Annotated in this window: 54 protein-coding genes and 1 riboswitch (1 of these 55 running past the window's edge); of the genes, 34 read left to right on the top strand and 20 right to left on the bottom strand. The window is 61.9% G+C overall.

The window, feature by feature from the left end; all coding sequences use genetic code 11:
• Together KVQ74_RS21505 and KVQ74_RS21500 are read right to left on the bottom strand one after the other, a co-directional pair.
• Positions 1-621, bottom strand: the 5' end (the start) of a protein-coding gene (locus tag KVQ74_RS21505; RefSeq protein WP_217833274.1) for an NAD-glutamate dehydrogenase. The gene continues 4275 nt to the left of window position 1, outside the view; the window shows 621 of its 4896 coding nt (coding positions 1-621); its start codon is at positions 619-621; its stop codon lies beyond the left edge, outside the window.
• A gap of 454 nt (positions 622-1075) precedes the next feature.
• Positions 1076-1660, bottom strand: coding sequence for a hypothetical protein (locus KVQ74_RS21500; RefSeq protein ID WP_217833272.1), 585 nt, complete (start codon positions 1658-1660; stop codon positions 1076-1078).
• A 544-nt stretch (positions 1661-2204) separates the two neighbouring features.
• Here KVQ74_RS21500 and KVQ74_RS21495 point away from each other — a divergent pair.
• The 9 genes from KVQ74_RS21495 to KVQ74_RS21455 all read left to right on the top strand — a co-directional run bounded on the left by KVQ74_RS21495 (position 2205) and on the right by KVQ74_RS21455 (position 11619).
• Positions 2205-3377 carry a colicin-like pore-forming protein gene (locus tag KVQ74_RS21495; RefSeq protein ID WP_217833270.1) on the top strand — a complete coding sequence of 391 codons (1173 nt, stop codon included), beginning with the start codon at positions 2205-2207 and terminating at the stop codon, positions 3375-3377.
• Between the two features lie 87 nt (positions 3378-3464).
• Positions 3465-4040, top strand: a complete 576-nt coding sequence (gene cui / locus KVQ74_RS21490) for a colicin immunity protein Cui (RefSeq protein ID WP_217833267.1) — start codon at positions 3465-3467, stop codon at positions 4038-4040.
• A 103-nt stretch (positions 4041-4143) separates the two neighbouring features.
• A complete protein-coding gene (locus KVQ74_RS21485; RefSeq protein ID WP_217833265.1) occupies positions 4144-4497 on the top strand; it encodes a hypothetical protein in 354 nt (117 codons plus the stop codon).
• 279 nt (positions 4498-4776) lie between these two features.
• Positions 4777-5736, top strand: coding sequence for an AAA family ATPase (locus KVQ74_RS21480; RefSeq protein WP_217833263.1), 960 nt, complete (start codon positions 4777-4779; stop codon positions 5734-5736).
• Between the two features lie 5 nt (positions 5737-5741).
• Positions 5742-6686, top strand: a complete 945-nt coding sequence (locus KVQ74_RS21475; protein ID WP_217833261.1) for a DUF58 domain-containing protein — start codon at positions 5742-5744, stop codon at positions 6684-6686.
• Positions 6683-7180, top strand: a complete 498-nt coding sequence (locus KVQ74_RS21470) for a DUF4381 domain-containing protein (RefSeq protein ID WP_217833259.1) — start codon at positions 6683-6685, stop codon at positions 7178-7180. The genes KVQ74_RS21475 and KVQ74_RS21470 overlap by 4 nt, the downstream gene beginning before the upstream one ends.
• Positions 7173-8252: a vWA domain-containing protein gene (locus tag KVQ74_RS21465; RefSeq protein ID WP_217833257.1), complete on the top strand. Its 1080-nt coding sequence runs from the start codon at positions 7173-7175 to the stop codon at positions 8250-8252. Before KVQ74_RS21470 ends, KVQ74_RS21465 begins: the two co-directional genes overlap by 8 nt.
• Positions 8249-9982 carry a vWA domain-containing protein gene (locus tag KVQ74_RS21460; protein WP_217833255.1) on the top strand — a complete coding sequence of 578 codons (1734 nt, stop codon included), beginning with the start codon at positions 8249-8251 and terminating at the stop codon, positions 9980-9982. The genes KVQ74_RS21465 and KVQ74_RS21460 overlap by 4 nt, the downstream gene beginning before the upstream one ends.
• A complete protein-coding gene (locus tag KVQ74_RS21455; RefSeq protein ID WP_217833253.1) occupies positions 9979-11619 on the top strand; it encodes a BatD family protein in 1641 nt (546 codons plus the stop codon). Before KVQ74_RS21460 ends, KVQ74_RS21455 begins: the two co-directional genes overlap by 4 nt.
• An 84-nt stretch (positions 11620-11703) precedes the next feature.
• Here KVQ74_RS21455 and KVQ74_RS29330 read toward each other — a convergent pair whose 3' ends face one another.
• Positions 11704-12057, bottom strand: a complete 354-nt coding sequence (locus KVQ74_RS29330; RefSeq protein WP_225930123.1) for a hypothetical protein — start codon at positions 12055-12057, stop codon at positions 11704-11706.
• A 39-nt stretch (positions 12058-12096) separates the two neighbouring features.
• Here KVQ74_RS29330 and KVQ74_RS21445 point away from each other — a divergent pair, with 39 nt between their 5' ends.
• The 3 genes from KVQ74_RS21445 to KVQ74_RS21435 are packed head-to-tail and all read left to right on the top strand — an operon-like array spanning position 12097 to position 17560.
• On the top strand, positions 12097-13341 hold the full coding sequence (locus tag KVQ74_RS21445; RefSeq protein WP_217833251.1) for an exonuclease SbcCD subunit D C-terminal domain-containing protein: 1245 nt from the start codon (positions 12097-12099) through the stop codon (positions 13339-13341).
• Complete coding sequence (locus KVQ74_RS21440; RefSeq protein WP_217833249.1) at positions 13338-16979, top strand: AAA family ATPase; 3642 nt, start codon at positions 13338-13340, stop codon at positions 16977-16979. Before KVQ74_RS21445 ends, KVQ74_RS21440 begins: the two co-directional genes overlap by 4 nt.
• On the top strand, positions 16976-17560 hold the full coding sequence (locus tag KVQ74_RS21435; RefSeq protein WP_217833246.1) for a glutathione S-transferase: 585 nt from the start codon (positions 16976-16978) through the stop codon (positions 17558-17560). Before KVQ74_RS21440 ends, KVQ74_RS21435 begins: the two co-directional genes overlap by 4 nt.
• 1 nt (position 17561) lies before the next feature.
• Here KVQ74_RS21435 and KVQ74_RS21430 read toward each other — a convergent pair whose 3' ends face one another.
• From KVQ74_RS21430 to KVQ74_RS21395, 8 genes are all read right to left on the bottom strand, one after another.
• Positions 17562-17819 carry a hypothetical protein gene (locus tag KVQ74_RS21430; protein ID WP_217833244.1) on the bottom strand — a complete coding sequence of 86 codons (258 nt, stop codon included), beginning with the start codon at positions 17817-17819 and terminating at the stop codon, positions 17562-17564.
• Complete coding sequence (locus KVQ74_RS21425) at positions 17816-18028, bottom strand: hypothetical protein (RefSeq protein ID WP_217833242.1); 213 nt, start codon at positions 18026-18028, stop codon at positions 17816-17818. The genes KVQ74_RS21430 and KVQ74_RS21425 overlap by 4 nt, the downstream gene beginning before the upstream one ends.
• Positions 18029-18325: 297 nt before the next feature.
• Positions 18326-18505, bottom strand: a complete 180-nt coding sequence (locus tag KVQ74_RS21420; protein ID WP_217833240.1) for a hypothetical protein — start codon at positions 18503-18505, stop codon at positions 18326-18328.
• Between the two features lie 157 nt (positions 18506-18662).
• Positions 18663-19838 carry a lactonase family protein gene (locus KVQ74_RS21415; protein WP_217833238.1) on the bottom strand — a complete coding sequence of 392 codons (1176 nt, stop codon included), beginning with the start codon at positions 19836-19838 and terminating at the stop codon, positions 18663-18665.
• Entirely contained in the window at positions 19825-20115 is a 291-nt protein-coding gene (locus KVQ74_RS21410) for a DUF5629 family protein (RefSeq protein ID WP_217833236.1), read from the bottom strand. The genes KVQ74_RS21415 and KVQ74_RS21410 overlap by 14 nt, the downstream gene beginning before the upstream one ends.
• A 98-nt stretch (positions 20116-20213) precedes the next feature.
• Entirely contained in the window at positions 20214-21794 is a 1581-nt protein-coding gene (locus tag KVQ74_RS21405) for an aldehyde dehydrogenase (NADP(+)) (protein WP_217833234.1), read from the bottom strand.
• 9 nt (positions 21795-21803) lie between these two features.
• Positions 21804-22796: an AraD1 family protein gene (gene araD1 / locus KVQ74_RS21400; protein ID WP_217833231.1), complete on the bottom strand. Its 993-nt coding sequence runs from the start codon at positions 22794-22796 to the stop codon at positions 21804-21806.
• A gap of 31 nt (positions 22797-22827) precedes the next feature.
• Entirely contained in the window at positions 22828-24150 is a 1323-nt protein-coding gene (locus KVQ74_RS21395; protein ID WP_217833229.1) for an MFS transporter, read from the bottom strand.
• Between the two features lie 194 nt (positions 24151-24344).
• On the opposite strand from KVQ74_RS21395, the gene KVQ74_RS21390 reads away from it, so the two are divergent.
• A complete protein-coding gene (locus tag KVQ74_RS21390) occupies positions 24345-26081 on the top strand; it encodes an IlvD/Edd family dehydratase (RefSeq protein ID WP_217833227.1) in 1737 nt (578 codons plus the stop codon).
• Between the two features lie 121 nt (positions 26082-26202).
• Positions 26203-26922, top strand: coding sequence for a FadR/GntR family transcriptional regulator (locus tag KVQ74_RS21385; RefSeq protein ID WP_217833225.1), 720 nt, complete (start codon positions 26203-26205; stop codon positions 26920-26922).
• Positions 26923-27187: 265 nt separating this feature from the next.
• Here KVQ74_RS21385 and KVQ74_RS21380 read toward each other — a convergent pair whose 3' ends face one another.
• Complete coding sequence (locus tag KVQ74_RS21380) at positions 27188-29572, bottom strand: efflux RND transporter permease subunit (RefSeq protein ID WP_217833222.1); 2385 nt, start codon at positions 29570-29572, stop codon at positions 27188-27190.
• A gap of 28 nt (positions 29573-29600) precedes the next feature.
• Positions 29601-30629 carry a WD40/YVTN/BNR-like repeat-containing protein gene (locus KVQ74_RS21375; protein ID WP_217833220.1) on the bottom strand — a complete coding sequence of 343 codons (1029 nt, stop codon included), beginning with the start codon at positions 30627-30629 and terminating at the stop codon, positions 29601-29603.
• Between the two features lie 325 nt (positions 30630-30954).
• Between KVQ74_RS21375 and KVQ74_RS21370 the strand changes: the two genes are divergently transcribed.
• The 7 genes from KVQ74_RS21370 (at position 30955) to KVQ74_RS21340 (ending at position 36255) form a co-directional block, all read left to right on the top strand.
• Positions 30955-31545 carry an amino acid synthesis family protein gene (locus KVQ74_RS21370; protein WP_217833217.1) on the top strand — a complete coding sequence of 197 codons (591 nt, stop codon included), beginning with the start codon at positions 30955-30957 and terminating at the stop codon, positions 31543-31545.
• 32 nt (positions 31546-31577) lie between these two features.
• Positions 31578-32411: an alpha/beta fold hydrolase gene (locus KVQ74_RS21365; RefSeq protein WP_217833215.1), complete on the top strand. Its 834-nt coding sequence runs from the start codon at positions 31578-31580 to the stop codon at positions 32409-32411.
• Positions 32408-33889, top strand: coding sequence for an aldehyde dehydrogenase (locus KVQ74_RS21360; protein WP_217833213.1), 1482 nt, complete (start codon positions 32408-32410; stop codon positions 33887-33889). The genes KVQ74_RS21365 and KVQ74_RS21360 overlap by 4 nt, the downstream gene beginning before the upstream one ends.
• Before the next feature lie 12 nt (positions 33890-33901).
• Positions 33902-34387 (top strand): flavin reductase family protein, encoded by a 486-nt coding sequence (locus tag KVQ74_RS21355; protein ID WP_217833211.1) that lies wholly within the window; start codon positions 33902-33904, stop codon positions 34385-34387.
• Positions 34388-34490: 103 nt separating this feature from the next.
• On the top strand, positions 34491-34880 hold the full coding sequence (locus KVQ74_RS21350; RefSeq protein WP_217833210.1) for a carboxymuconolactone decarboxylase family protein: 390 nt from the start codon (positions 34491-34493) through the stop codon (positions 34878-34880).
• Between the two features lie 57 nt (positions 34881-34937).
• A complete protein-coding gene (locus KVQ74_RS21345) occupies positions 34938-35690 on the top strand; it encodes a GntR family transcriptional regulator (RefSeq protein WP_217833207.1) in 753 nt (250 codons plus the stop codon).
• A gap of 1 nt (position 35691) precedes the next feature.
• A complete protein-coding gene (locus tag KVQ74_RS21340) occupies positions 35692-36255 on the top strand; it encodes an NUDIX hydrolase (protein ID WP_217833206.1) in 564 nt (187 codons plus the stop codon).
• A 56-nt stretch (positions 36256-36311) separates the two neighbouring features.
• Here the strand turns inward: KVQ74_RS21340 and KVQ74_RS21335 are convergent, their stop codons facing one another.
• Complete coding sequence (locus KVQ74_RS21335) at positions 36312-36608, bottom strand: DUF1330 domain-containing protein (protein WP_217833203.1); 297 nt, start codon at positions 36606-36608, stop codon at positions 36312-36314.
• A 69-nt stretch (positions 36609-36677) separates the two neighbouring features.
• Between KVQ74_RS21335 and ribBA the strand changes: the two genes are divergently transcribed.
• The 5 genes from ribBA (at position 36678) to KVQ74_RS21310 (ending at position 42132) form a co-directional block, all read left to right on the top strand.
• Positions 36678-37787, top strand: a complete 1110-nt coding sequence (ribBA, locus tag KVQ74_RS21330; protein ID WP_217833201.1) for a bifunctional 3,4-dihydroxy-2-butanone-4-phosphate synthase/GTP cyclohydrolase II — start codon at positions 36678-36680, stop codon at positions 37785-37787.
• 390 nt (positions 37788-38177) lie between these two features.
• Positions 38178-39203, top strand: coding sequence for an ABC transporter substrate-binding protein (locus KVQ74_RS21325; protein WP_217833198.1), 1026 nt, complete (start codon positions 38178-38180; stop codon positions 39201-39203).
• Entirely contained in the window at positions 39200-40144 is a 945-nt protein-coding gene (locus KVQ74_RS21320; RefSeq protein ID WP_217833295.1) for an ABC transporter permease, read from the top strand. The genes KVQ74_RS21325 and KVQ74_RS21320 overlap by 4 nt, the downstream gene beginning before the upstream one ends.
• Before the next feature lie 6 nt (positions 40145-40150).
• On the top strand, positions 40151-40960 hold the full coding sequence (locus KVQ74_RS21315) for an ABC transporter permease (protein ID WP_217833195.1): 810 nt from the start codon (positions 40151-40153) through the stop codon (positions 40958-40960).
• 17 nt (positions 40961-40977) lie between these two features.
• Complete coding sequence (locus KVQ74_RS21310) at positions 40978-42132, top strand: ABC transporter ATP-binding protein (RefSeq protein WP_217833193.1); 1155 nt, start codon at positions 40978-40980, stop codon at positions 42130-42132.
• Positions 42133-42293: 161 nt separating this feature from the next.
• Here the strand turns inward: KVQ74_RS21310 and map are convergent, their stop codons facing one another.
• Both map and KVQ74_RS21300 read right to left on the bottom strand, forming a co-directional pair.
• Positions 42294-43085 (bottom strand): type I methionyl aminopeptidase, encoded by a 792-nt coding sequence (map, locus tag KVQ74_RS21305; RefSeq protein WP_217833191.1) that lies wholly within the window; start codon positions 43083-43085, stop codon positions 42294-42296.
• The gene (locus tag KVQ74_RS21300; protein WP_217833189.1) at positions 43082-43309 is read right to left on the bottom strand and encodes a ParD-like family protein; all 228 of its coding nucleotides are present in this window, start codon (positions 43307-43309) and stop codon (positions 43082-43084) included. Before KVQ74_RS21300 ends, map begins: the two co-directional genes overlap by 4 nt.
• A gap of 24 nt (positions 43310-43333) precedes the next feature.
• Here KVQ74_RS21300 and KVQ74_RS21295 point away from each other — a divergent pair, with 24 nt between their 5' ends.
• From KVQ74_RS21295 to KVQ74_RS21275, 5 genes are all read left to right on the top strand, one after another.
• Positions 43334-43603: a hypothetical protein gene (locus KVQ74_RS21295; RefSeq protein ID WP_217833187.1), complete on the top strand. Its 270-nt coding sequence runs from the start codon at positions 43334-43336 to the stop codon at positions 43601-43603.
• Positions 43600-44535, top strand: coding sequence for a Ppx/GppA family phosphatase (locus KVQ74_RS21290; protein WP_217833184.1), 936 nt, complete (start codon positions 43600-43602; stop codon positions 44533-44535). Before KVQ74_RS21295 ends, KVQ74_RS21290 begins: the two co-directional genes overlap by 4 nt.
• A 45-nt stretch (positions 44536-44580) precedes the next feature.
• Positions 44581-44776, top strand: a riboswitch (cobalamin riboswitch).
• Positions 44777-44921: 145 nt separating this feature from the next.
• The gene (locus KVQ74_RS21285; RefSeq protein WP_217833182.1) at positions 44922-45935 is read left to right on the top strand and encodes an ABC transporter substrate-binding protein; all 1014 of its coding nucleotides are present in this window, start codon (positions 44922-44924) and stop codon (positions 45933-45935) included.
• The gene (locus KVQ74_RS21280; RefSeq protein ID WP_217833180.1) at positions 45932-46948 is read left to right on the top strand and encodes a FecCD family ABC transporter permease; all 1017 of its coding nucleotides are present in this window, start codon (positions 45932-45934) and stop codon (positions 46946-46948) included. The genes KVQ74_RS21285 and KVQ74_RS21280 overlap by 4 nt, the downstream gene beginning before the upstream one ends.
• Positions 46945-47706 (top strand): ABC transporter ATP-binding protein, encoded by a 762-nt coding sequence (locus KVQ74_RS21275; RefSeq protein WP_217833178.1) that lies wholly within the window; start codon positions 46945-46947, stop codon positions 47704-47706. Before KVQ74_RS21280 ends, KVQ74_RS21275 begins: the two co-directional genes overlap by 4 nt.
• Here the strand turns inward: KVQ74_RS21275 and KVQ74_RS21270 are convergent.
• The 4 genes from KVQ74_RS21270 to metE all read right to left on the bottom strand — a co-directional run bounded on the left by KVQ74_RS21270 (position 47701) and on the right by metE (position 51829).
• Positions 47701-48207 (bottom strand): GNAT family N-acetyltransferase, encoded by a 507-nt coding sequence (locus KVQ74_RS21270; RefSeq protein WP_217833176.1) that lies wholly within the window; start codon positions 48205-48207, stop codon positions 47701-47703. The two genes, KVQ74_RS21275 and KVQ74_RS21270, sit on opposite strands and share 6 nt — an antisense overlap.
• A 59-nt stretch (positions 48208-48266) precedes the next feature.
• Complete coding sequence (locus KVQ74_RS21265) at positions 48267-48995, bottom strand: CbtA family protein (RefSeq protein WP_217833173.1); 729 nt, start codon at positions 48993-48995, stop codon at positions 48267-48269.
• Positions 48996-49010: 15 nt separating this feature from the next.
• A complete protein-coding gene (locus KVQ74_RS21260) occupies positions 49011-49223 on the bottom strand; it encodes a CbtB domain-containing protein (RefSeq protein WP_217833171.1) in 213 nt (70 codons plus the stop codon).
• Between the two features lie 317 nt (positions 49224-49540).
• On the bottom strand, positions 49541-51829 hold the full coding sequence (gene metE, locus KVQ74_RS21255) for a 5-methyltetrahydropteroyltriglutamate--homocysteine S-methyltransferase (RefSeq protein ID WP_217833169.1): 2289 nt from the start codon (positions 51827-51829) through the stop codon (positions 49541-49543).
• 240 nt (positions 51830-52069) lie between these two features.
• On the opposite strand from metE, the gene KVQ74_RS21250 reads away from it, so the two are divergent.
• The 3 genes from KVQ74_RS21250 (at position 52070) to KVQ74_RS21240 (ending at position 56047) form a co-directional block, all read left to right on the top strand.
• Positions 52070-53446: a pyridoxal-phosphate dependent enzyme gene (locus KVQ74_RS21250; protein ID WP_217833167.1), complete on the top strand. Its 1377-nt coding sequence runs from the start codon at positions 52070-52072 to the stop codon at positions 53444-53446.
• Complete coding sequence (locus KVQ74_RS21245) at positions 53443-54621, top strand: cystathionine gamma-synthase (RefSeq protein ID WP_217833164.1); 1179 nt, start codon at positions 53443-53445, stop codon at positions 54619-54621. The genes KVQ74_RS21250 and KVQ74_RS21245 overlap by 4 nt, the downstream gene beginning before the upstream one ends.
• A gap of 544 nt (positions 54622-55165) precedes the next feature.
• A complete protein-coding gene (locus KVQ74_RS21240) occupies positions 55166-56047 on the top strand; it encodes a hypothetical protein (protein ID WP_217833162.1) in 882 nt (293 codons plus the stop codon).
• Positions 56048-56103 lie beyond the last annotated feature (56 nt).

The raw sequence follows: 56103 nt of genomic DNA, 5'->3' as shown, positions 1-56103 counted from the left end.
ATCGAGCCCGGTGAGGATTTCCTGCACCTTGGCCTTCATCGGCTCGAAATCGGCAACCGCGACGCGGACTTCGGCAAGAACCTGCTCCAGTTCCTTGGTCAGCACATTCAGCTCGGCCGCGTTGGCGCAGCGGTCGATTTCCAGGTACATCAGCGATTCGTGCTGAACGCCTTCGCCCGTGGTGCCCTTCGGCAGGATTTCCAGCAGTTCGCCCTTGTCGCCACGACGCACGCTCAGCACGGTGGTCTGCAGGGTGTGAATGCTGTAGCCGCGACGGTTCAGCTCGGTACGCACCGAGTCCACCAGGAACGGCAAGTCATGGTGCAGCACTTCGACCGCGGTGTGGGTCGACTGCCAGCCATGACGTTCGTAATCGGGGTTGTAGACGCGCACTTGCGGTTGCGCGTGATCGAAGCGCTCAAGCAGGCGCCACGCAGAAAGAGTACAGCCAGCGAGGTCGGAGAGGCGACGCTGGGTCAACTCGTCCAGGGAAATGATGCCGAAGAATTGTTCAGCGAACAGCGCCACTTGTGGCAGTGCCTGTTCACTGATGTGCTGCGCCAGTGCCGCTTGCAGTTGATGCTGGAAGTCGGCTTTGCTGGCTGCGGTGAAGAACGCCATCTGTGGTACTCCGCTTGGGCTTGTTATTGATGGAAAGCGTCACATGCAAAACCCCTTTCGGGGCGTTTCGTCGCCCTGTTCCTGATTCTCGGGCAGAGGAAACAGGGTGACAGGTGGGTGAAGCTGGACGAGACAATCAAGTCACATTCACCTTCCATGGATGGGCATCTGCAAAAACGACTGCCAGGTGCATCGACAATGCCTTTACGGGTGCCCATCCGTTGCGCAGCTTAAAGGCTGCGACAATGTGTCTGCTTGCGGTGCTGCGACATATTCGGTCATTGGCACGTAAACGGCGTCGAATGCATCGAACAACACTAGCAGCCGTTGAGGAAACTGGCCGGTTCAAAGGCGGATTTGCGGAACCGGCGTGCCAGAAGCGATGACTTGGCGTTACACATCCCGAAATGAAAACGCCCATGGCCGTTGCCGGACCATGGGCGCTCGAACCGGATCAGTCCGGCAGCTCTTCGAAAGCCCTGAATTTGCTGATGGTGGAGCAGTCGTAGCAGACGGTTCGCAGGATCATCTTGTCCATGCTGGCGTCGATGTTGGGGGAGTCGCATTCGCGGCAGAACAACTGATGATTGTCTGGATCGGAGACGGACGGCGTGAACGGGTTGTAGCGTGCCGCCTGCTCCAGCCGGTCACGCTCCGCCTTGACGGCAATCTGTTGCTGGCGGACTTTGGCGCACTTCCCGCAATTGCACCTCTCGCGCCTGCCCGCCTCGCGGCGGGCAACGGGGTCGGATGCGTAATAGCGATGTGCGCAACTTGCGCAGTTGTACACGTATCGCGAAACCGGCGTTCCTCTGGCCGGACGACGCATCCACATCGGCAGATCACAATACGGGCAGGTCAGGTCCGCACTGACCATCGGCGGCAACACTTCCAGCACGCTGTTCAGTGTTGTCGGGAGGCCGAATTCGGCGATCAGTCCGGCTTTCTTTTCACCGCCGAGGTAACGCTGATAAAGCTGTTCGACCTGCGCCTCGGACAAATGCCGGATTTCTTCCGGCCATTCGAAATATTGAGTCATTGAAAGAGATCCTTTTTTTCATGATGGCAATCGCACTCCCTTGCGGTTGAACTACGGAATCTGGCGGCAAACGCGGGTTCAAACAAGCCCAAAACCGCTGAACGGCCGCGATTTTGTCGATTTCCCGAAGCCCTACCCGGAACAGGAAATATTCGTACCAGCCCGTCTGAAAAGTCTTTAAGAACAATCCCTCGCAAACGCCGCTTAGCGGCGCCATCAGTCCTGATGTCCAAAAAGTGACCGCAAAATTCAACCTCAGACACTGGAGAAATTCGCGCCCTATCCGTTTTCTCTCTCAAATGAGTTGCGCTCTGTACTCGTCGGTTACGGTGTACATAAAACCTATATAAAACAGAGCATTAGAAGAATCTAATCATTTCTTACAGACCAGCAGGATTTACCCCACACAATTATAAGAACGTTTTCCTACAGCACAGTTTGTGCACTGTAGCGAGTAGTGCTATCAATATTTTCAAGTTACAAACTACCGCTCCCAAGAAACAAAAAGCCCAAAGGATTGGGCTTTCAACAGAAAGGAACCAACATGCCAGAAGACAACTTCCCAGGAATAATCACTTACGGCGACGGATCATGGGAAATATATCCTCTAAATCCAGGAAGGCTCCGTGACGACATCCGCAAGAACTACCCTCTCGGCAATCCAATGCATGGATTTACCCTGGCCATCGAAAACGACTATCTCACCCGCACGCAAAATCTTGATCAAGACTTACAGATAGAATTAAACGCTGCAGAAAGCACCTCCCCACCATTCACAACAAGTTCACCGGAGGCATGGCTAAACAGAGCGATCAACGTAGTCAATGAGCTATTGTTTCAAAAAAACGCAAACCTTCAAAAACAACTTAGAACCGCTCAAGAATCAAAACAGCATGCAAAGCTGCAAGCCACTTACGACTCAATAATTTCGCAAAAGCAAATCGCAAGCCTTCAAGACAGGCAAACCAGACTCTATGCTGAAGTCGCCCGGCGCCGGGCCGAAGCTCTAGCGCTACAGCAGGCAGTTGAAGCACAACGACAAGCACAAGAACAGGCTCGCCTCACTGCACTTGCAGAAGCCATACGACTCGACGACGAAAAAGCTGCCGCAGCAGCAGAAGAAGCACGACAACTCGATGATTACAAACGCAGCGTGGCCTACGTCGCCGACGCAAACAAATACATCCTGGAGAAGTACGGCGCAAACCTGCACCAAGTGGTGACTGATCTTCAAAAAGACATTTCAGGCAAAAAGATTCGCAGCTACAGCGAGGCCATGCAGACCTTCGAGCAGGTGCGGACCAACCCGAATGCAAGGCTCAGCCCGCAGGATACCCGCGCGGTGGTGGACGCATTGAATGCGCTGGACAAGGCGACCTACATGGACAACGTCAATCGACTGGCCAAGGGGTTTGGGGTGACCGGCAAAATAGTGCAGGCACACTCGGTAATAGAGAAGACGGTCATTGGCTTTCGTGACGGCGACTGGAGGCCTTTGATGCTGGAGTTGGAAAGTATTGCTGCGGGAATGGGGGCAGGCGCAATACTGGCGGCTGCCGCAGCTTACTTTTTCCCAACCCTCATTCTCACCATACCCGGCATCGTGGCGATCGGTTTGCTGATTGCCTTGGCGGGTGCCTTTTTTAGTGCAGAAAACGTAGAAAAAATAAACTTGCTTATCCTCAATAAATTTAACAGTACACCCCAAAAAAGATAAAAATCAGCTGTAGCTGGGTTAAGCCTACAACTTAAGGCTTAGCCCTGCTATCGACCTGAGACCAACACACTTAGCAGAGAGTAAAACATGAGTAAAGAGGCACCTGAAATAACCGTATCACCATTGATCGTATGTCTTTTCTGCGCACCTATTTTTTTCATCAATTTTTTCCTTCCCGCCATTCCACAAACAGCGATGGATATGGCCATCAATGACTTTCTGGACAATCAACTACTAGGCCTGATCGGATTTTGGTCATCTTTATTCCCCTTCAGCTCCAAAGCAACCGCAAACTACATCGCAATCGCAGGACCAATCTGTGCGACCACTCTATTTTGCAAAACATACAAAACAATGAACATCAATCCTGCCCAATATAAAAAACCACTCTTTCCACGCTTTGTCGCAGGAGTATTTTTCACGCCATTGCTCGTTATATTTTACGCATTTGTCTTTTATCTGACCGACACAGACCTCGGTCGCGGAAACGGTAGATATGGCAAAATATTTGGCCAGCACATATTTTTCTATTCAATATATTCTTCGGCAATGCTGTTCGTTTTTTTCTTGATTCCCATCTTGATCCATCGCGCATTCTTTTACTTCCCCTGGCTCCTGATTAAAAACTGGAAGGAAAAGCAAAGGTGCCGCCACTCCGGATGAACTCGTCCCCACCCTTGAAATACAAGCCTGCAAAAAAAATCTCGCGCTGGCAAAATTGTGGTTTCAGTGCCCCATAGCATCCGCCCACCCAGGACTTCCCCCCATGCAAATGACCACCGACCTTTTGATCGTCAACCCGTGCGACGACGAGGAAGACAACATGGCCATGCTTTGCTGCCACAGCAAGAAAGGCGAAATGTTTCTGATGAGCCGTTATCCGGACGAAGACGAGCTGGAAATCACCTTGGACGGCGAGCCTTCAACGCTGGACGGCGTCAAGGCCACATTGACCGCCACCCTGCTGAAAATCGAAATCGCAGCGGCGGATGCTGATGCCCTGAACGGGGATGATGTGCTGGAAATCACGTTCAACCCGGACATGGTCGATCTGGCCGAGGTTGAGGAAACCCTGAAAAACATTCTTGACGGGACCGGGACCTTCATCAGCCAGATTTGATGGGGCCTGAACTGGCGCCTTCGCGAGCAAGCTCGCTCCCACAATGGACCGTGTTTCCCTGACAGAACGCGGTCACGTTGGGAGCGAGCTTGCTCGCGAAAGGCCTCGAAAGAACACCGCACCTCCCCCGCCCTACAAATTTCCAACAATTACCCCAGTCATTTCCCGCACTTTGCGCAAAATGCCGTTAGTCGCCACCCCCTGCGATGGATTAAAGTAACGCCCCCAGCCCCGGCGTTATTCGAACGCCTCGGCCACCCTTTCCAGGAACAGTCATCGATGGAACATCGTGAAGCGCTGCTGGCGCTGCGAACCTTTCTTTCAACGCAGATTCTCGGCCAGGAAAAACTCATCGAGCGCTTGCTCATCGCCCTGCTCGCCGACGGCCACATGCTGGTCGAGGGCGCTCCGGGTCTGGCCAAGACCAAAGCGATCAAAGAACTCGCCGAGGGCATCGAAGCCCAGTTCCATCGCATCCAGTTCACCCCGGACCTGCTGCCGGCGGACATCACCGGCACCGAGATCTATCGCCCGGAAACCGGCAGTTTCGTGTTCCAGCAAGGTCCGATCTTCCACAACCTGGTGCTGGCGGATGAAATCAACCGTGCCCCGGCCAAGGTGCAATCGGCGCTGCTCGAAGCCATGGCCGAGCGTCAGGTCAGCGTCGGACGCAGCACCTATGAACTGTCGCCGCTGTTTCTGGTGATGGCCACGCAAAACCCGATCGAGCAGGAAGGCACCTACCCGCTGCCGGAAGCCCAGCTCGACCGTTTCCTGCTGCACGTCAAGATCGGCTTCCCCGACGCCGCTGTCGAACGGCGTATCCTGCAACAGGCGCGCGGCGAAGCCCTCAACGGCGAAACCAAACCCGAACGCCGGGTCAGTCAGCAGGCGATTTTCGCCGCGCGCAAGGAAATCCTCGGTTTGTACATGGCGGACGCCGTGGAGGAATACCTGGTGCAACTGATCATGGCCACGCGCAACCCGGCCAAGTTCGATCCGGAAATGGCTGAATGGATCGCCTACGGCGCCAGTCCGCGCGGTTCGATCGCCCTCGACCGTTGCGCCCGCGCCCACGCCTGGCTGGCCGGACGCGATTTCGTCAGCCCTGAAGACATTCAGGCCGTGCTGTTCGACGTGTTGCGTCATCGCATCATTCTGTCGTTTGAAGCCGAAGCCGCCGGCATTGACCAGGATCGGGTAGTGCAACGGATTCTCGACGTCGTAGCCGTCGCTTGACCCCCATGAACGCCTCCCTGCCGTCCGAACCGGGCATTCGCGTCAGCCTCGCCGAGCTGATCGAGATGCGTCACCGCGTGCGCGAAGTGCAGTTGTTTTCCACCCCGAGCCAGCGCAGCCCGCTGATCGGCCTGCATCACTCGAAATTCCGTGGCCGAGGCGTGGACTTCGATCAGGTGCGGGTCTATCAGGCCGGCGACGACGTGCGCACCATCGACTGGCGGGTGACCGCGCGCACCCAGGAGCCGCACACCAAGCTGTTCCATGAAGAGCGCGAACGGCCGATCTTCATCATGGTCGAGCAGAGCCGGCGGCTGTTTTTCGGTTCGGGGCTGATGTTCAAATCGGTGCTGGCGGCGCAGGCAGCGGCGCTGATCGGCTGGGCCGCGCTGGGGCATAACGACCGCGTCGGCGGGCTGGTCTTCGGCGACAACGAGCACTATGAAATCAAGCCGCGTCGCAGCAAGCAGAGCCTGTTGCAGTTGCTCAATCGGCTGGTGCGGGTCAATCAGTCGCTGCACGCCGAGCGCGAGCAGGATCGCGATGCGTTCGGCGTGGCGCTGCGCCGCGCGCGGGAAGTCCTGCGACCGGGCAGCCTGGTGATCGTGATTTGCGATGAGCGCGCTCTGTCCGACAGCGCCGAGCAGCAACTGAGCCTGCTGTCGCGTCATTGCGACCTGTTGCTGCTGCCGCTGTCCGACCCACTGGATCATGCCCTGCCCGCGGCCGGGCTGCTCAGATTCGCCGAACGTGGCGCACAACTGGAACTCGACACCCTGAATTTCGACCTGCGCCAGACCTACCGCGCCCAGGCCGAAGCGCGTATCGCCCGCTGGGAGTTGCTCGCGCAGAAACTGCGCGTGCTGCTGATGCCCCTGAGCACCCAGAGCGAAATGGTCGAGCAGATGCGCGAGTTTCTTAACCCGCAACGTCCGGGGAAAGGTCGATGAACGGCCTCGAACAACTGCAACCGCTGATCTCGCCGCCACCGATCGCCTTCTGGCCGCCGGCACCGGGCTGGTGGCTGCTGCTGTTGTTGCTGCCGCTGATCGGTATTGGATTGTGGCGCTTGCGCCGGTTCATTCCGCTCAAGAAAAAGCCGATCGTGCGCGCCGAGCAACCGCTCGACCCGGTGCGCATCGCCGCACTCGCCGAACTGGCACAGATGCCCAAACCCTACGATGGAGTTCCGGCCGGGGCCTGGCTGCAGCAGCTCAATGGCCTGCTCAAGCGCCTGTGCCGCACCCACTACCCTTACAGCCAGAGCCACACCCTCAATGGCCGCAAGTGGCTGGCGTTTCTCGATAACCGCTGCCCCGCCGCCGGCCTGACCCGCTGGATGGTGCTGGTCGAAGGCGCCTACAAGCCCGAGTGCAAACTGGACGACAAGGCCATCGCCGGCCTGACCCAAGCGGTCGACACCTGGATCCGCAAGCATGTTTGAGTTCGCCTGGCCGTGGATATTTCTGCTGGTGCCGCTGCCGTGGCTGATGCGCCTCGTGCTGCCGGTGGCCGACAGCGGCGAGCCGGCGCTGAAGGTCAGTTTTCTCGGCGACCTCGAAGGCCTCGCCCGCCGTCGCGCCCGCGCCAACCTGCCGGCGTGGCGGCAGCAGACGCCGTTCATTCTGTTATGGCTGTTGCTGCTGATCGCCGCCGCCCGCCCGCAATGGCTCGGCGAGCCTTTACCGATTGCCGCCAGTGGCCGTGATTTGCTGGTGGCGGTGGACGTGTCCGGCTCGATGGATTTCCCCGACATGCAATGGCAGGACGAAGAGGTCAGTCGCCTGTCGCTGGTGCAGCATCTGCTCGGTGATTTTCTGGAGAGCCGCGAAGGCGACCGGGTCGGCCTGATCCTGTTCGGCAGCCAGGCGTACCTGCAAGCACCGCTGACCTTCGACCGCCGCACCGTGCGGGTGTGGCTCGACGAAGCGCGGATCGGCATCGCCGGCAAGAACACCGCCATCGGCGACGCCATTGGCCTGGCCCTGAAACGCCTGCGCATGCGCCCCGCCCAGAGCCGGGTGCTGATTCTGGTCACCGACGGGGCGAACAATGGCGGCGAAATCGATCCGCTGACCGCAGCAAGGCTGGCCGCCAATGAAGGGGTGAAAATCTACCCGATCGGTATCGGTGCCGATCCCGAGGAAAGCGGCGCCACGGCGTTGCTCGGCGGCAATCCGACCCTCGACCTCGACGAACCGGCCCTCAAGGCCATCGCCGACGCCACCGGCGGCCGCTATTTCCGCGCCCGCGACGGCAAAGAGTTGCAAGCGATCAAGGACACCCTCGATCAACTCGAGCCGGTGACCCAGCAACCGACCCAGGCCCGCCCGGCCCAGACGCTGTATCAATGGCCGCTGGCCCTGGCCCTGCTGCTGAGCCTGTTGCTGGTCGCCCGTGAATTGTGGCCGGACAACCCCTTGCAACGGCTGTTCACCAAGGAGCTGTATCTGCAAAGTCCCCTGCCTGACTGGCGCGCCCGCCTCAAGCGCTTGCGTCTGCGGAGGCGTCGATGATCGCCCTCTGGCCGCACTGGTTCCGTCCCTGGTGGTTGCTGCTGTTGCCGCTGCTCGGCTGGCTGATCTGGCAACTCTGGCACCGACAGAAACGCGCCGGGCGCTGGCAGATGATTTTGCCGCCAGCCTTCCACGCCGCCCTGCTCAGCGGCGGCAGCGGTCGCGACAGCAAATTGCCGTGGATCGCCCTCGGCCTGGCCTGGGTGCTGACCCTCGTCGCGCTGCTCGGGCCGAGCTGGGAACGGGTCGAACAGACCAGCCAGAAACCCGCCGACCCGCTGGTGGTGGTGCTGGAACTGACCCCGGAAATGCTCGCCACCGACTCGCCGCCCACGCGCCTGGAGCAGGCCCGGCGCAAGCTGTTCGACCTGTTGCAGGCGCGCAGCGATGCGCAGACCGCCATCGTCGTCTACGCCGGCAGCGCCCACACGCTGGTGCCGCTGTCGGACGACCTGGCGACCAGTCGCAACCTGCTCGATGCGCTGAAACCGTCGCTGATGCCGGAAAGCGGCCATCGCGCCGATCTGGCGGTGAACAAGGCGCTGGCCCTGCTCAAACAGGGTGCGTTGGGTCAGGGGCGGATCCTGCTGATCGGCTCGTCGCTGTCGGAACAGGAGCGCCAAGGCATTCGTCATGCGCTGGGCGGGCAATCGGCGCAGTTGCTGATGCTCGGCATCGGCACCGCCGAAGGCGCACCGATTGCCCAGGAGGACGGCAGCTTCCTCAAGGACGCCCAGGGTGCGATCCGCGTGCCGCAACTCGACAGCCCGGGTCTGAACGCCTTCCTCAACGCGGTCGGCGGTGAATACCGTGCCGCGCGGCTGGATGAGTCGGACCTGCGCACCCTGGGTCTGCTCGATGGCCCGCACAGCTTGCGCAGCGACGGCCAGACCCTGCGCCTCGACACCTGGGCCGATCAGGGTTACTGGCTGCTGTTGCCGCTGTTGCTGCTCGCCGCGTGCGCCGGGCGGCGTGGCTGGCTGTTCTGCCTGCCGCTGCTCTTTTGTCTGCCGCAACCGAGCTACGCTTTTGACTTCGAAGACTTGTGGCTGCGCCCCGATCAGCAGGGTTTGCACTTGCTCAAGCAGAAGCGCCCGGCCGAAGCCGCGCAACACTTCGAAGATCATCAGTGGCAAGGGGTGGCGTTGTACGAGGCCGGCGACTACAGTGGCGCCGCCCAGCGTTTTGCCGAAGGCAGCGACGCCCGCTCCCACTACAATCGGGGTAACGCGCTGGCGAAAAGCGGCGAGCTGGAAGCGGCGATCGACGCCTATGAACAGGCCCTGGAACTGAAACCGGATTTACGCCCGGCGCAGACCAACAAGGCCCTGGTGGAAACCCTGCTGAAGCAGAAAAACGCGCCGCCGCCCGCCGAGCCACAAACCCAGGCAGCGCAGCAGAATGTGCCGGGCGACGAACCGCCGCCCGCGACCGCGCCGCCCCCGGCGGTCAAGAGTGAAAGCCAGAGCGAGGCGCCGCCGGAGTCCGCCAGCGAACCGCCGCCGACCACCCCGCCGCAGCCAGGACCCGACGAAATCCCGAACAGCGCGGCGGCGGAAGAACAGAACAGCGGCCCGATGCTGCACCCCGACGGGGACAACCTCGAAGGCGAACAGCGCCAGGCACTGGAACAATGGCTGGGCAAGATCCCGGACGATCCGGGCGAATTGCTGCGACGTAAATTCTGGTACGAACAGCAACAACATCAGGATCAGGAAAACACTCGATGACCCGCTTCACCGCTCTCTTGCTGCCCCTGCTGATCTGCACGGCCTCCGCCCAGGCGACCGAGCTGACGGCCAGCGTGGATCGCAGTCGCCTGAACTCCGGCGAGACGGTCGAACTCACCCTCGAATCCAGCGATGTCACGCAATTCGGCAAACCGGATCTGACCCCGCTCGAGCCTTTTTTCGAAGTGCGCGGCACGCGGCAAGTCAACCAGCTCAACTCGCTGAACAATGAAAACCACGCCACCACCCGCTGGATGATCACTCTGCTGCCCAAACAGAACGGCAGCGTGGTCATCCCGTCGTTGCAACTGGGCGAGGCGCACAGCCAGCCGATTACCGTGCAGGTCGTCGAAAGCGCCTCCATCCAGGGCCAGAACACCCGCGACCCGGTGTTCATCGAGTCCAGCCTCGACCAGACCAGCGTCTACGTGCAGGCCCAGGCGATCCTGACCCTGCGTGTCTACCACTCGGTGTCGCTGTACGACGACAGCAGCCTGAGCCCTTTGCAGATCAGCGACGCGCGTGTCGAGCCACTGGGCGAGATGCGCACCTACGAGAAAGACATCAACGGCGTGCGCCACGGCGTGATCGAGATGCGCTACGCGATCTATCCGCAGCACAGCGGTTTGCTGACCGTTCCTGTGCAGACCTTCACCGCCACCGGCGTCGATACCCAGTCAACCCAGGACAGCAATTCCCAGGGACCGAAACCGGGCAAGCTGATGCACATCAGCTCCACGGAAATCGCCCTGACGGTCAAACCCAAACCGATGACCTACCCCAACGATGCGCCCTGGCTGCCGGCCCGCAGCCTGAGCCTCGAAGAGAGCTGGAACCCGGAGCCGGATCACATTCAGGTCGGCGACTCGCTGACCCGCAGCCTGACGCTCAAGGTCGAAGGCCTCGCCGGTTCACAACTGCCGGCCTTGCCGGCCACCGAGGCCAACGGCCTGCGCCGCTATCCGGATCAACCGGTGCTGACCAATCAAAGCACCGACCGGGGTCTGGTCGGCAGCCGTGAAGAACGCGAAGCGCTGGTGCCGAGCCGCAGCGGCTCGATCGAATTGCCCACGGTGGACGTGGTGTGGTGGAACACCTTCGAAGACCATCTGGAACACAGCAGCCTGCCGGCGCGTACCCTGCAAGTGGCGAACAACCCGAGCCTGCAAGTCGATACCCCGGCCGGCAGCCTGCAACCGGGCAACAGCGCCGACCTCGAAGCGCTGTGGTGGTGGAAACTCAGTACGCTGGTCCTCGCCTGCACCACCCTGCTCGGCTTCGGCCTGTGGTGGCGCGCACGCTGGCAACCGGCGATCCTGCGCGCCGCGCAAACCGGCCCGAGCCCGCGCACCCTGATGGACGACATCAAACGCGCCAGCCAGGCCAACGACCCCCACGCCACCCGCCAGGCCCTCGACGCCTGGGCGCGCCAGCAGCCGGAAACCCTGGCGGATATGGCGGCGCGCTTCGTTCCACTGTCCGACGCTCTCGACGGGCTGAACGGGGCGCTGTACAGCGAAACCGGCCTGCACTGGCAAGGCGAAGACCTGTGGCGGGCCATCCGCGCGATCCCTACCGCCGAGCGGGTGCAGGACCCGACAGGTGACAGCGGCCTGCCGCCGCTCTATCCCAAATGACTGTGGCGAGAGAGATTGCTTCCGTCGGGCTGCGCACAGTTCTTTCATAAGTACCGGACCTGAAAAGCTCGATGGGTCCATTGATCAAATCCTTTCTACAAGAATTTCCAACTCATCCCATAACCCGGACAGACCAATACCTTCCATATAGGTGCCGTAATCCAGAAAAGGCATACGACCAATCTTCTCAAGCCCGAACCAAATCGAATCGCACTCCGGGCAAATAAAAATAACTGTTTCAGTCACCTTTATTCGGGCCTGAGCAATGTAGTCCTGCTGACATCTCGGGCAAATCATTTGAACCGCTCTCCTAAACTTCCATTTCCGACTCTCATCGATAAAAACGCGCTCCATCATCAATGCCGGTAAGCCGACGCATCGCGACAGTCCTCCCCCGACAATAATCTGTAAACTCTCCCCTCTTTCGCCGCCCTTCATTTCTCGCGGCCATCACCTCTTTTTGTTGCGGAGTCAGCCTTGCATCTGTTTCACACCTCCGACTGGCACCTTGGGCAGAACCTGCATGGCCAGGAGCGCGATTTCGAGCACGCCTGCTTCCTCGAATGGCTGCTGCGCCAACTGAAACTGGCGCAGCCGGACGTGCTGCTGATCGCCGGTGACATCTTCGACACGGTCAACCCGCCGGTCAAAGCCCAGGAACGCCTCTACGACTTCATCGTCAACGCCCACGAGCAGCAGCCATTGCTGACCATCGTGATGATCGCCGGCAACCACGATTCCGGCTCGCGCATCGAGTTGCCCGCGCCACTGATGCGCCGCTTGCGCACGCATGCGCTGGGCCGGGTGTTGTGGCTGGATGACGGTCAACTCGACGCCGAGCGCCTGTTGCTGCCACTGCCCGATGCCAGCGGCGAAATCGTCGCATGGTGCCTGGCGCTGCCGTTCCTGCGCCCGGCGGAAGTGACCGGCGCACATCTGGGTGACAACTACTTGCGGGGTATCGGCCAGGTTCACGAATGGTTGATCGCAGCGGCCAATGCCAAGCGCAAGCCAGGCCAGGCGCTGGTCGCCATCAGCCACGCGCACATGGCCGGTGGCTCGGTGTCCGAGGACTCCGAACGCAGCCTGATCATCGGCAATGCCGAAGCCCTGCCGGCCAGCCTGTTCGGGCCGAGCATCAGTTACGTCGCTCTCGGTCATTTGCACAAGCCGCAGAAGGTCAACGGCGAAGAACGCATCCGCTACAGCGGCTCGCCGATTCCCTTGTCGTTTTCGGAAATCGGCTATCAGCATCAGATCCTCGACATCACCCTGGACGGCGAAACCCTGGTCAGCGTCGAACCGAAACTGATTCCCCGCGCGGTCAATCTGCAACGTCTCGGCCCTGCGCCATTGGCGGAGATTCTGCTGCAACTGGCGGATCTGCCAAACATCGATCTGCTGGCCGAAACCCAGCGCCAGCCATGGCTCGAAGTGCGGGTGCGCCTCGATGAGCCACAACCGGATCTGCGTCATCAGGTCGAAAGCGCGCTGCAAGGCAAAGCCGTGCGGCTGGTGCGCATCGCCGCCGAGTACGCCGGCAATCGCGGGGCGGAGGGCAGCGACGACGCCAGCGCGCTGATCGAACTCGACCAGCTCACCCCGCAGGAATTGTTCAGCCGTGCCTGGCTGGACAACTACGGCAACGAGGTCGATGAACAGACCCTCAAGGATTTCGCCGAACTGCTGCAAGACGTGCAAATGGAGGGCGGGCAGCCATGAAGATTCTCGCCATTCGCTTGAAAAACCTCGCCTCGCTGGCCGGGCCGTTCGAGATCGACTTCACCGCCGAACCGCTGGCGAGCGCCGGTCTGTTCGCAATCACCGGCCCGACCGGCGCCGGTAAAAGTACCCTGCTCGATGCCTTGTGCCTGGCGTTGTTCGGCGCGGTGCCACGGCTGAACAACACCGGGCGTGACGCCAAGGTGCCGGATGCCGACGGTGAAATCGCCACCGGCGACCCGCGCACCTTGCTGCGTCGCGGCACCGGCGAAGGCTTTGCCGAGGTGGATTTCGTTGGCGTCGATGGCCGCCGTTATCGCGCGCGCTGGGAAGCCAATCGCGCCCGGGAAAAGGCTGCCGGCAAGTTGCAGGCCAGCCGCCAGAGCCTGCGCGACATCGATCAGGATCAATTGCTGGCGAGCCAGAAAGGCGAGTACAAGACCCAGCTCGAAGCCGCGCTGGGGCTGAACTTCGAACAGTTCACCCGGGCCGTGCTGCTGGCCCAGAGTGAATTCAGCGCGTTCCTCAAGGCTGACGACAACGACCGCAGCGAACTGCTGGAAAAACTCACCGACACCGCGCTCTACACCCGCCTCGGCCGCCGCGCGTTCGACAAAACCAAAGAGGCCCGCGAAGCGCACAAGCAGTTGCAGGATCAGGCCACCGGCGTCACGCCCCTGGCCCCTGAGGCCCGCGCCGAACTCGACGAGCGTTTCAACACCGCCCGGCAACAATTGACATTGCAACAGGCGCAACTCAAACAGATCGAGCAGCAACACGACTGGCTCAAGGAACTGCTGCGCCTGCAAGACACGCAACAAGCCGCCGCCGAGCAACTGCGCAGTGCCCAACAGCAATGGCAGGGCCTGGCCGGCGAGCGCCTGAAGCTGACCCGGCTGGAGCAACTGGGCCCGCAGCGGCATCAGTTCGCCCGCAAGCACGAACTCGACGCGCTGCTGACTCCGCTGGCCGCGCAGATTGCCACGCACACCCGGCAACATGGGGAACTGAGCGAACGCCAGACGCAACTTGCGCAAAGCCTCGACACGGCAAAAACCGCCCTGACCGACGCGCAACAGCAACACTCGGACAATGCGCCGCTGCTGCGCCAGGCCTTCGAAGAGCAAAGCACCCTCGCCCGCCTCGCCAAGGACGCAGCGGTCAGCGCCGAAGCCAGAGCCGGCGCGGAACAGGCCTGCAGCGAAGGACAAAACACCATCGGTGCCTTGCAGGAAAAGCAGACTCTGGTCGCTGAACGCCTGCAACGCATCGGCGCCGAGCTTGAGCAAAGCAGCCATCTGGCGCCGTTGAGCGATGCCTGGAATGCCTACCGTGATCGTCTGCAACAACTGATGCTGATTGGCAGTCGCCTGAACCAAGGCCAGACCGAACTGGCGGGCCTGGAACAGAACGCCACCCGCAGCGCCGAAGCGCTCGCCACGCAAAAGCAACAACTTGAAGTGCTGTTCCAGGAGGCCGGTGCCGAACCGGATGCGGTCGCCGAACAGATCGGTATCCTCGGCACGCTGTTGCAGGACAACCGCAAGCAACTGCGCGCAATCGAAGACCTGACGCGCCTGTGGACCAGCCAGCAGGAGCTGGAAAAACGCGGCGCCGACCTGCAACTGCGCTTGGTCACCGCGCAGCAAGAGCGTGATCGCCTGACGCAGGACGGGGTGAAAACCAAGGCTGAACTGGCCGTCGCCGAACAGACCCTCAACGTCACCCGCGAACTGCTGGAGCGTCAGCGACTGGCCCGCAGTGCCAGTGTCGAAGAGCTGCGCGGGCAATTGCAGGATGACCAGCCGTGCCCGGTCTGCGGCAGCAACGAGCACCCGTATCACCAGCCGGAAGCCTTGCTGCAAAGCCTCGGTCGTCACGACGAAAGCGAGCTGACCCAAGCGCAGCAGGCAGTGGATCAGCTCAAGGAAAAACTCGCCGAACTGCGCGCCGAAGTCGGCGGCGTCATCGCCCGGCAAAAGGAACTGCTGCAACAACAGGAACAGCTGAGCGCCCAGCAACAGGCCCTGGCGCCAAGCCTCGACGCTCACCCACTGGCGGCGCAGCTGTTGAATCAGGACGCCGACAAGCGTGACGCCTGGCTTACCCGGCAAAACGAGCAATTGAACCAGAGCATCAGCCAGGACGAGCAACGTCAAAGCGCCCTGCTCACCCTGCAACAGGACGCCGCGCGCCTGACCCAGCAACTGCGCCAGGCGGAAACCGCTCATCAACAGGCGGCGCAGCACCTGAGCGATCAGCAGCGCGAACTCGACAGCGACCGTCTGCGACTCGACGAAGAACTCACCGCGTTCGGCAGCCTGCTGCCAGCGGAAACGGTAGAAGCCTTGCGCCTTGAACCGTCCGCGACCTTTATTCAGCTCGACCGGCAGATCGCCGAGCGCCTGGCACAAGTCGATCAGCAAAAGGAAGAACTGGCCGAACAGCAACAACGTCAACAGACGCTGGAAAAGGAACAGGATCGCCAGCTCAGCCGCGTACAGCTGCTGCAAAGTGCCGAACAGCAATTCAGCGCGCTCGCCGAGCAGCAACAGGCCAGCCAACAGAAACTCGCGCAGTTGCTCGGCGATCACAGCAGCGCCGAGCATTGGCAGCAGCAACTGGAGCAGGCCGTGGAGCAGGCACGCACGGCCGAATCCACAACCACAGAGCAATTGCAGAACACTCGCACCCAGTTAGTGCAAATCGCCGCCGAACTCAAGGCGCAACAAGAGCGCTTGCAGGCGCTGGAAAGCGAAGCGCACGACCTCGCCGGCAAGATCGCCGACTGGCGCGCCCGGCATCCCGAACTGGATGACGGCGGCCTCGAAGACCTGCTGCGGATCGACGACGGGCAAGTCGCTGAGCTGCGCCAGCGTTTGCAACTCAACGAAAAAGCCGTCGAACAGGCCACGGTGCTGGTGCAGGAGCGCGATCAGCGTCTGCTCGAGCATCAGGCCCAGCACAACGGCAACCTCGACGCCGAACAACTTGCCGGCGCCCTCGCCGACTTGCAGAACCAATGCGCGGCCAGCGAGCAGCAATGCGCCGAACTGCGCGCCGAGCAAACCGAAGATCAGCGCCGGCAGAACGCCAATTCGGCGCTGGCCCAGCAGATCGCCGATGCGCATGCCGAGTACCTGCGCTGGGCGCGGCTCAATGCGCTGATCGGTTCGGCCACCGGCGACGTGTTCCGCAAGATCGCCCAGGCCTACAACCTCGACCTGCTGGTGCATCACGCCAACGTGCAATTGCGCCAACTGGTCAAACGCTATCGCCTGAAACGCGGCGGCAGCATGCTCGGCCTGCTGGTGATGGACACCGAAATGGGTGATGAACTGCGCTCGGTGCATTCGTTGTCCGGCGGTGAAACCTTCCTGGTCTCGCTGGCCCTGGCACTGGGTCTGGCATCGATGGCGTCGAGCACGCTGAAGATCGAATCGCTGTTTATCGACGAAGGTTTCGGCAGCCTCGATCCGGAATCCCTGCAACTGGCGATGGACGCCCTCGACGGCTTGCAGGCCCAGGGCCGCAAGGTCGCGGTGATTTCCCACGTTCAGGAAATGCACGAGCGAATCCCGGTGCAGATTCAGGTGCAGCGTCAGGGCAATGGCTTGAGCACGCTGGAGGTGAAATGAACACGCTGTATTCCTTCCGCCGCTGCCCATACGCCATGCGCGCGCGGATGGCGCTGCGTTATTCGGGCGTGGCGGTGAGCATTGTCGAGGTGAGCCTCAAAGCCAAACCGGCCGAGATGCTGGCGATCTCGCCCAAAGGCACGGTGCCGGTGCTGGATGCGAGTGGTCAGGTGATCGATGAAAGCCTGGAAATCATGCGTTGGGCGCTGGCGCAGAACGATCCGCAGGACTGGTTGTTTGGCGGTGACTCACGGATTGCCGAGCTGATTCATGAGAACGATCAGCTATTCAAGGTGCATCTGAATCGCTACAAATACGCCGAGCGTTATCCCGAGCAGCCGATGGAGACTTATCGCGCCGAGGGCGCGTTGTTCCTGCACAAGCTGGATGCGTTGCTCGAGGGTCGTGACTACTTGCTGACCGATCATCCGAGCCTCGCCGATGTGGCGCTGCTGCCCTTCGTCCGGCAGTTCGCCCATGTCGATCGCGAGTGGTTTGCGCAGACGCCTTACGTGCGGTTGCAGGTTTGGTTGCAGCGGTTCCTGGAGTCCGAACTGTTCACCGCCATCATGAAAAAATGATTCAGGCGAGAACCGCGCACATGCCGATTGCCGAGCAATCCACTTCGAACGGACCGAGAAAACTGCTGGGGGTTTTCACCGGTGGGTTGCCGGCCAGCAGCCCCAGCGCATTGGCCCGTTCAATGTTGTGCGCGATGCTGTGATTGGCTTCGATGGCGCGGGCCAGTCCGCCGGCCGAGCCCAGGCTTTGGCCTAACAACGACGAGCCATTGGTCATGAATGCCAGAGCGGCGATGACCCAGAGTCTGTAGCCTTTCATGCTCCGCCGACTCCCACGAGATCAGCCCCATCCACCGCTGCGTTTTGCGAGCGAAGTTCGAACTGGATACCGGGATGTGCAACCTGGATCGGCGCGTCGAAGCTGTGTTGCGATTGGGATGAGAGGCTGACGAACAGCACCATGACCAGGTACAGACCGATAGCCAGGTAGGCGCCGCGTTTGGCAGAAGCGATGATTGAACTGGCCATGATGATCTCCGTGGACATGTTTCGATATGCACAGGATCAATCAGAAAAGCCTGGGTAACCACTCAGCGTTTCCCATAGTAAGCATCAGCTTCGTTGATCATTAAGCCGGCCTATTTCAGCCTTTGATAAAACTGATGAGACAAACAATGCAGGAGCCGGATTTGCCCGCTCCCGCAGTTTTGTGACAGGCACAAAAAATGCCGCAGGCTGCGATCTTTTGAGCTTGATCTTCGCGAGCAAAAATCAAATTCAAAAGATCGCAGCCTTCGGCAGCTCTTGCAGGGGCAGGCGTAACGCTCAGTGTTGAGCTTTGTGATCCAGAGCCGCGTAGAAGTTGGCGCTCTGTTGCAGGTATTTCTGGGTGTAGCTTTGGGTGTGGGATTTTTTGCTGCTGATTTCAACGCTGGCACTGGCTGGCAGCGCCACGGTGGCGGAAATGGCGGAAGCGGCAATGATGGAGAAGAGATTGAAGTTCATGGCGGTAACCCTCGTGTTCAGTTGGCTTGCTTTGCCCGGTTGGGCCGTGAAGCAAACTTAACGCTCGAGGGTTGCTCGCTTGAAATGCTTTGAAACGTTAGCTGTTATCAGCAAAATTAATACAACGCAGCAGGCCCCGTAAACCGGGGGCTGCGACTCATTGACGCAGGAAAAACTTCAGGTCGCTCGGGGCATCCATCGGCAGTTTTTGCACGGTTTTGCCCAGCAGACCGGACTTGGCGTCACGCTCGACCACCACAATCTGGTTGCTCTTCTGGTTGGCAATCAGCAGGAATTTGCCACTCGGATCGAGGCTGAATTCCCGGGGGTGATCGCCCTCAACCGAACGCCGTTGCAGCTCTTTGAGGTGGCCGGTGGCCTGGTCGATGGCGAAGGTCAGCAGTTGATTGGCGGTGCCACGGTTGCTGACATAGAGGAATTTACCGTCTGCGGACGCATGCAGCGCGGCAGCGGCTTTGTCCGAGGTCGGCTGGCCGGCGGCCAGATCGACCATTTGCGTCTGGGTCAGCACGCCGTCGTGATAATCGAAGACCGCGACCTGCGCGCTCATTTCCATGGTCAGCCAGGCATGCTTGCCATCGGCGCTGAACAACAGATGACGCGGCCCACTGCCCGCCGGCAAGGCGACCGAAGCGGTTTTCGCCGGGGTCAGCGGCAGGTCCGGATTGGCTTTCGGGTCGAACTGATAGATGAAGACCTTGTCGGCACCCAGGTCGTTGGAGAACACATAGTGGCCGTCCGGCGAGGAAACGGTCGAATGCACATGGTTCGACGCCTGGCGCTCGGGATTGACCCGGCTCGCCGGGTGAGCGCTCATCTGCACCACCGGTTTGAGTTTGCCGTCGCTGCCCACCGGCAACACGGCGAGGGTTCCGCCCGGATCTTCAAGCACCGAGTAGTTGCTGACGAACAGGTGGCTGGCATCGCCGCTGAGGCTCGAATGCGTCGGCTCGTTGCCCAGGCTCTGCACTTGGCTGATCTGGCTCAGCGCGTGGGTCTTGGGATCAATCGCAAAACTGCTGACGCGACCCACCGGATCTTTCTGGCCGGGACCGTTTTCGTTGACCACGAACAGGTGGCGCTGATCCCTGGAGAGAGTCAGCCACGACGGGTTTTCGCTTTTGACCACTTGCAGCGGCTTGGCGTCGATCTGGCCGGTGGCGCTGTCGAAGCTCATCCGGTAGATACCCTGGCTGGTGCCGGCAGTGTAGGAACCGACCAGCAATTGATAACTCTCGGCGCTGGCACTGGAGATACCCATCGCGCCCACGCTGCCAGCCATCAGCAGCGGCCAGAATTTACGCATCTTCATCGGTTTCGTCCTCGTCGTTGCTGCCGCCGAACGCATCCAGGCAGACGAGACGGTGTTCGCCGGTATCACCCTTGATGATCCAGCTCTGCAAGGTGTCATCGAACGTCGCGGCCCTGACTTGTTCCGGGGTGAATTCCCAATGTTTCGTCACTCGACCGTCCATGAGTTCAATGTGCAGACCGTCGTCTTCATACAGGGCGAATTCGAAGGCGTGCAGGCCATCGATCTCCAGCATGTCGCAGTGTTCGAGGACTTCGAGAAGGGTTTGGGCAGTCATGGCAAACAGTCTTTCCAGGGGGGTAAAGCGGCAATGATAGCTCATTGTTACAAGCGACCTCTTGTGGAAGCGGGCAAGCCCGCTCCCACAACGACAACCTAGAGGGCTTCGCGCGAGGGCTTGCCGTCGACCAGCCGCTGGATGCGCAACGGGTTGGCGTTTTTCAGTGGCTCCGGCAGCAGGCTGTCGGGGTAGTTCTGGAAGCACACCGGGCGCAGGAAACGGTCGATGGCCAGCGTGCCAACCGACGTGCCCCGGGCATCGGAGGTCGCCGGATACGGCCCGCCGTGCACCATCGAATCGCACACCTCGACCCCGGTCGGATAGCCGTTGAGCAGGATCCGACCGACCTTCTGTTCCAGCAGCGGCGTCAATTCCGGGAACTGCTGGAAGTCCGCCGGCTCGCCGATGATCGTCGCCGTGAGTTGCCCGTGCAGCCCCTGCAGCGCCGCGCTGAGCTGCACCTGATCCGCGACCTCGACAATCACCGTGGTCGGGCCAAACACTTCTTCCTGCAACACCTCATCGCCATCGAGCAGCAGACTGACATCGGCCTTGAACAACTGCGGCTGCGCCTGATTGCCCTGCTGCGGGTTGCCCGCCAGATGTTCGATCGCGGCGTGCGCCAGCAGCTTCTGCAAGCCGTGGCCGTAGCTGCCGAGGGTGCCGGCGTTGAGCATGGTCTGCGCCGGTTGATCGCCGATCAGCCCCGCGAGCTGTTGCACGAAGGCACTGAACTGCGCCGAGCGAATGCCGATCACCAGCCCAGGGTTGGTACAGAACTGACCGCAACCCTGCACCACCGATGCGGTCAGGTCACGGGCCACCGATTCCGAGCGTGTGGCCAGCGCCTGGGGCAGAACGATCACCGGGTTGATGCTCGACATCTCGGCGAACACCGGGATTGGTTGCGGTCGGGCGGCGGCCATGTCGCACAATGCCCGGCCACCCTTGAGCGAACCGGTGAAACCCACGGCCTGGATTGCCGGATGCTTGACCAGCCACTCCCCGACTCCGCCGCCATAGACCATGTTGAACACGCCGGCCGGCATGGCGGTTTTTTCCGCCGCGCGAATCAGCGCATCCGCCACCTGCTCCGCCGTTGCCATATGCCCGCTGTGGGCTTTGAACACCACCGGGCAACCGGCGGCCAGCGCCGCAGCGGTATCGCCACCGGCAGTGGAAAAGGCCAGGGGAAAGTTGCTCGCGCCGAACACCGCCACCGGGCCGAGGCCGATGCGGTATTGGCGCAGATCCGGACGCGGCAACGGCTGACGATCCGGCAGCGCCAGGTCGATCCGCGCGCCATAGAAATCGCCGCGCCGCAGCACTTTGGCGAACAGGCGCATCTGGCCGCTGGTGCGACCGCGCTCACCCTGGATCCGCCCCGCCGGCAGCGCGGTTTCACGGCAGACCACGGCGACGAAATCATCACCGAGGGCGTCCAGTTCATCGGCGATCGCATCGAGGAACTGCGCGCGACGCTCGGCGCTCAGGCTGCGATAGACCGGATACGCCGCAGCGGCCGCTTGGGCGGCGGCATCCACTTCGCCTTCGGTGGCCTGGAAAAAGTCGTGAGGCAACTGCTCACCGGTGCTGGCGTCGACGCTGTGCAATTTGACGCCGCCGGCCGCACTGCGACGGCCGCCGATGTAGTTGTGTCCGAGAATCTGAGTCATGGGAGCTCCTTAAAGGGTGCCGATGCTGTCCGGTTCGAAAACCGCTGCAACCGGTACGATGCCGTTGACCAGCGGTGCGCCGAATTCGGCCTGGCTGATTTCAAATACGTCGCCCGGCCGGGTACGGATACCATCGGCAAATGACAGCGTTGCGGTGCCGAAAAAGTGAATATGCACGTCGCCCGGGCGCAGGAACTGGCGGTATTTGAAGTGGTGGTACTCGAGGTTCGCCAGGCTGTGGCACATGTTGGCCTCGCCGCTGAGGAATTCGTTCTGCCACAGCACCTCGCCGTCGCGCAGGATGCGGCTGGTGCCGGCCAGGTGCTGCGGCAGCTCACCGACCCGCAACTCCGGGCCGTAGCTGCAACTGCGCAGTTTCGAGTGGGCCAGGTACAGGTAGTTCTTGCGCTCCATGACGTGGTCGGAGAACTCGTTGCCCACCGCAAAACCGAGGCGATACGGCTTGCCGTCATGGCCGATGATGTACAGGCCGGCCATTTCCGGTTCTTCGCCGGCGTCTTCGGCGAACGGCGGCAGCGGGAAGGGCTGACCGGGGCGCACGACGATGCTGCCGTCGCCCTTGTAGAACCACTCCGGTTGCACGCCGGCCTGCCCCGCCGCCGGTTTGCCACCCTCCACGCCCCACTTGAAGATGCGCATGGTGTCGGTCATCGCCGCTTCGTCGCCGGCCTGCTGGTGCATTTTGTCCCGGGCCGAGGCGCTACCCAAATGGGTCAGACCGGTGCCGCTGACCAGCATGTGCGCCGGGTCCGGGTGATCCAGCGGCGGCAGGATGCGCAGTTCGCCCAGCAGTTCGGTGTAGTCATGGCTGAAGCCCAGGCCGAGGGTTTGCACCTGTTGCTCCAGGCCGCTGCCGGCCTCGATGGCGGCGAGCGCCAGATCCCGCACGCTGCGAGCACCCTGCACTTCCCGCACCTGATCACCCTCGACCACACCGACGCGGCGCTCGCCGTTACTCAATTCGAATTGCACCAGATGCATGTTCTTCTCCTTTGCGTGTTGTTCTGCAGTTTCAGGTTCGGGTGGCGCCGCGCGCACTGGCGGCGAACTGGTCGACCGGCAGCACGTGTTTGCGCTCGAGTACGCGGTAGACGATGCCTGTGAGAACCAGCCCGAACACCATTACCCCGGACAAGAAGTACAGCCCCGAGGCCAGATTGCCGGTGTACTCCTTCAGCGCCCCGATCACGAACGGACCGATGTAGCCGCCGAGGTTGCCCACCGAGTTGATCAAGGCAATGCCCGCCGCCGCACTGGCACCGGCAAAGAACCGCCCCGGCAAGGTCCAGAACACCGCCGTGCAGGAAAACAGCGCGAACGCCACCAGGCACAACGCCGCCAGCTGCGCCACCGGTAACGTCAGCCAGGCACTGAGAAACAGCCCCATCGCGCCCAGTACATACAGCACCGCCAGATGGCCGTATCGATCGTTCAAGCGGTCGGAACTGCGCGGCACGATCAGCAAGCCGACGATGCCGAAAATGTACGGCACCGACGACACGAAACCGGTCACCAGATCGCTGCCGCCAAACTGTTTGATCAGGGTCGGCAGCCACAGACCCAGGCCGTAGATGCTCAGGGTCACCGGCAGGTAAAACAGCGCCAGCAGCAACACGCGCTTGTCCTTGAGTGCATGCAGGGGATTGCCATGGCGGGTCTGGCCGTATTCCTGCAAATCCTTTTTCAGCTCGCCGGTCAGCCAGTCCTTCTCGGCCTGGTCCATCCATTTCACTTGTTGCGGGCCGTCCGGCAGCCAACGCAATACCGGCCAGGTCAGCAGGATCGCCGGGGTGCCGATGACGATGAACAGCCACTGCCAGCCGTGCAGGCCGAGGATGCCGTCCATGCCCAGCAAACCGCCGGACACCGGGCCGGTGATCATCATCGCGATGGGTTGGGAAAGGATGAACAGCCCGAGGATCTTGCCGCGATGGCGCACCGGGAACCATTGGGTGATGTAGTACAGGACGCCGGGAAAGAAACCCGCCTCCGCCGCACCGAGCAGAAAGCGCATCACATAGAAGCTGTGCGGCCCCTGGACGAACGCCATGCCGATGGTGATGGCGCCCCAGGTGATCATGATCCGTGCGAACCAGCGCCGCGCGCCGAAGCGTTCGAGCATCAGGTTGCTGGGGATTTCCAGCAGGAAGTAGCCAATGAAGAACAGCCCGGCGCCAAGACCGTAGGCGGCATCGCCGATGCCGATGTCGGCGCCCATGTGCAGCTTGGCGAAGCCGATTGCGGAGCGATCCACGTAGGCGATCAGGTACAGCAGGATCAGGAAGGGAATCAGTTTCAACGTGATGCGCCGGACAAGCCGCAGTTCCTGGCTCATGGGTTCGGTCTCCGATTGTTGTTTTTATAGAACCTCGGGGGACGCCTCTCGCGAAAAATCGCCAGGGCCAATCCCTCCGTCGAAAACGACTATATAGTAATACTAATTACCCAACAACACTTCCAAAGCCTCGATTTTGCGCTTATGTTACGCCGTAGCTCGCAAACAATAGTCTTACAATAAGAGAATCGATCATGTCTGATAAGAAACCCACCCTGCGCTCGGCCCAATGGTTTGGCACTGCCGACAAGAACGGCTTCATGTACCGCAGCTGGATGAAGAATCAGGGCATCGCCGACCATCAGTTCCACGGCAAGCCGATCATCGGCATCTGCAATACCTGGTCGGAACTGACCCCGTGCAACGCGCATTTCCGCCAGATCGCGGAACACGTCAAACGCGGGGTGATCGAGGCCGGCGGATTCCCGGTGGAATTCCCGGTGTTCTCCAACGGCGAATCGAACCTGCGTCCGACCGCCATGCTCACCCGCAACCTGGCGAGCATGGACGTCGAGGAAGCGATTCGCGGCAACCCGATCGACGGCGTGGTGCTGCTGACCGGTTGCGACAAGACCACCCCGGCGCTGCTGATGGGCGCCGCCAGTTGCGACGTGCCGGCGATCGTCGTCACCGGCGGGCCGATGCTCAACGGCAAGCACAAAGGCAAGGACATCGGTTCCGGCACCGTGGTCTGGCAGCTCAGCGAGCAGGTCAAGGCCGGCACCATCACCATTGATGACTTCCTCGCGGCCGAAGGCGGCATGTCGCGTTCGGCGGGCACCTGCAACACCATGGGCACCGCGTCGACCATGGCTTGCATGGCCGAGGCACTGGGCACTTCCCTGCCGCACAACGCGGCGATTCCGGCGGTGGATGCGCGGCGCTATGTGCTGGCGCACATGTCCGGCATGCGCGCAGTGGAGATGGTGCGCGAGGACCTGAAACTGTCGAAGATCCTGACCAAGGAAGCCTTTGAAAACGCCATTCGCGTCAACGCGGCCATCGGCGGTTCGACCAACGCAGTGATTCACCTGAAGGCCATTGCCGGACGCATCGGTGTCGAGCTGGATCTGGACGACTGGACCCGCATCGGTCGCGGCATGCCGACCATCATCGACCTGCAACCGTCCGGGCGTTTCCTGATGGAGGAGTTCTACTACGCGGGCGGCCTGCCGGCGGTGCTGCGGCGTCTGGGCGAGGCCAACCTGATCCCCAACCCGAATGCGCTGACGGTCAACGGCAAATCGATTGGCGAGAACACCAAGGACGCGCCGATCTATGGCGAGGACGAAGTGATCCGCACCCTCGACAATCCGATCCGTGCCGACGGCGGCATCTGTGTGCTGCGCGGCAACCTGGCGCCGTTGGGCGCAGTGCTCAAGCCATCCGCCGCCACGCCGGAATTGATGCAGCATCGTGGCCGCGCGGTGGTGTTCGAGAACTTCGACATGTACAAGGCGCGGATCAACGACCCTGAGCTGGAGGTCGATGCGAATTCGGTTCTGGTGATGAAGAACTGCGGGCCGAAGGGTTATCCGGGCATGGCCGAAGTCGGCAACATGGGCCTGCCGGCCAAGTTGCTGGCGCAGGGCGTGACGGACATGGTGCGCATCTCTGACGCACGGATGAGCGGCACGGCCTACGGCACGGTGGTGTTGCATGTGGCACCGGAAGCGGCGGCCGGCGGGCCTCTGGCGGCGGTGCAGGAAGGCGACTGGATCGAGCTCGACTGCGCCAGCGGACGCTTGCATCTGGACATTCCGGATGCGGAACTGGCGGCGCGCATGGCGGATCTGCAGCCACCGCAGCAATTATTGGTGGGCGGCTATCGTCAGCTCTACATCGATCATGTGTTGCAGGCGGATCAGGGTTGCGACTTTGACTTCCTGGTCGGTTGCCGTGGCGCTGAAGTGCCGCGCCATTCCCACTAACCCCGCCGTGCCCTGTGGGAGCAAGCCTGCTCCCACATTTGGCTTTTGTGCCCCCCTCAGGATCGTGCTGTGCCTGCTATGATGCGCGGCATCTCCATCGCTCAGGATCGCGCCGTTCCCCATGGATTACCGTAAACCCTCCGACCGCAAAAGCATGCACTCGCGCATCGTCCAGGAACTGGGCATGCAGATCGTTTCCGGACGCTTCCTGCCCGACGACAAACTGCCCGCCGAAGCCTTGCTCTGCGAGGAGTACGCGGTCAGCCGGCCGGTGTTGCGCGAAGCCACGCGGGTGCTGGTGGCCAAGGGGCTGGTGTATTCGAAGCCTCGGGTCGGCACGGTGGTCAAGCCACGCCGCGAATGGCACATGCTCGACCCCGACGTGCTGCACTGGCTGATGCAAAGCAGCCCGCAGAATGAATTCTTCAACGTGCTGACCAGCGTGCGCAGCATCATCGAACCGGCCGCCGCCGCTCTCGCCGCCCAGCACGCCACCGACGCCGAAATCGCCGGCATCGGCGAGGCCTACCAACGCATGGAAGCCGCGCCGACCCCTGAGGCCTTGCTGCAACCGGACCTGGACTTCCACAGCCGTATCGCCGATGCGACCCACAACGACCTGCTCGCCAACCTGTGCAACATGTTGTCGGTGGCGATTGCCGAAGCGCTGAAACACTCCAACCAGCGGCCGAACCTGCATGAACTGGCGCTGCCTCGGCATAAGGCGATTCTCACCGCGATCGAGAATCGGGATGCGTTGGGGGCTCGGCATGCGACGTTGGTGCAGCTGGATGATGCGCGGAGTGCTTTGAGTGTTGTGCTTGGGGCGAATATTTCCTAGGTCGTTAGTCCGCCGGCCCTCATCCTGGCCCTCTCCCGGTGGGAGAGGGAACCGATCCGGGAATATTGACGATCTACACCGACGTGAACGATCTGCCTTGAATCCATAATCGACTCGGTTTTTCAGGTCGATGTATCACGCGAGACATTGCGGTCAGTCCCCTTTTCCCCCGGGAGAGGGCCAGGGTGAGGGAAAGCTTTTGATCTTGCCCCATAAAAAAAGCCGCAACCATAAGGTCGCGGCTTTTTCATTTCAGCCAAATGGATCAGTGAGCAAACAGCGAATTGCCCTTCTTCCCGGCCAGCTTCTCCGGTTTGATCAGGAACTTCGCCAGTGCCGGCAGCAGCCACAGCGCGCCGAACATGTTCCACAGCAGCATGAAGGTCAGCATCAGACCCATGTCGGCCTGGAACTTGATCGCCGAGAAGATCCAGGTGCATACGCCGATGGCCAGGCACAAGCCGGTGAACAGTACCGCTTTACCGGTGGATTTCAGGGTCTGGTAATAGGCTTCCTGCAACGGCAGCCCCGCCCGCAGGAAACTCTCCAGGCGGCTGTAGATGTAGATGCCGTAGTCCACGCCGATCCCCACGCCCAGTGCGACCACCGGCAGGGTCGCGACCTTCACGCCGATGCCCATGAACGCCATCAGCGCGTTGCCCAGCACCGAGGTCAGCACCAGCGGCAGGACGATGCACAGGGTCGCCGCCCACGAGCGGAAGGTGATCATGCACATCACCGCCACACAGATGTAGACCAGGACCAGGATGGTCAGCTCGGCCTGTTTGATTACCTCGTTGGTGGCCGCTTCGATGCCGGCGTTACCGGCCGCCAGGATGAATTCCAGACCGTCCTTGTTATTGTCCTTGGCGAACTCCTGCACCGCTTTGACCGCACGATCCAGGGTTTCGGCCTTGTGATCGTTGAGGAACACCAGCACCGGCGCCAGCGAGCAACTGTTGTTGTACAGGCCGTCGGCACGGGCGATGGAGTTGTTCAGCACGTCCGGGTTGCGCGACAGGGTTTCCCATTTCAGGTTGCCCTCGTTCATGCCCTTGATCATCTGCTTGGACACGGTCACCAGCGAGATCGCCGACTGCACGCCCTCGGTGTTCTGCATCTTCCACATCAGTTCGTCGATCGGCGCCATGGCTTCATAGCGCGAGCAACCTTCGGACTTGGTCTTGACCATCACCACCAGCACGTCGGAGCTGGTCGAGTAGTTGCTGATGATGAAGTTGTTGTCCTTGTTGTAGCGCGAGTCCGGACGCAGTTCCGGCGCGCCCTGGTCGAGGTCGCCGATCTTCAGGTTCTTGCTGTACCAGAGGCCGCCACCGAAGGCGATCAGCGCGATCAGGATCGACACCGGCGCCACTTTCGCGCTGGCGAAGTTCGACAGCAGACGCCAGAACGGATGCTCGCGGTTTGCATCCTTCTTGCTCTTGGCGACGGCGCGCTTGCTGATACCGACATAGGAAATCGCCACCGGCAGCAGGATCAGGTTGGTGAACACGATCACCGCCACGCCGATGGACGCGCCGATGGCCAGTTCGCGGATCACGCCGATGTCGATGATCAGCAGGGTGATGAAGCCGACCGCGTCCGCCAGGATCGCGATCATCCCCGGCAGGAACAATTGCCGGAAGGTACGCCGCGCGGCGGTCAGGGCGTTGTCCGCCTCACTGGATTGCAGGGCGATACCGTTGATCTTCTGTACGCCGTGGGAAATACCGATGGCGAAAATCAGGAACGGCACCAGCATCGAATACGGATCCAGGCCGAAGCCGAAGAAGTGCATCAGCCCCAGTTGCCAGACCACCGCCACCAGCGTGGTGCTCAACACCGCCACGGTGCTGCGCAGGCAGTTGGTGAACCACAGCAGCAGGATCAGGGTAATGATGAAAGCGACGCCGAAGAACAGCACCACCATCACCAGGCCATCGATCAGGTCACCGACCTTCTTGGCGAAACCGACGATGTGGATCTTGACGTTGGGGTTCTGCGCTTCGAACTTGTTGCGAATCTTGTCTTCCAGTTCATGGGAGAACTGGCGGTAATCCAGTGCCAGCAACTTGCCCTGGTCCTGCGGGTCCGGGTACGACTCCAGCAGCGGGATGTCGACGATGCTCGACTTGAAGTCGTTGGCCACCAGACGTCCGACCTGGCCGGACTTGAGCACGTTGTTGCGCAGCAGATCGAGGCTGGCCTGGGAGCCGTTGTAGCTCTGCGGAATCACCTCGCCACCGGCGAAGCCTTCCTCGGTCACCTCGGTCCAGCGCACGCTCGGGCTCCACAGCGACTTGAGGCCGGAGCGATCAACGCCGGAGATGTAGAACACCTCGTCGTTGATCTGGCGCAGGGTCTCCATGTACTCCTTGGAGAAGATGTCGCCGTCGGTGGCCTCCACCGAAATGCGCACGGTGTTACCCAGGTTCGCCAGATCGTTGCGGTGCTCCATCATCTTCTCGATGAACGGATGCTTGAGCGGGATCATTTTTTCGAAACTGGTGGACGGCCGGATCAGCGTGGCCTGCCAGAACAGGAAAATGCTGACCAGCAGGCAGATCACGATCACTGCCGGGCGGTTGTTGAAGATCAGGCGCTCGAGAAACGTCGCCTTGTCCTGATGATGAGTGCTCAAGGAAGTCATAGCTCCGCCTTCTTATTATTGATCCGGCTCATTTGCCCAGCTCGGCGCCGTTCGGCGAAGTGATTCGCACGCCGCCCTGCCCGGTCAGGATCAGATTGCCGTTGCCGGCGGCGGTGACCGACGACAGGGAAATCCGATCCGGACGGTTGAAGACGCTGAAAGTCTCGCCATTGTCGCTGCTGCTGATCACCGAACCGCCGTTGCCGACGATCACGATAGACCCATCCTCCAGCAGCGTCGCACCGGACAACCCGAACTCCAGGGCGCCGCGAGCGGCTTGCAGTTCGACCTGCTCCCAGGTGCTGCCGAAATCGGTGGAGCGATAGAGGTTGCCGCGCAGACCGTAGGCCAGCAGCGTCTGCGCTTGCGCCGTGCCGATCACGCCGAACAGCGAGCCTTCGTACGGGCCTTCGAGTTTTTCCCAGGTCTGGCCCCAGTCGGCGGAGCGGAACATGCTGCCCTGCTCGCCGACGATGAACAGCCCGGCGTCTTTCACGGCGGCGATGGCGTTGAGGTGGAACTGGTCTTCGTTGTCGAGGCGATCGCTGACGTCTTCCCAGTGTTTGCCGCCGTCGGTGGTTTCCAGCAGCGCACCGTAGGCGCCCACGGCGAGGCCGCTGTTGACGTCCTTGAACCAGACGTCGAGCAGCGGCGATTCGCGCTTGAGGTCTTCGAACTGCTTGCTCCAGGTCAGGCCGCCGTCTTCGCTGGCGAGGATCTGCGCGTCATGCCCGACCGCCCAGCCGTGCTTGTCGTCGACGAAGTACACGGCGGTGAGCAACTGGCGGGTCGGCACCTTGGCCTGTTTCCAGGACTTGCCCTGGTCATCGGAATAGAGAATGTGCCCGCGATCACCGACCGCCACCAGCCGCTGGCCGGCGTGGACGACATCGAGCATCAGGCTTTTCGCGGCCTTGGCCGATTCGGTGGCGTAAACCACGTCGGCTGGCGCTTCGGCGGCCACGACGGGCACCGACAATGTGGCAAAGCCCAGCAGAGAGAGCGCTGTAGCCAGCAACGCGGTTTTGCGTAACGCCGGCGGGCGGCAACGACTCATAGACCTTCCCCTGTTTTTTATTGTTGGGTGATTGACCTTGAAGGGCGCCGCAAGGCTGCCTGAATGACTGCCCGGTCACAAGGATAGTCCTGAAACCCGCCATCCAGAGCGCCTTCGGAAGCTGACCCATCCTATCGGGCATTCGAAACGTCTGACAATCGGCGCAACGTTATCTTTTGTTAACCGAAAGGCACGGGGTCGCCGCTGAATACGCGGCCATTCGCCGGATGGATGAGGGAATCTTGCAAGGGGGACTTGCACAACCGATATTATGGTATACCATCATACCGACAGACACTCTTAAACCCCCAGAACGGAGCAGCTCATGAGTTTCGAAATTCGCAAGATCGTCAGCTATGTCGAAGAAACCTTCATCGAAGGCGGCAAAGCCACCGATAAGCCCGTGACCATGGTCGGCCTGGCCGTGGTGATGAAAAACCCGTGGGTGGGCAATGGTTTTGTCGAAGACCTGAAACCACAGATCCGCGCCAACTGCTCCGACCTCGGCGCGCTGATGGTCGAGCGCCTGGTGGGCATCATCGGCGGTGCCGAGAAGATCGAGGCCTACGGCAAGGCGGCCGTGGTCGGTGCCGACGGCGAAATCGAACACGCCTCGGCGGTGATCCACACCCTGCGCTTCGGCAACCACTACCGCGAAGCGGTCAAGGCCAAGAGCTACCTGAGCTTCACCAACAAGCGCGGCGGTCCGGGCACTTCGATTCAGATCCCGATGATGCACAAGGACGACGAAGGCCTGCGTTCGCACTACATCACCCTGGAAATGCAGATCGAAGACGCGCCGCGCGCCGACGAAATCGTCGTGGTCCTGGGCTGCGCCGACGGCGGCCGCATTCATCCGCGCATCGGCAACCGCTACATCGATCTGGAAGAACTGGCCGCCGAAAAAGCCCAGTAATCACAATAAAAAGGCAATTGCAGGAGCGCTCCATGATTCGGCTCAACGCTGAACTCACCCCGGCCGGCACCAGTTATCTGGCGACCGGCCAAGGCCAGCCCGTGGTGTTGATCCACGGCGTGGGTCTGAACAAAGAAATGTGGGGCGGCCAGATCGTTGGCCTGGCCACGCAATACCGGGTGATCGCCTACGACATGCTCGGGCATGGCGCCAGTCCGCGACCGGCCAGTGGCACCGGCCTGCTTGGTTATGCCGAGCAGTTGCTGGAGCTGCTCGACCACCTGCAATTGCCCCTGGCGTCGGTGATCGGTTTTTCGATGGGTGGTCTGGTGGCGCGGGCCTTTGCCCTGCACCATCCGGAGCGCCTGAAAAGCCTGGTCGTGCTCAACAGCGTGTTCAACCGCAGCGAAGAACAGCGTGCCGGCGTCATCGCCCGCACCGCGCAGGCTGCCGAACACGGTCCGGACGCCAATGCCGAAGCGGCGCTGTCGCGCTGGTTCAGCCGTGAATATCAGGCCGCGAACCCGGCGCAGATCGCCGCGATCCGCCAGACCCTGGCCGGCAACGATCCGCAGGGTTACCTGACCACTTACGAGCTGTTCGCCACACAGGACATGTACCGCGCCGACGACCTGGGCAGCATCCAGGCGCCGACGCTGATCGCTACCGGCGAACTGGATCCCGGCTCGACCCCGGAAATGGCCGAGCAACTGGCCGCTCGCATTCCCGGCGCGCAGGTTGCCGTGCTGCCTGAGCAACGGCATATGATGCCGGTGGAATCGCCGCGTCTGGTCAACCAGATGCTGCTGGAATTCCTCGAATACGCACACTCCCGACAAAACCATATAAAGGGGATCGTTGCATGACACTCGCACGCTTCCAGATGTGCATCGGCGGGGAATGGGTCGACGCCCTCTCCGGCAAGACTTTCGAAAGTCTCAATCCGGCACTCGCCGAACCTTGGGCGCAACTGCCCGACGCCGACGAAGCCGATGTCGAACGCGCCGTGCAAGCGGCACAGACTGCCTTCGACAGCCCGGCCTGGCGCGGCCTGACCGCCACCGCACGCGGCAAGTTGCTGCGTCGTCTCGGCGACCTGATCGCCGAGAACAAGGAAAAACTGGCGCAGCTGGAAAGCCGCGACAACGGCAAACTGATCCGCGAAACCCGGGGTCAGGTCGGTTATCTGCCAGAGTTTTTCCACTACACCGCAGGCCTTGCCGACAAACTCGAAGGCGGCACCCTGCCGCTGGACAAGCCGGACCTGTTTGCCTACACCGTGCACGAAGCCATGGGCGTGGTCGCCGCGATCATTCCGTGGAACAGCCCGCTGTACCTGACCGCGATCAAACTCGCGCCGGCACTGGCGGCGGGCAATACCATCGTCATCAAGCCGTCCGAGCACGCCTCGGCGACCATCCTCGAGCTGGCGCGCCTGGCCCTCGAGGCCGGGATTCCGCCGGGCGTGGTCAACGTCGTCACCGGCTATGGCCCGAGCACCGGCGCCGCCCTCACCCGCCACCCGCTGGTGCGCAAGATCGCCTTCACTGGCGGCGCGGCCACGGCACGCCATGTGGTGCGCAGCAGCGCCGAGAACTTCGCCAAGCTGTCACTGGAACTGGGCGGCAAGTCGCCGAACATCATTTTTGCCGACGCCGATCTGGACAGCGCGATCAACGGCGCCATCGCCGGGATCTACGCAGCGTCCGGGCAGAGTTGCGTTTCCGGTTCGCGGTTGCTGGTGCAGGACGAGATCTACGATGAATTCGTCGGCCGTCTGGTCGAGCGCGCCCAGCGCATCCGCATCGGCAATCCGCAGGACGACAGCAGCGAAATGGGACCGATGGCGACCGCACAACAACTGGCGGTGGTGGAAGGTCTGGTAGCTGACGCCATCGCCGAAGGTGCGCGTCTGCGCATCGGTGGCAAGCGCCCGAGCGGCGTCGGCGATGGCTGGTTCTACGAGCCGACGCTGTTCGAATGCGACCGCAATTCGATGAAGATCATGCAGGAAGAAGTCTTTGGTCCGGTGGCCTCGGTCATCCGCTTCAAGGACGAAGCCGAAGCGCTGGCGATCGCCAACGACTCGCAGTTCGGCCTCGCTGCCGGCATCTGGACCCGCGACCTGGGCCGCGCCCATCGCCTGGCCCGGGACGTGCGTTCGGGGATCATCTGGGTCAACACTTACCGCGCCGTATCGGCGATGGCACCGATCGGCGGCTTCAAGAACAGTGGCTATGGACGCGAAAGCGGCATCGACTCGGTGCTGGCCTACACCGAACTGAAAACGGTGTGGATCAACCTTTCCCAGGCGCCGATGCCTGATCCGTTTGTGATGCGTTAGGAGGCCTGAGAAATGATCGAACCCGGCATTTACAAAGACGTCATGGGCTCGTTTCCGTCCGGGGTCACGGTGGTCACCACCCTCGACCCGGATGGCAACCTCGTCGGGATTACCGCCAGCGCGTTCAGCGCGCTGTCGATCGATCCGGCCCTGGTGCTGTTCTGCCCCAACTACGCCTCCGACACCTACCCGGTACTGCGCGACAGCAAGCGTTTCGCGATCCATTTGCTGTCCGCCGAGCAGACCGCCGAGGCCTACGCCTTCGCCGGTAAAGGAAAGGACAAGGCCAAAGGCATCGACTGGCACCTGAGCGAACTGGGCAACCCGATTCTCGCCAAGGCCACCGCGATCATCGAGTGCGAACTGTGGCGCGAATACGACGGCGGCGACCACGCGATCATCGTCGGCGCGGTGAAGAACCTGATTCTGCCGGCGCAGCCGGTGACGCCGATGATCTACCACAAGGGCAAGCTGGGCGCCCTGCCCACCCTGGCCTGACGGATTTCACCGCGCCTCTGGGCGGGTCCCTTTGTGGGAGCAGGCTTGCCCGCTCCCACAGGGTTGCCCCCGCCCGAGAGGGGATGCGGTGCGAGGAGCAATGATGAGTAACGAAAAATACGAAAAAGGCCTGAAGATCCGCACCCAAGTGCTCGGTGAAGCCTACGTCAACCGCTCGATCCAGAACGCCGACGACTTCACCCGCCCGTTGCAGGAAATGGTCACCGAATACTGCTGGGGTCATGTCTGGGGTCGTGACGGCCTGTCGCTCAAGGAGCGCAGCATGATCAACCTGGCGATGATCTCGGCGCTCAACCGCCCGCATGAACTGAAACTGCATGTGCGCGGCGCCTTGCGTAACGGCCTGAGTCGTGAGCAAATACGCGAAATTCTGCTTCAGGTCGGTATTTATTGCGGCGTCCCGGCAGCCGTGGACAGTTTCCGGCTTGCCCGTGAAGCCTTTGCCGAAGCCGACGCCGAGGCCTCCAGTTAACCCCTCGGCTGTTTGATGCCCGTCTGGCATGGACAGCCAACCTAAAGAGCGGACCCCATGAAACGCCTGCCACTCGACGACACCTTCAAGGTCAATCGCAACCCCGTTACCCTGCGCGAAATCGTGCTGGACAAACTGCGAAGCGCCATCATGAACTTCCAGCTGTTGCCGGGCGATCGTCTGGTCGAGCGCGATCTGTGTGATCGCCTGGGCGTCAGCCGCACCTCGGTGCGTGAAGCTTTGCGTCACCTGGAATCCGAAGGTCTTGTCGAGTTCGCCGATGCCAAAGGCCCCCGCGTGGCGATCATCACCCTCAATGATGCCGTCGACATCTATGAACTGCGCTGTGTGCTGGAAGGCCTGATCGTCCAGCTGTTCACCCTGCGTGCCAAGGCCAAGGACATCAAGGCCCTGGAAAAAGCCCTCGACGACAACCGCAAGGCGCTCAAGGACGGCGAATTGCAGCAGGTGATCGACTCGGTGCAGGGCTTCTACGACGTGCTGCTCGAAGGCTCCGGCAACCATGTCGCGGCCACTCAATTGCGTCAGTTGCAGGCCCGCATCAGTTACCTGCGTGCGACCTCGGTGTCCCAGGAAAACCGTCGCGGCGCGAGTAACCAGGAGATGGAAAAAATGGTCGAAGCGATCAAGAGTGGTGATGCCCTGGCGGCGCATCAGGCTTGTGTCGACCACGTCCGCGCGGCCGCTGCCGTCGCCCTCGACTACCTCAAGCGCAAGCAGGAAGAGACCGGCGATACCCCGTCGATCACTCTGCCCATCGCCTTGAAAGAACCCCGCATAGGTCACTGACATGTTCAGCCCGAGCTTTTGCCCGAAGTGCGGTGGCCCTGATCTTGGTCAGCAGATCCCGCCGGGCGATACGCACGAGCGCCTGATGTGCCGGAGTTGCGGCTACATCCACTACGTCAATCCGAAAATCATTGCCGGCTGCATCATCGAGCAGGACGGCAAATACCTGCTGTGCCAGCGCGCGATCCCACCGCGCCCTGGCACCTGGACGCTGCCAGCAGGCTTCATGGAAAGCGGCGAGACCACCGAAGAGGCGGCCTTGCGGGAAGTCTGGGAAGAAAGCGGCGTACGCGCGGAAATCCTCTCGCCCTACTCGATCTTCAGCGTGCCGAAGATCAGCGAGGTGTACATCATCTTCCGCGCGCTCGCGCTGGAGATCACCGGCCAGTTCGGCCCCGAGACCATGGACTACAAGTTCTTCGCCCCCGAAGACATCCCGTGGGACAAGATCTATTACCCGGCGATCCGGCAGATTCTCGAGCGCTACATCGAGGAACGCCAGGCCGGGGTCTATGGCATGTACATGGGCAACGACGACAGCGGCAAAATCCACTTTATGCGCTGATTTGACTTCTGTGGGAGCAGACTTGCCCGCTCCCACGGGGGGATTGGTAGCGTTGCTTAAAGTGGTGCGATGCCCTCGACGATGACAATCTCCGCCGTCGCCCACTCCTCGCGATAACTTTTCGCTTCCTGATACGCCGCCGAACGGTAGCAGGCCACGGCCTGTTCGTAGGAATCGAACTCGATCACCACGCTGCGCTGCGGCGTCTGGCGTCCTTCCATCGCTTCGCTGCGCCCGCCCCTGGCGAGAAATTTTGCGCCGAATTCGGCAAACGCCTTTGGCGCTCGCTGGGTGTATTGGCTGTACTGATCGGGATCGGTGACGTCGACGTGGGCAATCCAATAAGCCTTCATAGTGACCTCTCTGCTGATTTTGTATTATGGTATACCAATACTATTTCCAACAAACACTGAGAGTCCAGCATGGCCTTCAACAGCATCGAAGAAATCATCGAAGATTATCGCCTCGGCAAAATGGTGCTGCTGGTCGATGACGAAGACCGCGAGAACGAAGGCGACCTGCTGCTGGCCGCCGACGCCTGCACGCCCGAGGCAATCAGCTTCATGGCGCGCGAAGCCCGTGGCCTGATCTGCCTGACGCTGACCGACGAGCATTGCCAGCGCCTGGGGCTGGAACAAATGGTGCCAAGCAATGGCAGCGTGTTCAGCACCGCGTTCACGGTGTCCATCGAAGCGGCGGTTGGCGTCACCACCGGGATCTCCGCCGCCGACCGGGCGCGAACCGTCGCCGCCGCTGTCGCTGCCGATGCCCGTGCCGAAGACCTGGTGCAGCCCGGCCATATCTTCCCGCTGCGCGCCAAGGAAGGTGGCGTGCTGACTCGCGCCGGGCACACCGAAGCCGGCTGCGATCTGGCACGCCTGGCCGGGTTCACCCCCGCCTCGGTGATCGTCGAAGTGATGAACGACGACGGCACCATGGCTCGCCGTCCGGATCTGGAAGTGTTCGCGCGCAAGCACGGGATCAAGATCGGCACCATCGCCGACCTGATCCACTACCGCCTGAGCACCGAACACACCATCGAGCGCATTGGCGAGCGCGAGCTGCCGACGGTCCATGGCACCTTCCGTCTGATCACTTTCGAGGATCGCATCGAGGGCGGTGTGCACATGGCAATGGTGATGGGCGACCTGCGCCGCGAGGAGCCAACACTGGTGCGGGTGCATGTGATCGATCCGCTGCGCGACCTGGTCGGCGCCGAGTACAGCGGGCCGAGCAACTGGACGCTGTGGGCGGCGCTGCAACGGGTCGCGGCCGAGGGGCATGGTGTGGTCGTGGTGCTGGCCAACCATGAATCGTCGCAGGCGCTGCTCGAGCGGGTACCGCAACTGACTCAGCCGCCACGGCAGTTCAGCCGTTCGCAATCGCGGATTTATTCGGAGGTCGGCACCGGCGCGCAGATTCTGCAGAACCTTGGGGTCGGGAAATTGCGCCATCTTGGGCCGCCGTTGAAATATGCGGGGTTGACCGGGTATGACCTGGAGGTGGTCGAGAGTATTCCGTTTGCGGGATGACGCTAAATCAAAAGCCCCCTCACCCTGGCCCTCTCCCGGAGGGAGAGGGGACTGACCAAGGTGATTTTGCGCACTGCGGCGGCATGGAATATCGAGCCGAACTCAGGTTATGAAAAGCCCCCGATCAGCTCCCTTTCCCCCTCGCCCCTCTGGGGAGAGGGCTGGAGTGAGGGGCTGGTTCTTAATGCAGACAACCCACCCCAAGCCGCACACCAAAAAAAATCCCGTTCCAACAGATAGCCGGTAAGGCAAAATGCTTGCACAAAGCTTGGAATACCATAATATGATATTCCATAGACCGGACGATTCGAAAAGCTCGTCCAGCTACTGCTCCCGATAGGCGGGCAACAACGCAAGCCCGCTCAAAGACACAACAATGAGGGCGTAAAAATGGTGTTGAACAAAGCTGCAACCGCAATCCTGTTTGCGGGACTGCTGAGCGTGACCGGTCAGGCCGCCATGGCCGCCGAGAGTGTGAACTTTGTCAGCTGGGGCGGTAGCACCCAGGATGCGCAGAAACAGGCCTGGGCCGACCCGTTCAGCAAGGCCAGCGGCATCACCGTCGTGCAGGACGGCCCGACCGACTACGGCAAACTCAAGGCCATGGTCGAAAGCGGCAATGTGCAGTGGGACGTGGTCGACGTCGAAGCCGACTTCGCCCTGCGCGCCGCCTCCGAAGGCCTGCTCGAACCCCTCGACTTCAAACAGATCCAGCGCGACAAGATCGACCCGCGTTTCGTCAGCGACTACGGCGTCGGCTCGTTCTTCTTCTCCTTCGTCCTCGGCTACAACGAAGGCAAGATCGGCGGCACCAAGCCGCAGGACTGGAGCGCCCTGTTCGACACCAAGACCTATCCCGGCAAACGCGCCCTGTACAAATGGCCGAGCCCGGGCGTGCTGGAACTGGCCCTGCTCGCCGATGGCGTGCCGGCCGACAAGCTCTATCCGCTGGACCTGGATCGCGCCTTCAAGAAACTCGACACCATCAAGAAAGACATCGTCTGGTGGGGCGGCGGCGCGCAGTCGCAGCAACTGCTGGCCTCCGGTGAAGCGAGCATGGGCCAGTTCTGGAACGGCCGGGTCCACGCCCTGCAAGAGGACGGCGCACCGGTCGGTGTGAGCTGGAAACAGAACCTGGTCATGGCCGACATCCTGGTGGTGCCGAAGGGTTCGAAGAACAAGGACGCGGCGATGAAGTTCCTGGCCAGCGCCAGCAGCGCCAAGGGTCAGGCCGACTTCTCCAACCTGACCGCCTACGCCCCGGTCAACGTCGACAGTGTGCAGCGTCTGGACTCGACGCTGGCCCCTAACCTGCCGACTGCCTACGCTAAGGATCAGATCACTCTTGATTTCGCGTACTGGGCCAAGAACGGTCCGGCCATCGCGACACGGTGGAACGAATGGCTGGTCAAATGAAAATGGCGGCCACTGCGTCCCGTCCCTCCACTGCCACCGGGAGCGCCTCTGGCGCTGCCGGTTCGGCGCCCGGCAAGGCGAGTGCGATGCCGCAACCCCCGACCCTCAAACAACGCTGGCGCGGCGCCGGCAACCTCACGCCGGCGCTGTTGTTCCTCGGCCTGTTCTTCCTCGCGCCGTTGATTGGCCTGCTGTTGCGCGGCGTGCTGGAACCGGTGCCGGGCCTTGGCAACTATGAACAACTGTTCGCCAACTCCGCTTATGCGCGGGTGCTGCTCAACACCTTCTCGGTGGCCGGGCTGGTGACCCTGTTCAGCCTGCTGCTGGGCTTCCCGCTGGCCTGGGCGATCACCCTGGTGCCGCGCGGCTGGGGACGCTGGATACTCAACATCGTGCTGCTGTCGATGTGGACCAGCCTGCTGGCCCGCACCTACTCGTGGCTGGTGCTGTTGCAGGCGTCGGGCGTGATCAACAAGGCGCTGATGGCGCTGGGCATCATCGATCAGCCGCTGGAGATGGTGCATAACCTGACCGGCGTGGTGATCGGCATGAGCTACATCATGATCCCGTTCATCGTGCTGCCCTTGCAGGCGACCATGCAGGCCATCGACCCGATGATCCTGCAGGCCGGTTCCATCTGCGGCGCCAGCCCGTGGACCAACTTCTTCCGGGTGTTCCTGCCGCTGTGCCGGCCGGGCCTGGCGTCCGGCGGGTTGATGGTGTTCGTGATGTCGCTCGGTTACTACGTCACCCCGGCGCTGCTGGGCGGGGCGCAGAACATGATGCTGCCGGAGTTCATCATTCAGCAGGTGCAATCGTTCCTCAACTGGGGCCTGGCCAGCGCCGGCGCCGCGTTGCTGATCGTGATCACCCTGGTGCTGTTCTACTTCTACCTGAAGCTTCAGCCGGAATCCCCGGTTGGCGCCAGCAACGCGAGGTAAGCCGACATGCTCCTGACTCCCAACGCCATGAGCCGCCGGATGCGCTTCGGCCTGTACGCAACCACCGGGCTGATCGGTCTGTTCCTGCTGTTGCCGATCGTGTTCATCGTCCTGCTGTCGTTCGGTTCGTCCCAGTGGCTGGTGTTCCCGCCACCGGGCTGGACGCTGAAATGGTACGTGCAGTTCTTCTCCAACGCCGACTGGATGAGCGCGGCCATGGCCAGCCTCAAGGTTGCGGTGCTGACCACCGTCTGCGCCGTCGCCCTCGGCCTGCCGACTTCCTTCGCCCTGGTGCGCGGGCGCTTCCCCGGCCGGGAAATGCTCTACGGCCTGTTCACCCTGCCGATGATCGTGCCGCTGGTGATCATCGCCGTGGCGGTGTACGCGCTGTTTCTCAAGCTCGGTTACACCGGGACGATGTTTGCCTTCGTCGTCAGCCATGTGATCGTCGCGTTGCCGTTCACCATCATCTCGATCATCAACTCGCTGAAGCTGTTCGATCAGTCGATTGAAGATGCGGCGGTGATCTGCGGGGCCTCGCGCCTGCAAGCGGTGTTCAAGGTGACCTTTCCGGCGATCCGTCCGGGCATGGTGGCCGGCGCCCTCTTCGCCTTTCTCGTCTCGTGGGACGAAGTGGTGCTGAGCGTGATGATGGCCAGCCCGACCCTGCAAACCCTTCCCGTGAAAATGTGGACCACCCTGCGCCAGGACCTGACGCCCGTGATCGCCGTCGCCTCGACGCTGCTGATCGGCCTGTCGGTGCTGGTCATGGTGATCGCCGCCGCGCTGCGCCGGCGCAACGAAATCAGCGCCTGAGCGCCCAGGAGTACGACATGAGTGCCGTGATCAAAGACGCGTCCCAGCAGAACGACAAACCCCTGGTCAGCCTGCGCAACCTGAACAAGCACTACGGCGACTTCGCTGCCGTGGACAACATCTCGCTGGACATCAAGGACGGTGAATTCCTCACCTTCCTCGGCTCCAGCGGCTCCGGCAAAAGCACCACGCTGTCGATGCTCGCCGGTTTCGAAACGCCGAGCAGCGGCGAGATCCTGGTCAACGGCCAGTCGCTGGTGAACGTGCCGCCGCACAAGCGCGACATCGGCATGGTGTTCCAGCGTTATTCGCTGTTCCCGCATCTGTCGGTGCGCGACAACATTGCCTTCCCGCTGGCGATCCGCAAGCTCGCCGCCGCCGAACGCGACAAACGTGTCGACGCGATGCTGAAACTGGTGCAACTGGAGCAGTTCGCCCATCGCCGCCCTTCACAATTGTCCGGCGGCCAGCAACAACGGGTCGCCATTGCCCGGGCGCTGGTTTACGAACCACGCATCCTGCTGATGGACGAACCCCTCGGCGCGCTGGACAAGAAACTGCGTGAAGACTTGCAGGACGAACTGCGCCAGTTGCATCGGCGCCTGGGCATCACCATCGTCTACGTGACCCACGACCAGGAAGAAGCCATGCGCCTGTCCCAGCGCATCGCGATTTTCAGTCACGGCAAGATCGTCGGCCTGGGCAGCGGCTATGACCTCTACCAGAACCCGCCGAATGCCTTTGTCGCATCGTTCCTCGGCAACTCGAACTTCCTCAAGCTCAAGGCCCAGGGCAACGGCGCGGCGAATTTCGAAGGTCAGCCACTGTCGATCCGCCTCACTGCCGGTCTGCAGAATGATCAGGATGTGCTGTTGATGGTGCGTCCGGAAAAGGCTTTGGCACTGAGCACCCGGCAAGCCACCGACGAACCGTTGGCCGCAGGCTGGAACGAAGTGTCGGCGAAAGTGGTGGAAGTGCTGTTTCTCGGTGAGAGCCAGACCTGCAGCGTGGTCACCTCGGGTGGCACTGCGATGACGGTGAAAGCGCTGTCGGCGGCGGGCATGCCGCTCAAGGCAGGCGATCCGGTGAAAGTGCGCTGGGCCACGGCGGATGCCTGCGTTTACACCGAATGGGCGGAGAGCGATCTGAACAAGGCGGCGGGAGCGCACTGAGAACCCGCACAACAGGGTCACCCTCGGGTCATCCAGCGTCGGGCTGTGGTGGCCCATTTTTTTGGCTGTCGGGAATATGGTTGGTGGGGCTGAAAAGCGCCCCTCATCGGAACGCCGCCCAGCCCTCTCCCCTTGGAGAGGGCAAACCAGCCAACACGGCCTCAACCAATAGCCCGATACCCTTCAATCTCGTCCGGCCACGCCGTCAGCACTTCAAACCCGGTCTCGGTCACCGCGACCATATGCTCCCACTGCGCCGACAGCGAGCCATCCTTGGTCAGCACCGTCCAGCCATCCGGCATGTTCTTCACATGGCGCTTGCCGGCGTTGAGCATCGGCTCGATGGTGAAAATCATCCCCGCCTTCAGCTTCAAGCCCTGATTGGGGAAACCGTAATGCAGGACTTGCGGCTCATCGTGATAGACCTTGCCGATCCCGTGCCCGCAATACTCGCGCACCACGCTGAAGCCCTCTTTCTCTGCCAGGCTCTGGATCGCGTGGCCGATGTCGCCCAGGGTCGCGCCCGGGCGCACCATGCGGATGCCGGCGCACATGGCCTCGTAGGTGGTCTTGATCAGATGCTGCGCTTCGGGCGTCGCCTCGCCGACCACGTACATGCGGCTGGTGTCGCCGAACCAGCCGTCCTTGATCACCGCGATGTCGAGGTTGACGATGTCGCCGTCCTGCAACGGCGTGCCCGACGGAATGCCGTGACACACCACGTCGTTGACCGAGGCGCAGACCGTTTTCGGAAATCCGTGATAACCGACGTTGGCCGGAATGGCTTTCTGCACATTGACAATGTAGTCGTTGCACAAGCGGTCCAGCTCATCGGTGGTGACGCCCGCCTTGACGTGGGGCACCAGCATCGCCAGCACTTCGGCGGCCAGTTCGCCGGCCGCGCGCGATTGTGCGATGTCGGCCGGGGTGTTGATCTTGATCTGGTTTCTCATGCCGTGACGGCTTCCTGAGTCAGTTGTTGCAGGTCCAGGCCGCCGGCCTGTTCAGCGCGAATCAGCAAGCGGCAGATGGCGCTGTGGTCGAGGTTGGGGTGCAGTTCGGCGAGCATGCCGATGCGCATCCAGTGCTCAGCCTGTGCGTTGATCGAGCGGCTGAGCGCGGTGCTGGAGATGCGCAGATTCTCGTGCATGTCCTCTGAGATCTTGACGATGCCCATAAATGTTTCCGATACGAAATATATATGGATCGTATATTAATCGGACAATCGCAAAAATTGCAAACCCGCAGCGGCGCGGCAAATCGCAGGCAAAAAAAAGCTGCCAGAAATGGCAGCAAAAAACTGAGAGCACGCGATGTATTGAGGCCAGTATGGGCGCCGGATAATGACAGCGTCATGACAGCCGAAAATTCATCGAACCGCCCCTGCGGCGTCATCAGGATGTCATCAAATCAACGGCAGAATCCTCGCAACCGCGAGCCTTCGACGGATGATTTGCAAGGATTCCCATGAAAGACGACGCCTCTCTGTTTGCCGCCATCGACCTGGGCTCGAATGCGTTTCGCCTGATGATCGGCCAGTCGGTACGCAGCCGAAAGGGCCTGATGATTCAGGAAATCAAAACCCTGCGCGAGCCGGTGCGCCTGGCCGAAGGCCTTGATGGCGGCGCGCTGGATGCGTTGGCCCTGGATCGCGGCTGGCAGGCGTTGGCGCGGTTCGGCAAGAAACTGCGCGGGTTCGAACCCGGCCGCGTGCGTGCCGTCGCTACCAGCGCCGTGCGCGAAGCCGACAATGCGCCGCTGTTTCTGGCCAGCGCGGAGCGCCACCTGGGCTTTCGCATCGACGTCATCTCCGGGCATGAAGAAGCGCAACTGGTGTACGCCGGGGTGGCCCATGCCCTGCCGAGCGCCGAAGACATGCGTCTGGTGGTCGACATCGGCGGTGGCTCCACCGAACTGATCCTCGGCCAGGGCTCGCAACCGTTGCTGACCGAAAGCATCGCCATCGGCAGCGGCACCTTGAGCGCGCGGTACTTTCGCGGCGGCGAAGTTTCTTGCGCCGCCCTGCAGGAAGCCGAACGCGTCGCGATCCTTCAGTTTGAAAAAGTCGCCCGGCGTTATCGCGCCCAGGGCTGGCAACAGACCATCGGCTCTTCCGGCACCGCGCGCATGCTCGCCAAAGTGCTCAAGGCCAATCGCCTGAACGACTTCGGCCAGGACGGCATCACCTACGGTGGCCTGCTGCGCCTGTCGCTGCTTCTGCTGAAAGTGCAGAACGTCCAGCAACTCAAACTCGCCGGTCTGCAACCCCACCGCCAGAGCATCCTGCCCGGCGGTCTGGTGATCATGCTCGCCGCGTTCAAAGCGTTCGGCATCGCGCAAATGATGCCGTCCGAACCGGGCCTGCGCCTGGGTGTGTTGCACGGTTTGATGAGCAACCATTAATACCCGCCTCGCTTTATATTCCCGCTCCCCTTCGGCGGCCCGATCGATTACCATGCCGCCGCCGGTTCCCAAACGGGATCAATAGGGAATCCGAGGTGCCTGCACGGCACCAATCGGAACTGCCCCCGCAACTGTAGGTGCTGAGCCTGCTCCTTGACTGCCACTGGGATCACCCCCGGGAAGGCTGGAGCACAGGCGATGACGCATCAGTCAGGAGACCTGCCGGCGCAGTAAATCACTAACCGGCGGGGTGTCCGGGAAGGACATCCTGCCGTGCGCGTCCTCGATGGATGCCCGGCCTTGCGCGGCCTCCTTGCCTGCGTTCGATGGTGTGTTTCCAAGCCGTACCCTCCCGCTCCGCGTACGGTTCCCCTGGAGACTGCATCATGCTGCTGCCCCACGTTGCCACCCTCATCGCCGGCCTGACCCTCAGCGCTTTTGCCCAGGCGACACCGACTCACTATCCCCTGACGATCGAAAACTGTGGCAGCACCCTCACCTTTGCGCACGCACCAACGCGCACGGTCACCATCGGCCAGGCCGGCACGGAAATGCTCTACGCCATGGGCCTGGGCGACAAAATGGTCGGCACCTCGCTGTGGTTCAACAACGTGCTGGACACGTACAAGGTGCAGAACGACAAGGTCGCGCGCCTGGCCGACAACGAACCGAGTTTCGAGGCGGTTATCGGTAAGCGTCCGGAGTTGGTCGCCGTGGAGCTGGAATGGATGGTCGGCCCGCAAGGGGCGGTCGGCACCCGCGAGCAGTTTCATGAGCTGAAAATCCCTACCTATCTGCTGCCTTCCGACTGCGAAGCCAAAGACAATCTGGTCGGCGCCGACGGCACACGCCTTGAGCCGTTTCGCATCGACAGCATTTACAAGAGTGTCAGCCAACTGGCAGAAATCTTCGATGTGCGTGACCGTGGCGAACAGCTCAATGCCGAGCTCAAGGCCAGCCTCGCCAAATCGATCGCCACCGCGCGCAACAAAGACTTGAAGGATGCCAGCGCACTGGTCTGGTTCTCCAGCGCCCAAATGGACATCGAACCCTTCGTGGCCGGCCACAAAGGCGTTCCTGATTTCATGCTCAGTACCCTCGGCGTGCGCAACGTGGTGCAATCCGATGAAGAATGGCCGACGGTCGGTTGGGAAACCATCGCCAAGGCCAATCCTACCTTTCTGGTGATCGCGCGCATGGACCGCCGTCGCTTCCCGGCTGACGACTACGAGAAAAAACTGGCGTTCCTGCGCAGCGACCCGGTGACTCGTAACATGGAGGCGGTGAAACACAACCGCATCATCATTCTCGATGCCATGGCGATGCAGGCCAGCCTGCGGATGTTCGACGGCGTGGAACAACTGGCCTCGGCCATTGACGGCTACGACCTGTCGAAATGATCAGGAGCCTGGTCCGTCTGTCGCTGGTCGGGGCGATCCTGGTGGCCGCCGTGATCGCCGGTGTTGCCATCGGTGAAACGCCAATCGAACCGGGTGTGGTGTTGCAGGTGCTGGCCAACAAACTGTGGGCGGCCGGCCATGTGCTCGACCCCATCGATGAAGGCATCGTCTGGAACTATCGCCTGACTCGTGCCCTGGTGGCGGCCGCCTGTGGTGCAGGCCTGGCGACCTGCGGAGTGATTCTGCAATCACTGCTGCGCAACCCGTTGGCCGATCCCTATCTGCTGGGCATTTCCGCCGGGGCCTCGACGGGCGCGGTGATGGTGGCGTTGCTGGGCGTCGGTGCCGGAGTGCTGTCGCTGTCGGCCGGGGCCTTCGTCGGCGCCGTGACAGCCTTCGTGCTGGTGATCCTGTTGGCGCGCGTCAGCGGCTCCGCCAGCGGCACCGGGCAAATCATTCTGGCGGGGATCGCCGGCTCGCAGCTATTCAACGCGCTGACGGCGTTTCTGATTACCCGCTCGGCGAGCTCCGAGCAGGCGCGCGGGATCATGTTCTGGCTGCTGGGCAATCTCGGCGGCGTGCGCTGGCCTTCGGTGTGGCTGGCGGTGCCGGTGGCCCTGGCTGGATTAATTGTGTGCCTGTGGCATCGACGGGCGCTGGATGCGTTTACCTTTGGTGCGGATTCGGCGGCGTCCCTCGGCATACCGGTGCGCCAGGTGCAGATACTGCTGATCGGCTGCGCGGCGCTGGTAACGGCGGTGATGGTCTCGATTGTCGGCTCGATCGGTTTTGTCGGCCTGGTGATTCCTCACGCCGCACGTCTGCTGCTGGGCACCGGCCACGCACGCCTGCTACCTGCCAGCGCCCTGGGCGGCGCCTTGTTTCTGATCGCTGCCGATGTGCTGTCACGCACGTTGATCAAGGGCCAGGTGATACCGGTCGGGGTGATTACCGCGCTGGTCGGCGCACCGGTTTTCGCCTTGATCCTGATCAGCCGGAGAAACGCCCGATGAGTGTATTGAGCTGCTCAAACCTGACATTCAGGGTACGCGGCGCCGAACTGCTCAGCGGTGTCGCACTGGAGGTCCTTCAGGGTGAAACACTCGGTATCGTCGGCCCCAATGGTGCAGGGAAATCCACCCTGCTCAAATTGCTCGCAGGCCTGCGTGAACCGAGTGCCGGCGAGGTTCTGCTCGAAGGTCGGCGCCTGGGGCAAATGACCCGGCGGACGATTGCGCAGAAACTCGCGGTGGTCGAACAACAGGCGGACACCGATGACGGCATTCGCGTGTTCGACGCCGTTGCCCTGGGACGTACGCCCTGGCTGTCGGCGCTTGAGCCGTGGTCACGCAGCGATGATGAAATCGTTCAGCAGGCGCTGTCCGACGTCGATGCCGTCCACCTGCGCAGCCGTATCTGGCGCAGTCTGTCGGGGGGTGAACGCCAGCGCGTACACATCGCCCGGGCATTGGCCCAGCGCCCGCAGATCCTGGTGCTGGACGAACCGGCCAACCACCTCGATATCCAGCATCAACTGGCGATTCTGAAGGTGGTGCAGGCGCTGCCGGTCACCACGCTGATCGCATTGCACGACCTGAATCAGGCGCTCAAGTGTGATCGCCTGGCGATTCTGGAGCGCGGACGACTGGTGGATCTGGGCAAGCCGCTCGACGTGCTGACGCCCCAGCGCCTGCAAGACACCTTCGGGGTCAGGGCGCATTACCTGACGGATCCGTTCGACGGCGCACAGGTCCTGCGGTTTCATTCATGAAGCGATCGGACGGTTGTGCATATGCGTCGTCTGCCACACGGGATCGGCGTCGACCGCAATGATCTCGAACCCCTGCCGCAACCAGAAGTCGATGGCTCCCGGCAGAAAGGGATGGGTGTGCAGATAGATCATCTCAACGCCGTCCGCCAGCGCCATGGCTTTCAATGAACGGTAAAGGGCCCCGGCCAATCCCGAGCGGCGCAGCGTCGGCACGACGAACAGGCGCACGACCTCGACCACTTTGAGCCCCGGATAGGCAAGATTCGGAAAACGTCGGTCATAGCCGAGATAGCCGATCGAGGCCACGATCCGCCCCGCATGGCGGGCGATCAGAAAGCGCCCCTCGCCTTGCAGATAGACCTCTGCAAAACGCGCCAGGTCGTCAGGCACCCCGGACGCGCTGAGCTTGGGGAAAAGCCCGGCGCGCGCCTCGAGCACAAAGTCGAGGATTTCAGGAATGTCGGCGCCAGACACTGCCTGGATAATCGGTTGTTCACTCATGTATTGCGAATGCCTGCCAGAGTTGCAATCAGTGCCCGGTGAAGGGCACTGCCTTCACCTCAGGCGCGGGTCGAATAGCGAGGCAGATCAAGCACTCGCTCGGCGGCCCAGCCGAACACCAGGCCAACGGTCGTCCACAGTACCAACTGAATACCCAGCGACGCCACGCGGAATTTCCACAGCAGCACGGCCGAGAAGGTTTCCGGGACTTCGTTGATGGCTGGAAACAGGAACCCGGCAATCGCCATGATGACAACGTACAGCGCCACCGCGATGATCGAGCCGCTCCAGATGCCCCTGGCAGTCATCAATTTGCACGCCGCATTGATCGCAATCACCGCCGCAATCACCGATACCAGCAACATCAGGAAGAACAGCCTGGTGCGTTGCGCGATGGTGTCCGGATCACCCACCGATGGCGGGTTGGCAGGATATTTCAGGCCCGGCACCAGAATCAGCGTGACGAACGCCGCCAGCGCCAGCAGCGCCGCCAGACCACGCGGACCGATATTGCCGACCCGACCGAGGGCGTATGCGAACACCAGCGCAAAGATCCCGCCAAGCGAAATGCTGTACACCACCACGCCGGTGAACAGGCCGAGGCTGCTTTGCACTTCGCGGCTGACCAGTTCTTCTTCCGGCGCATCGCCGTGCATTTGCGCCATTTGCTCTTCGAAGGCAATCGCCCGATCAATCTGTGGTTCGCCGAAAACCTTGGCGAAACCGAAGGCAAGAATTCCGGCGAGCAACCCCACCAGCATGCCGCGAACCAATAATTTACCCGTCATGTCGTAATCCTTGAGTCAGTGGCAGGGGAAGCCAAGCAAGTGGCGGCCGTCGTGCACGAACTCGTGGACATACATGCCCTTGACCAGCGCAGTGGCGCCCTGCTCTGCACCGACGAAATAAATCGCCAGCATCAGCAACAGGCCGCCAAATATGGCCCAGGGAAGAATTTCGCCCAACGGAATGGTAGGCAGGGAAACATCAGTCTGCGAAGCAGCGCTATAAGCCATGTGAACCTCCAGGGAAGACGCGTCCCGGTACGGATTTGGGATAAGGAGAACAGGGTCTGGCTCACGGCTGACATCAGCCGTTTACAGTGGCGCGACCGCACCGGATTTGCACCGGTTGCCCGTTCGGAATGAGCTGCAACATTTCCTGTAACAAAATGATACAACTCGCCGAAGTTTACGCGTTGGCCCCAATAAAAACAGGGTCCGGGAATCAATTTCATGTAGAGCCTCTTGTGGAGGCGGGGCCGCCCGCAAAATAGAGGCGCAAAAAAACCGGAGCACCGTGAAGTGCTCCGGTCGGGTCAGGCAACCGCGTCTCAGGCCAGTTCTTTACGCAACTGACGCGCCGCGTTGACCATGTGCACCAGCGCCGCTTCGGTTTCCGGCCAGCCGCGGGTTTTCAGTCCGCAGTCCGGGTTGACCCACAGGCGTTCGGCCGGGATGCGTTTGGCAGCCTTGCGTAGCAGGTTGGCCATTTCCGAAGAATCCGGAACCCGTGGCGAGTGGATGTCGTAGACGCCCGGGCCGATCTCGTTCGGGTAGGCGAAGGCTTCGAAAGCATCGAGCAGCTCCATGTCCGAACGCGAGGTTTCGATGGTGATCACGTCGGCATCCATCGCCGCGATGGACTCGATCACGTCGTTGAACTCGCTGTAGCACATGTGGGTGTGGATCTGGGTTTCGTCACGCACGCCGGAGGCGCACAGGCGGAACACTTCAGTCGCCCAGTCCAGGTAATGCTGCCACTGCGCCTGACGCAACGGCAGGCCCTCACGGAACGCGGCTTCGTCGATCTGCACGATTTTGATCCCGGCGGCTTCCAGGTCCACCACTTCGTCGCGAATCGCCAGCGCCAGTTGGCGCGCCTGCACCTCGCGGCTCACGTCTTCACGGGGGAACGACCACATCAGCATGGTCACCGGACCGGTCAGCATGCCCTTCATTACCTTGCCGGTGAGGCCCTGGGCGTAGCGGATCCATTCGACGGTCATGGCTTTCGGGCGGCTCAGGTCGCCGAAGATCACCGCCGGTTTCACGCAGCGCGAACCGTAGCTCTGCACCCAGCCGAAACGGGTGAACACGTAGCCGTCCAGTTGCTCGGCGAAGTATTCGACCATGTCGTTGCGCTCGGCTTCACCGTGAACCAGCACGTCGAGGCCCAGGCGCTCCTGAATTTCCACCGCATGACGAATTTCGCTGTGCATCGCTTCGGTGTATTCGGCGGCAGTCAGCTTGCCTTGCTTGAACGACTGGCGCGCCAGACGGATCGACGCGGTCTGCGGGAACGAACCGATGGTGGTGGTCGGGAACAGCGGCAGATCGAGGCCGGCGCGCTGCTTGGCGATACGCTGGGCAAACAGCGACTGACGCTGGCTGTCCTTGGCGGTGATCGCCGCGACGCGCGCTTGAACGGCGGGTTTGTGGATACGCGGCGACGCGGCACGGCTGGCCTGAACGGCGCGGCTTTGGGTCAGCGCTTGCAGCACTTTCGGCGCTTCAGGCTCGTTCACCGCCTGGGCCAGTACGGCGACCTCTTCGCACTTCTGCACGGCGAAGGCCAGCCAGCTCTTCAGCTCCGCGTCGAGTTTGTCTTCGCGGCCCAGATCCACCGGGCTGTGCAGCAGCGAGCAGGACGGCGCGACCCACAGGCGATCGCCCAGACGCTCATGAGCGTGTCGCAACGTGGCGAGGGCGTTTTCCAGATCGCAACGCCAGACGTTACGCCCGTTGACCACACCCAGGGACAACACCTTGTACGCCGGCAGGCGATCAAGAATGGTCGGGTACTGATCCGGCGCACGTACCAAATCGATGTGCAGACCGTCGACCGGCAGATTCGCCGCCAGGCCGAGGTTTTCTTCCAGACCACCGAAGTACGTGGCGAGCAGTTTTTTCAGCGGATCACGCTGAATCTGGTTGTAGGCGCGCTCAAAAGCGTTTTTCCATTCCTGCGGCAGGTCGAGCACCAGAATCGGCTCGTCGATCTGCACCCACTCCACGCCTTGCGCCGCAAGACGCGCAAAGATCTGGCCGTACAGCGGCAGCAGGCGGTCGAGCAATTCCAGCTTGTCGAATTCCGCGCCCTTGGCCTTGCCCAGCCACAGGTAAGTCAGCGGACCGATGATCACAGGCTTGACGTTGTGACCCAGCGCACGGGCCTCTTCGACTTCTTCGAACAGTTGATCCCAGCCCAACTGGAACTGCTGGTCGGCGCTGAACTCCGGGACCAGATAGTGATAGTTGGTGTCGAACCACTTGGTCATTTCCTGGGCATGGGCACCGCCGCAGCAGCTGTCACTGACGCCACGCGCCATGCCGAACAGGGTTTGCAGAGTGGCTTTGCCATCGTGCGCACGGAAGCGCTCGGGGATCACGCCGAACATCAGCGAGTGGGTCAGCACCTGGTCGTACCAGGCAAAATCCCCCACCGGCAGCAGCTCGATACCCGCCTCTTTTTGCAGCGCCCAATGCGCCTTGCGCAGCTCGCGGCCGACGTCGCGCAGACCCGCTTCGTTCAGTTCTCCTTTCCAGAACGCCTCTTGCGCTTTCTTCAGTTCGCGGTCGCGACCGATGCGCGGAAATCCAAGGGAATGGGCCAGTGCCATAACAAACAACTCCAATGTCTTGTCGATGGCGGCCATTGTCGATTTCGGTCATGAATGAGACAAACTCAATTTAATCTCGTTGATCTCAAGTTTTACTCATGTACATCGTTCTGCATCGATCCGCCCCTGTCACCCTTGACCCCTGTGTCAAAAAGTTGCGAGGGAGGACATCCGGGCTTATGTTGCTTGCGTGCTAATCCCGTGCGCATGAAGCGCCATGACTCACCGAAGGAAAACGAAATGTCGAAGCAATCCCGCCCTGCTGTGCTTGGGCAGATCGGTAATACGCCGCTGGTACGCGTCACGCGGTTCGATACCGGTCCATGCACCCTGTTCCTCAAGCTTGAATCACAAAACCCCGGCGGTTCGATCAAGGACCGCATCGGCCTGGCGATGATCGACGCCGCCGAACGCGACGGCCGCCTCAAACCGGGCGGCACCATTGTCGAGGCCACCGCTGGCAACACCGGCCTCGGACTGGCGCTGGTCGGGCGCGCCAAGGGCTACCGCGTGGTGCTGGTGGTGCCGGACAAAATGTCCACCGAGAAAGTCCTGCACTTGAAGGCCATGGGCGCCGAAGTGCATATCACCCGCTCCGACGTCGGCAAGGGCCACCCCGAGTACTACCAGGACGTGGCGGCACGACTGGCCAAAGACATTCCCGACGCCTTCTTCGCCGACCAGTTCAACAACCCGGCCAACCCGCTGGCCCACGAATGCAGCACCGCGCCGGAAATCTGGGCGCAGACCGAACATGATCTGGACGCCATCGTGGTCGGCGTCGGCTCGGCCGGCACCCTGACCGGGCTGACCCGGTTCTTCCAGCGCGTGCAACCGAATCTGGAAATGGTGCTCGCCGACCCGATCGGCTCGGTGATGGCCGAATACAGCCGCAGCGGCACCCTGTCGAAACCCGGTTCCTGGGCCGTTGAAGGCATCGGCGAGGACTTCATTCCGTCGATCACCGACCTCTCCAGCGTGCGCCACGCCTACTCGATCAGCGATGAGGAAAGCTTCGACCACGCCCGTCAATTGCTGAAAGCCGAAGGCATTCTCGGTGGTTCGTCCACCGGCACCCTGCTCGCCGCCGCGCTGCGCTATTGCCGCGAACAGACCGAGCCGAAACGTGTGGTCAGCTTCGTCTGCGACACCGGCACGCGCTACCTGTCGAAGGTCTACAACGACCAATGGATGACCGACCAGGGCCTGCTGCAGCGCAAGGGCTACGGTGACTTGCGTGACCTGATCGCCCGGCGCTTCGAGGATGGCCGCGTGATTTCCGTCGGCCCCGACGACACCTTGCTCACCGCATTCCAGCGCATGCGCCTGGCCGACATCTCGCAACTGCCGGTACTGGTGGAAGGCAAACGACTGGTCGGCGTGATCGACGAATCGGACATTCTGCTCGGTGTGCATGAGGACGCCTCGCGCTTCAGCCAACCGGTTGCCAGTGCCATGTCCGACAAACTGCAAACCCTCGCCCCCGGCGCCTCGCTGGCGGACCTGGAATCGGTGCTCAGTCGCGGCCTGGTCGCGATCATCGCCGACGCGGCAGGCTTCCATGGTCTGATCACCCGCACCGACATGCTCAATCAACTACGGAGATCCCTTGCATGAGTCAGCACGACAAGAACGCCCGGCCCCAGGGTTTCGCCACGCGGGTGATCCACGCCGGACAGACCCCTGACCCGACGACCGGGGCGCTGATGCCGCCGATCTACGCCAACTCCACTTATCTTCAGGACAGCCCCGGCGTCCACAAGGGTTTCGACTACGGTCGCTCGCACAACCCGACGCGTTTTGCCCTGGAGCGTTGCGTGGCGGATCTCGAGGGCGGCACTCGCGGATTCGCGTTTGCTTCGGGGCTGGCGACGATTTCGGCGGTGCTCGAGTTGCTCGATGCCGGCTCGCACATCGTCTCCGGCAATGACTTGTATGGCGGCACGTTCCGTCTGTTCGACAAGGTCCGCCAGCGCAGCGCCGGGCACCGTTTCAGCTATGTCGATCTGGCGGACCTGTCGGCGTTCGAAGCCTCGCTGCAGGACGACACGCGCATGGTGATGGTCGAGACCCCGACCAACCCGCTGCTGAGCCTCAGCGACCTCGCGGCCATCGCTCGCATCTGCCGTGCTCGCGGCATCATCTGCGTGGCCGACAACACCTTCGCCAGCCCATGGATCCAGCGCCCGCTGGAGCTGGGGTTCGACATCGTGCTGCACTCGACCACCAAGTACCTGAACGGCCACTCCGACGTGATCGGCGGTATCGCGGTGGTCGGGCAGAACGCTGAGCTGGCCGAGCGCCTGGGCTTCCTGCAAAACGCCGTGGGCGCGATTGCCGGGCCGTTCGACGCATTTCTCACCTTGCGCGGGGTGAAAACCCTGGCGCTGCGCATGGAGCGGCATTGCAGCAACGCGCTGGAACTGGCGCGCTGGCTGGAACAGCAGCCGCAGGTGTCCCGTGTCTACTACCCCGGCCTGCCGTCGCACCCGCAGCATGAGTTGGCGAAACGGCAGATGCGCGGTTTCGGCGGGATGATTTCCGTGGACCTGAACACCGATCTGTCCGGCTCGCGGCGCTTTCTGGAGAACGTGGAGATTTTCGCCCTCGCCGAAAGCCTCGGCGGCGTCGAAAGCCTGATCGAGCATCCGGCGATCATGACCCACGCCACGATCCCGGCCGACACCCGGGCGAAACTCGGCATCGGCGATAGCCTGGTGCGTCTGTCGGTAGGCGTGGAAGATCTTGAAGATCTGCGTGCCGACCTGGCCCAGGCGCTGGCACGGATTTAACCGGCCACAAACGACAAAGCCCGCACAGGGCGGGCTTTGAAGTTCGAGTAGGCGGCCAGTGCTGGTCTCTGGCTTACGAGGTTTATCAGGACTCCCACAGTACAGGCAATGTGCTCTGCTGCTTCACACGGCGTAAGGGCTGGATCCCAGCGCGGGGATCTTTCTAACCGTGTACCCTTCGGAACGCGCCCAACGCTTCCTCGCTATCCGCTTGCGCATCAGTCTGCGTCTTCGCCTACATCCTTGAGCCTAGCAAACACCCCCGAATGCGCCCCGCCATTTTTAGACCGATTTTCTTCTAGCCCCCACCTGCAAGGAAGTTAACCGACTATCGCCTGCGGCCTCCCGGCACCGGTGCCGCCCGAACGGCGATCTATACTTCTGGTTTCGTTCGCCGGTTTCACGCAGTACGTCGACACCCGTGCGCTTTCGCGGTGCGCCCGTGCCAATCGCCAATCTGGTTAACCCCGGGCCAACGAGCCACGCCGTCGAAACCGACGGCCAGCGCTCGGCGCTGTGTGGCTGATGGGGCGTGGAGAAGAACATGAGACACAAGCTCTGGTCTGGTGTTGTACTGGCAGTCGCTGCAACGGTGGTGACGCCCGGTGTATGGGCAGCTCAGGCGCAGGCATTGGCGTCTGACGGTGCGGATCATGTGAAGGCCGGGGCTGTGGCTTCTGATGGTTCGGATCATGTTGGCGCCGGGGCCGTTGCCTCTGATGGCGCGGACCATGTGAAGGCTGGGGCTGTGGCCTCTGACGGTTCGGACAAGGTCGGCGCTGGTGCTGTGGCCTCTGACGGTGCAGATCACGTCGGTGCTGGAGCCGTCGCCTCCGACGGTGCGGATCATGTCGGCGCCGGGGCCGTCGCCTCTGACGGTGCAGATCACGTTGGCGCTGGTGCTGTCGCCTCTGACGGTGCGGATCACGTCGGTGCTGGAGCCGTCGCCTCCGACGGTTCGGACCACGTCGGCGCCGGGGCCGTCGCCTCTGACGGTGCAGATCACGTTGGCGCTGGTGCTGTCGCCTCTGACGGTGCGGATCACGTCGGTGCTGGAGCCGTTGCCTCCGACGGTTCGGACAAGGTCGGCGCTGGTGCCGTGGCCTCTGATGGTTCGGATCATGTCGGCGCTGGTGCCGTGGCCTCTGATGGTTCGGATCATGTCGGCGCTGGAGCCGTCGCCTCCGACGGTGCGGATCACGTCGGTGCTGGAGCCGTCGCCTCCGACGGTGCGGATCACGTCGGCACTGGCACTGTGGCCTCCGACGGTGCGGATCATGTCGGCGCCGGGGCCGTTGCCTCTGACGGCACGGACAAGGTCGGCGCCAGTCGCCTCGCCTACTCCCGCGTCGGTGTTGGCTCCGACCAGGTCGCCTCCGCGCTCATGACCGGCAGCTATTCAGACCAGTTCAACAGCCCTCAATAACCGATCCCTGCCAACCGACGGGCGGCTTCAATAGCCGCCCGTTTTGCCTCGCACTA

The sequence above is a fragment of the Pseudomonas botevensis genome, from assembly GCF_019145475.1.
GTDB lineage: Bacteria > Pseudomonadota > Gammaproteobacteria > Pseudomonadales > Pseudomonadaceae > Aquipseudomonas > Aquipseudomonas botevensis.
This window is presented reverse-complemented; position numbering and strand designations above follow the sequence as displayed.

Excerpts from the sequence above, each read along its gene's own strand:
- KVQ74_RS21265 (WP_217833173.1), bottom strand. The coding sequence starts at position 48,995 with ATGACGGGTAAATTATTGGTTCGCGGCATGCTGGTGGGGTTGCTCGCC.
- KVQ74_RS21370 (WP_217833217.1), top strand. The coding sequence starts at position 30,955 with ATGAGTTTCGAAATTCGCAAGATCGTCAGCTATGTCGAAGAAACCTTC.
- KVQ74_RS21375 (WP_217833220.1), bottom strand. The coding sequence starts at position 30,629 with ATGAGTCGTTGCCGCCCGCCGGCGTTACGCAAAACCGCGTTGCTGGCT.
- ribBA (WP_217833201.1), top strand. The coding sequence starts at position 36,678 with ATGGCCTTCAACAGCATCGAAGAAATCATCGAAGATTATCGCCTCGGC.
- KVQ74_RS21320 (WP_217833295.1), top strand. The coding sequence starts at position 39,200 with ATGAAAATGGCGGCCACTGCGTCCCGTCCCTCCACTGCCACCGGGAGC.
- KVQ74_RS21455 (WP_217833253.1), top strand. The coding sequence starts at position 9,979 with ATGACCCGCTTCACCGCTCTCTTGCTGCCCCTGCTGATCTGCACGGCC.
- KVQ74_RS21260 (WP_217833171.1), bottom strand. The coding sequence starts at position 49,223 with ATGGCTTATAGCGCTGCTTCGCAGACTGATGTTTCCCTGCCTACCATT.
- KVQ74_RS21315 (WP_217833195.1), top strand. The coding sequence starts at position 40,151 with ATGCTCCTGACTCCCAACGCCATGAGCCGCCGGATGCGCTTCGGCCTG.
- KVQ74_RS21395 (WP_217833229.1), bottom strand. The coding sequence starts at position 24,150 with ATGAGCCAGGAACTGCGGCTTGTCCGGCGCATCACGTTGAAACTGATT.
- map (WP_217833191.1), bottom strand. The coding sequence starts at position 43,085 with ATGAGAAACCAGATCAAGATCAACACCCCGGCCGACATCGCACAATCG.
- KVQ74_RS21440 (WP_217833249.1), top strand. The coding sequence starts at position 13,338 with ATGAAGATTCTCGCCATTCGCTTGAAAAACCTCGCCTCGCTGGCCGGG.
- KVQ74_RS21500 (WP_217833272.1), bottom strand. The coding sequence starts at position 1,660 with ATGACTCAATATTTCGAATGGCCGGAAGAAATCCGGCATTTGTCCGAG.
- araD1 (WP_217833231.1), bottom strand. The coding sequence starts at position 22,796 with ATGCATCTGGTGCAATTCGAATTGAGTAACGGCGAGCGCCGCGTCGGT.
- KVQ74_RS21365 (WP_217833215.1), top strand. The coding sequence starts at position 31,578 with ATGATTCGGCTCAACGCTGAACTCACCCCGGCCGGCACCAGTTATCTG.
- KVQ74_RS21240 (WP_217833162.1), top strand. The coding sequence starts at position 55,166 with ATGAGACACAAGCTCTGGTCTGGTGTTGTACTGGCAGTCGCTGCAACG.
- KVQ74_RS21485 (WP_217833265.1), top strand. The coding sequence starts at position 4,144 with ATGCAAATGACCACCGACCTTTTGATCGTCAACCCGTGCGACGACGAG.
- KVQ74_RS21475 (WP_217833261.1), top strand. The coding sequence starts at position 5,742 with ATGAACGCCTCCCTGCCGTCCGAACCGGGCATTCGCGTCAGCCTCGCC.
- KVQ74_RS21495 (WP_217833270.1), top strand. The coding sequence starts at position 2,205 with ATGCCAGAAGACAACTTCCCAGGAATAATCACTTACGGCGACGGATCA.
- KVQ74_RS21335 (WP_217833203.1), bottom strand. The coding sequence starts at position 36,608 with ATGAAGGCTTATTGGATTGCCCACGTCGACGTCACCGATCCCGATCAG.
- KVQ74_RS21270 (WP_217833176.1), bottom strand. The coding sequence starts at position 48,207 with ATGAGTGAACAACCGATTATCCAGGCAGTGTCTGGCGCCGACATTCCT.
- KVQ74_RS21405 (WP_217833234.1), bottom strand. The coding sequence starts at position 21,794 with ATGACTCAGATTCTCGGACACAACTACATCGGCGGCCGTCGCAGTGCG.
- KVQ74_RS21300 (WP_217833189.1), bottom strand. The coding sequence starts at position 43,309 with ATGGGCATCGTCAAGATCTCAGAGGACATGCACGAGAATCTGCGCATC.
- KVQ74_RS21310 (WP_217833193.1), top strand. The coding sequence starts at position 40,978 with ATGAGTGCCGTGATCAAAGACGCGTCCCAGCAGAACGACAAACCCCTG.
- KVQ74_RS21470 (WP_217833259.1), top strand. The coding sequence starts at position 6,683 with ATGAACGGCCTCGAACAACTGCAACCGCTGATCTCGCCGCCACCGATC.
- KVQ74_RS21290 (WP_217833184.1), top strand. The coding sequence starts at position 43,600 with ATGAAAGACGACGCCTCTCTGTTTGCCGCCATCGACCTGGGCTCGAAT.
- KVQ74_RS21285 (WP_217833182.1), top strand. The coding sequence starts at position 44,922 with ATGCTGCTGCCCCACGTTGCCACCCTCATCGCCGGCCTGACCCTCAGC.
- KVQ74_RS21480 (WP_217833263.1), top strand. The coding sequence starts at position 4,777 with ATGGAACATCGTGAAGCGCTGCTGGCGCTGCGAACCTTTCTTTCAACG.
- KVQ74_RS21385 (WP_217833225.1), top strand. The coding sequence starts at position 26,203 with ATGGATTACCGTAAACCCTCCGACCGCAAAAGCATGCACTCGCGCATC.
- KVQ74_RS21245 (WP_217833164.1), top strand. The coding sequence starts at position 53,443 with ATGAGTCAGCACGACAAGAACGCCCGGCCCCAGGGTTTCGCCACGCGG.
- KVQ74_RS21430 (WP_217833244.1), bottom strand. The coding sequence starts at position 17,819 with ATGAAAGGCTACAGACTCTGGGTCATCGCCGCTCTGGCATTCATGACC.
- KVQ74_RS21325 (WP_217833198.1), top strand. The coding sequence starts at position 38,178 with ATGGTGTTGAACAAAGCTGCAACCGCAATCCTGTTTGCGGGACTGCTG.
- metE (WP_217833169.1), bottom strand. The coding sequence starts at position 51,829 with ATGGCACTGGCCCATTCCCTTGGATTTCCGCGCATCGGTCGCGACCGC.
- KVQ74_RS21380 (WP_217833222.1), bottom strand. The coding sequence starts at position 29,572 with ATGACTTCCTTGAGCACTCATCATCAGGACAAGGCGACGTTTCTCGAG.
- KVQ74_RS21390 (WP_217833227.1), top strand. The coding sequence starts at position 24,345 with ATGTCTGATAAGAAACCCACCCTGCGCTCGGCCCAATGGTTTGGCACT.
- KVQ74_RS21295 (WP_217833187.1), top strand. The coding sequence starts at position 43,334 with ATGGATCGTATATTAATCGGACAATCGCAAAAATTGCAAACCCGCAGC.
- KVQ74_RS21340 (WP_217833206.1), top strand. The coding sequence starts at position 35,692 with ATGTTCAGCCCGAGCTTTTGCCCGAAGTGCGGTGGCCCTGATCTTGGT.
- KVQ74_RS21250 (WP_217833167.1), top strand. The coding sequence starts at position 52,070 with ATGTCGAAGCAATCCCGCCCTGCTGTGCTTGGGCAGATCGGTAATACG.
- KVQ74_RS21460 (WP_217833255.1), top strand. The coding sequence starts at position 8,249 with ATGATCGCCCTCTGGCCGCACTGGTTCCGTCCCTGGTGGTTGCTGCTG.
- KVQ74_RS21420 (WP_217833240.1), bottom strand. The coding sequence starts at position 18,505 with ATGAACTTCAATCTCTTCTCCATCATTGCCGCTTCCGCCATTTCCGCC.
- KVQ74_RS21415 (WP_217833238.1), bottom strand. The coding sequence starts at position 19,838 with ATGAAGATGCGTAAATTCTGGCCGCTGCTGATGGCTGGCAGCGTGGGC.
- KVQ74_RS21435 (WP_217833246.1), top strand. The coding sequence starts at position 16,976 with ATGAACACGCTGTATTCCTTCCGCCGCTGCCCATACGCCATGCGCGCG.
- KVQ74_RS21465 (WP_217833257.1), top strand. The coding sequence starts at position 7,173 with ATGTTTGAGTTCGCCTGGCCGTGGATATTTCTGCTGGTGCCGCTGCCG.
- KVQ74_RS21355 (WP_217833211.1), top strand. The coding sequence starts at position 33,902 with ATGATCGAACCCGGCATTTACAAAGACGTCATGGGCTCGTTTCCGTCC.
- KVQ74_RS21425 (WP_217833242.1), bottom strand. The coding sequence starts at position 18,028 with ATGGCCAGTTCAATCATCGCTTCTGCCAAACGCGGCGCCTACCTGGCT.
- cui (WP_217833267.1), top strand. The coding sequence starts at position 3,465 with ATGAGTAAAGAGGCACCTGAAATAACCGTATCACCATTGATCGTATGT.
- KVQ74_RS21275 (WP_217833178.1), top strand. The coding sequence starts at position 46,945 with ATGAGTGTATTGAGCTGCTCAAACCTGACATTCAGGGTACGCGGCGCC.
- KVQ74_RS21345 (WP_217833207.1), top strand. The coding sequence starts at position 34,938 with ATGAAACGCCTGCCACTCGACGACACCTTCAAGGTCAATCGCAACCCC.
- KVQ74_RS29330 (WP_225930123.1), bottom strand. The coding sequence starts at position 12,057 with ATGAAGGGCGGCGAAAGAGGGGAGAGTTTACAGATTATTGTCGGGGGA.
- KVQ74_RS21410 (WP_217833236.1), bottom strand. The coding sequence starts at position 20,115 with ATGACTGCCCAAACCCTTCTCGAAGTCCTCGAACACTGCGACATGCTG.
- KVQ74_RS21360 (WP_217833213.1), top strand. The coding sequence starts at position 32,408 with ATGACACTCGCACGCTTCCAGATGTGCATCGGCGGGGAATGGGTCGAC.
- KVQ74_RS21280 (WP_217833180.1), top strand. The coding sequence starts at position 45,932 with ATGATCAGGAGCCTGGTCCGTCTGTCGCTGGTCGGGGCGATCCTGGTG.
- KVQ74_RS21350 (WP_217833210.1), top strand. The coding sequence starts at position 34,491 with ATGAGTAACGAAAAATACGAAAAAGGCCTGAAGATCCGCACCCAAGTG.